The 57,671-nt window shown below is 64.7% G+C and carries 18 protein-coding genes (1 of these 18 running past the window's edge); 8 read left to right on the top strand and 10 right to left on the bottom strand.

From position 1 onward, the window contains the following. From ACW9H9_RS00090 to ACW9H9_RS00065, 6 genes are all read right to left on the bottom strand, one after another. Window positions 1-3,839, bottom strand: the start of a protein-coding gene (locus ACW9H9_RS00090; protein ID WP_457341077.1) for an amino acid adenylation domain-containing protein. The gene continues 6,250 nt to the left of window position 1, outside the view; only the first 3,839 of its 10,089 coding nucleotides appear in the window; its start codon is at window positions 3,837-3,839; its stop codon lies off the left edge, out of view. Between the two features lie 63 nt (window positions 3,840-3,902). Then, window positions 3,903-17,813: a non-ribosomal peptide synthase/polyketide synthase gene (locus ACW9H9_RS00085; protein WP_457341078.1), complete on the bottom strand. Its 13,911-nt coding sequence runs from the start codon at window positions 17,811-17,813 to the stop codon at window positions 3,903-3,905. A 43-nt stretch (window positions 17,814-17,856) separates the two neighbouring features. Then, window positions 17,857-20,898, bottom strand: a complete 3,042-nt coding sequence (locus ACW9H9_RS00080; RefSeq protein ID WP_457341079.1) for a non-ribosomal peptide synthetase — start codon at window positions 20,896-20,898, stop codon at window positions 17,857-17,859. 76 nt (window positions 20,899-20,974) lie between these two features. Further along, a complete protein-coding gene (locus ACW9H9_RS00075; protein WP_457341080.1) occupies window positions 20,975-22,018 on the bottom strand; it encodes a TauD/TfdA family dioxygenase in 1,044 nt (347 codons plus the stop codon). A gap of 17 nt (window positions 22,019-22,035) precedes the next feature. After that, window positions 22,036-25,407: a condensation domain-containing protein gene (locus ACW9H9_RS00070; RefSeq protein ID WP_457341081.1), complete on the bottom strand. Its 3,372-nt coding sequence runs from the start codon at window positions 25,405-25,407 to the stop codon at window positions 22,036-22,038. An 8-nt stretch (window positions 25,408-25,415) separates the two neighbouring features. Next, window positions 25,416-26,393 (bottom strand): TauD/TfdA family dioxygenase, encoded by a 978-nt coding sequence (locus ACW9H9_RS00065; protein WP_457341082.1) that lies wholly within the window; start codon window positions 26,391-26,393, stop codon window positions 25,416-25,418. A gap of 258 nt (window positions 26,394-26,651) precedes the next feature. Here ACW9H9_RS00065 and ACW9H9_RS00060 point away from each other — a divergent pair, with 258 nt between their 5' ends. The 8 genes from ACW9H9_RS00060 to ACW9H9_RS00025 all read left to right on the top strand — a co-directional run bounded on the left by ACW9H9_RS00060 (window position 26,652) and on the right by ACW9H9_RS00025 (window position 54,081). Continuing rightward, the gene (locus tag ACW9H9_RS00060; protein ID WP_457341083.1) at window positions 26,652-28,712 is read left to right on the top strand and encodes a TonB-dependent receptor; all 2,061 of its coding nucleotides are present in this window, start codon (window positions 26,652-26,654) and stop codon (window positions 28,710-28,712) included. A gap of 117 nt (window positions 28,713-28,829) precedes the next feature. Continuing rightward, window positions 28,830-30,245: a diaminobutyrate--2-oxoglutarate transaminase gene (locus tag ACW9H9_RS00055; protein WP_457341084.1), complete on the top strand. Its 1,416-nt coding sequence runs from the start codon at window positions 28,830-28,832 to the stop codon at window positions 30,243-30,245. A gap of 55 nt (window positions 30,246-30,300) precedes the next feature. After that, entirely contained in the window at window positions 30,301-31,455 is a 1,155-nt protein-coding gene (locus ACW9H9_RS00050) for an efflux RND transporter periplasmic adaptor subunit (protein WP_457341085.1), read from the top strand. A 1-nt stretch (window position 31,456) separates the two neighbouring features. Further along, window positions 31,457-34,558 (top strand): multidrug efflux RND transporter permease subunit, encoded by a 3,102-nt coding sequence (locus ACW9H9_RS00045; protein ID WP_457341086.1) that lies wholly within the window; start codon window positions 31,457-31,459, stop codon window positions 34,556-34,558. Between the two features lie 318 nt (window positions 34,559-34,876). After that, the gene (locus ACW9H9_RS00040) at window positions 34,877-35,458 is read left to right on the top strand and encodes an anthranilate synthase component II (RefSeq protein ID WP_457341087.1); all 582 of its coding nucleotides are present in this window, start codon (window positions 34,877-34,879) and stop codon (window positions 35,456-35,458) included. A 48-nt stretch (window positions 35,459-35,506) separates the two neighbouring features. After that, window positions 35,507-36,976 carry an aminodeoxychorismate synthase component I gene (gene pabB, locus ACW9H9_RS00035; RefSeq protein ID WP_457370517.1) on the top strand — a complete coding sequence of 490 codons (1,470 nt, stop codon included), beginning with the start codon at window positions 35,507-35,509 and terminating at the stop codon, window positions 36,974-36,976. A 36-nt stretch (window positions 36,977-37,012) separates the two neighbouring features. Beyond that, on the top strand, window positions 37,013-52,261 hold the full coding sequence (locus tag ACW9H9_RS00030; RefSeq protein WP_457341088.1) for an amino acid adenylation domain-containing protein: 15,249 nt from the start codon (window positions 37,013-37,015) through the stop codon (window positions 52,259-52,261). Window positions 52,262-52,416: 155 nt separating this feature from the next. After that, the gene (locus tag ACW9H9_RS00025; protein WP_457341089.1) at window positions 52,417-54,081 is read left to right on the top strand and encodes a ShET2/EspL2 family type III secretion system effector toxin; all 1,665 of its coding nucleotides are present in this window, start codon (window positions 52,417-52,419) and stop codon (window positions 54,079-54,081) included. A gap of 28 nt (window positions 54,082-54,109) precedes the next feature. Here ACW9H9_RS00025 and ACW9H9_RS00020 read toward each other — a convergent pair whose 3' ends face one another. The 4 genes from ACW9H9_RS00020 to ACW9H9_RS00005 all read right to left on the bottom strand — a co-directional run bounded on the left by ACW9H9_RS00020 (window position 54,110) and on the right by ACW9H9_RS00005 (window position 57,469). After that, window positions 54,110-54,619 (bottom strand): flavin reductase family protein, encoded by a 510-nt coding sequence (locus ACW9H9_RS00020; RefSeq protein ID WP_457341090.1) that lies wholly within the window; start codon window positions 54,617-54,619, stop codon window positions 54,110-54,112. 116 nt (window positions 54,620-54,735) lie between these two features. Next, the gene (locus tag ACW9H9_RS00015) at window positions 54,736-55,770 is read right to left on the bottom strand and encodes a methionine synthase (protein ID WP_457341091.1); all 1,035 of its coding nucleotides are present in this window, start codon (window positions 55,768-55,770) and stop codon (window positions 54,736-54,738) included. 27 nt (window positions 55,771-55,797) lie between these two features. Beyond that, entirely contained in the window at window positions 55,798-56,781 is a 984-nt protein-coding gene (locus ACW9H9_RS00010) for a DUF1852 domain-containing protein (protein WP_457341092.1), read from the bottom strand. A 388-nt stretch (window positions 56,782-57,169) separates the two neighbouring features. Further along, on the bottom strand, window positions 57,170-57,469 hold the full coding sequence (locus ACW9H9_RS00005; protein ID WP_457341097.1) for a tail fiber domain-containing protein: 300 nt from the start codon (window positions 57,467-57,469) through the stop codon (window positions 57,170-57,172). Window positions 57,470-57,671: the final 202 nt, after the last annotated feature.

Below are 57,671 nucleotides of genomic sequence, written 5' to 3'. Positions count from 1 at the left end.
AGCACCTGGGCCAACCGCTTGAGGTCTGCCGAAACCGTTGTGCTCAGGGCTTGCTCCACCACATGGCTGGGTTGCGGGCTGTCTGGCAGTTGCAAGGTGTCGGCCCCGGCGTATTGCAGCCAGTGTTCCCAGGTGTCATCCAGGGCGTCGCTGTGGGCGTACGCGTGTTGGTGACGGGTCCACGCGGTGAAGTTGCCGCCCGCGTACGCCAGGCGCACCGGCCGCTGGTACAGCACCTGGGCCAACGCCAGGTTGAGGTCGCCGAGCAACAGCTCCCACGAGGCTTCATCCAGGCACAGCGGGTGCGCGGCGAGCAACAGGTAGTGCTGGCCGTCACCGCTCAACAGGTTGGCATGCAGGGTTTGGCCCGCGTGCAATTCCAGCGCGTCCACACCCGCCTGGGCCAACTGCGGCAACTGCTGCGGCGCGTACACACCGTGCGCAATCGCTGCCGCTTTGGGCGCGACCAACACGCGCTGCTGCCATTCGCCGTCCGGCTGGCAATGCAGCGCCAGGCGCAGGGCTTGATGATGCTGTTGCAAGGCGGCCAGCGCCTCGCCGAGCAGTGCGTGGCTGATCGGCTGCGCAAGCACCACGCAACGCCAGGTGGCCTGCAACGGGCCTTGTTGCAGGCGTGCCAGTTGCCCGGCGCCCAGGGGCAGTGCGTAGCCGTCGGCGAGTTGTTCGGCCACCGCCTGGCTGGCGTCGGCCCCCAGCACCCGGGCGATGTCGGCGATGGTGCGGTTTTCGAACAATTGACGCGGGGTGAGCTTGAGCCCTTGCTGGTTGGCGCGGGCGATGATTTGCAGGTTGAGGATCGAGTCGCCGCCGATGGCGAAGAAGTTGTCGTGCACACCCACCTGGTCGCGCTTGAGCACCTCCTGCCAGATGCTCGCCAGCAGCGTCTCCACTTCATTGCGCGGGGCGACGTGGGTGGCGCTGTCGTCAACGCGGGTGTGGGGGAGCGGCAGGCGCTGTGCATCGACCTTGCCGTTACGGTTCAGGGGCAGCTCGTCCAGGCTGATGAAATGCGTCGGCACCATGTAGTCCGGGACCCGGGTGCTCAAGTCATTGCGCAACTTGACCGGCGACAACGACTGGCTGGCCACCAGGTACGCCACCAGGCGCAGGCTGCCGTCCAGCTCCACGGCGCGCACCACGGCCTGCTCGATCAGCGGCGACAGGCGTTTGAGCTGCGCTTCGACTTCGCCCAATTCCAGGCGGTTGCTGCGGATTTTCACCTGGCTGTCGACCCGGCCCAAAAAGGCCAATTGCCCGTCCACCCACCAACGCACGCGGTCGCCGGTGCGATACCAGCGCTGCTGTTGCTCGTCGGTATGAAAACGCTCGGCCGTCAGGTCGTCACGGTGCAGATAGCCGGTGGCGAGCGCGCCGCTGATCAACAGTTCGCCGCTGACACCGGTGGCCACCTCGCGCCCGTGGGTGTCCACCACGCGCAGTTGCCGATTGGGCAGCGGACGGCCCAACGCGATGCTGCGCTGGCCCGGTGCAAGCTCGGTGGCAATCGCGCCCACCGTGGCTTCGCTGGGGCCGTAGTGGTTGAACACCCGCAAGCTCGGCGCCAGGTCGTTGACCTGTGCCAGCAGCGCCGGGCTCAAGGCATCGCCGCCAAACACCAACAGAGACGTGGGCAGCAGCCGCGCATCTGGCAGTGCCTGCAACAAACCGCTCAGGTGACTGGGGGTGATTTTCAGTACGTCCACCGGGTATTGGCTGAACAGCTCGGCCAAGGCCAGCGGGCTGAAACCGCTGTCGTCATCCACCAGCAACAGGCTGCCGCCGCTGCACAGGGCGCCGAACAGTTGGGTGTGGCCCAGGTCTGCGGCCACGCTGGACAGCAAGCCGTAACGGGCCGCGGCAGGCGGCTTGAGCACCGCGTGCACGGCCGTCAGGTAATCGACGATGGCCCGGTGTGACACCACCACCCCTTTGGGTGTGCCGGTGGAGCCCGAGGTGTAGATCACGTAGGCGGCCGCGTCCGGTTGATGGGCGACCACGGGCGGGGTGTCTGGCTGCGCGGCAATCGCGCTGGCCTGTTCGGCAAGGCACAGCAGCGGCGTGTGCGCGGCCAGGCTGCCGAGCAAGGGTGACGGCGCTGCGCCGATCAGCAGGGCGGCGCGGCTGTCCACCAGCACATCGGCCAGGCGCCCGGGCGGTTGCTTGAGGTCCAGTGGCAAGTAGGCCGCGCCCGCCTTGAGCGTGGCGAGCAGGGCGATCACAAAGTCCGCGCCGCGCTCCAGCGCCAGGGCTACCACGCCGCCTGGGCCTATGCCTTGGGCGTGCAGGTGCTGGCTCAGGCGGTTGGCGCGTTGGTCCAGCTCGCGGTAGCTCAGTTCACCCTGGCGGTCGCGCAGGGCAGGGTGCGCGGGCGCCGTCGCCGCCTGTTGTTCCACCCATTGGTGCAGGCACACCGGGGGCACGGCCAACTGCGGGCCACGGCCCATGCTTTGCAATTGCTGGCGTTCTTCAACGCTCAACCAGTCCAGTTCAGCCACCCGGCAGTGCGGCTGCGCAGCCATGGCCAAGAGCACTGCGCGCAACTGGGTCGACAGCACGGCGATCTGTGCATCGCTGAAGCGGCTGCGGTTGTAGCTGAACAGGTAATGCAATTGCTCGCCCGGTATCACGATCAGTGACAGCGGGAAATGGTTGCGCCCCTGGGTGAGGGTGAGGCCGTCAACGGCCTGCTCGCGGTTCGGATCGGCAAAGCTCAGGCCGCCTGCGTCCTGGTTGAGCGCGTCGGTGACCGGGAAGTTTTCAAACACCAGGATCGAGTCGAACAGCGCTTGCTCGGCGGCGATCCGGGTCATGGCCTTGAGTTTGCCCAACGGCAGGTAGGCATGGTGGCGCAGGTCGCTGTTGGCTTGCTGCAACTGTTGCAGCCAGTCCACCAGCGCCGGGCCCTCGGCCCATTGCACGCGCAGCGGCAGGGTGTTGATGAACAGGCCCACGGTGCTGTCCACCGCCGCAAGGTTTTCCGGGCGACCGGCCACGGTCACGCCGTAAATCACCTCGTCACGCCCGGCATGTGCGCCCAGCAGCACGGCCCAGGCGCCCTGGATCAGGGTGTTGAGGGTCAGGTGATGGCGGCGCGCGAATTGCGCCAAGTGCTCGGTTTCGTCTGCGCTCAGGCGGTTTTCCCGTTCGGCGCACGGCGCGTCGGCCGCAGGCGTGATACGCGGCCCGAAGTCGGGCAGCGGCGTGGGCTCGCTGACGTCTTGCAGCTGTTCGCGCCAGAAACCCTCGGTGGCGGCCATGTCCTGCTCGGCAAGCCAGGCGATGTAATCGCGGTAGGCCCGCGTGGGCGGCAGTTGGGCAGGGCGATTGTGGGCGTGCTCGTAGTACAGCGCCAGCCATTCCTGGATCGCGATGCCCACGCTCCAGCCGTCCATGATGATGTGGTGGAAGGTCCAGATCAGGTGCCAGCGCTGGGGTTCCAGACGTACCAGGGTCAGGCGCATCAGCGGTGCGTCATTCAATTCCAGCGGCTGTGCACGCTGCTCCAGCGCCAGCTGTTGCAACGCGGCCTTGGTGTCGGTGCGGCCTTGCCAGTCCAGCTCGGCCAGCGGCAGGTCGAGGTCGGTCTGCACCACTTGGTAGGCGTCGTCCAGGTCCTCCCACAAAAACGCGCTGCGCAGCACCGCGTGGCGTTGCATCAGGGCTTGCCAGGCGCCGCGAAACGCCTCCAGCTGCAACGGGCCGTTCATTTCCAGGCTCAGTTGCTGGTAATACACCCGGGAATCGGGCTCGACCACACTGTGGAACAACAAGCCGTGCTGGGTCGGCGAAAGGGAGTAGATGTCTTCGATGTTGTTCATGGTTAGCGATCCATTTCAAATACTGGGAGAAAACGGTGCGCGGCGTTCCCGCGCTCACGCTTTTCAGGAAGTCGGTTTGCTCTTGAGCTTGCCCAGCAACTTGTCCAACGACTGTTGATTCAGCGCCTTGGCCAACGGGAAATCCGAGGGCATCAGTGCACCTGCCTGTGGGTCGAGGCAGTGCTCCAGCAAGGCCTGTAAATGCACCAACAGGCGTTCGGGCAAGTGGCGATCGGCGGCGGGGGTGACGCTGTGCCAATGCACCTGCAACACGCCGTTTTCCAGCCAGGCCACCACCTCGCGGCCATGGCTCACACGGTTGGCGGGCGCCACGTCCGGCGGCGGCACCAACGTACTGGCGCGCAACCAGCCGGGCGGGGCCTGTTCATGCCCCAGGTAGTTGAACAACACGTCGCCGCGCCCGGGCGGCAGCTCACCGCGCAGGCGCAACAGGCCATGCCCCAGGCCTTGGCCCGGCACGGCGCGCAGGGCCTCCTTGGCCTGGCGCACCTTGTCGCCCGGCGTGCCAGTGGCCTTCACGCGCAGCGGGAACAGGGTAGTGAACCAGCCCACGGTGCGGCTCACGTCCAGGCCGTCAAACCCGGCATCGCGGCCATGGCGTTCCAGGTCCAGCACGATGTCGCTGCGCTGTTCGACCTCGGCCAGGGTGGCCACCAGCGCGGCGATCAGCAGCTCTTCCGGCTGGGTGCGATAGGCCGCGTGGGACTCGGTCAGCCATTGGTGGGTGCGGGTGGCGTCCCAGCGTGCCGATAAGGTCTGGCGTTCGCCCACCGTAGCCACCGGCAGCGGGTTGGCGGCGGTCTGGGTGCGCCAGTAAGGCAGCTCGGCCGACACGTTGGCGGCATGGGCATGCAGGTGCTCGGCCCATTGTCGGTAGGACGTGGTTTTGGCGGGAAGGTCGGTCGCTTCGCCACGCTCCAGCGCGGCGTACAGCCGCTGGAAATCCTCCAGCAACGGCGCCCATGACACGGCATCGATCACCAGGTGATGCGCCACCAGGTACAGCCGTTGCGGTTCACCTGCCAGCAGCGCCGCCGCAAACAGCGGGCCGTGTTGCAGGTCCAGGCCCTGCGCCACTGCGTGCAGTTGCGTCACATCGTTGACAAGCACCAGCCGCGCCGCCGTCACCGGCGCAATCTGCGCCTGCCACTGGCCGTCCACCGCGTTGAAGCGCAGGCGCAAGGCGTCGTGATGGGCCACTAACTGGTCCAGCGTGGCTTGCACCCACGCCGCTTGCAGCGGGCGGTCGCTGTCGGCCAATACCGACTGGTTCCAGTGCGCGGCCTGGGGTTGCTGCTGGTCGAAAAACCACTGGTGCAGCGGCATCAGCGGCATCGCACCGCTCACCTCGCCTTGCTCGGCCACGGCCAGCAGAGGAGTGGTGACCAAGGCCAGGGCGGCCGGTGTCTGGGCACGGAACAGGTCTTTGGGCGTCAGGGCGTAACCGTGCTCGCGCAGGTGCGAGATAAGCTTGAGGCCCAGAATCGAATCACCGCCCAGGGCAAAGAAACTGTCACTGGCGCCCACCGCACGGCCCCCCGTCAAACTGTCGCCCAGCAGCTCGGCGAACAGTTGGCAGATCAGCGTTTCCAGCGCATTGCCCGGCGCCATCGGCTCGTGTTGGCTCTGCGGCAACGGCTGAGCGGCAAGGGCTTTGCGGTCCAGCTTGCCGTTGGAGGTCAAAGGCAGGCTGGCCAGCTCCACCCACACCATCGGCAACATATAGGCCGGTAGCACGGCGCCGAGGCGCGTGCTCAGCTCGGTTTGCGGCGCACGGGTGCTGTAGAACGCCACCAGGCGGTTGTCGATGACCAGCGTGCACGCCCCGGTAATGTCCGGCAGGCCGAGCAAGGCCGCGTCGATTTCACCCAGCTCGATACGCTGGCCGCGCAGCTTCACCTGATGGTCCAGACGGCCGAGGTATTCGACATTACCGTCGGCCAGGAAGCGGCAACGGTCGCCGGTACGGTACAGGCGCTCCCCGCGCAAGGTCAGGAAGCGTTCAGCGGTGAGGTCGTCACGCTTGAGATAACCGCGCGCCACGCCGACACCGCCAATGTACAGCTCGCCGATGCTGCCAATCGGCAACGGTTGCAGAGCGTCGTCCAGGATGTACAGGCGCAGGTTGGCGATGGGTTTGCCAATCGGTACGACTTGATCGTTTACCGAGCAGCGCCACACCGACACGTCAATCGCCGCTTCTGTGGGCCCGTACAGGTTGACCAGCGCCGCCGGGTGGCGGGACATGAAGCCATGCACCAAGTCCGCGGGCAGCGCTTCACCGCTGGCAAACACCTGACGCAGGCTGCGGCAGTGAGCAAGGCTCGGTTCTTCGACAAACGCACGTAGCATCGACGGCACGAAGTGCAGGGTGGTGACCTGTTCCCGCTGGATCAACTGGCTCAGGTACGCCGGGTCACGATGACCGTCCGGCCGCGCCACGACCAGCGTAGCGCCGGTGATCAGCGGCCAGAAGAACTCCCACACCGACACGTCGAAGCTGTACGGCGTTTTTTGCAGGACCCGGTCATCCGGGCCAATCGGGAACGCGTCCTGCATCCAGTGCAGGCGGTTCATCAAGGCGCCGTGTTCGTTCATCACGCCTTTGGGCTGGCCGGTGGAGCCGGAGGTGTAGAGCACGTAGGCCAGGTCGCGGGCATTAACGGTCAAGGAATCATGGGCTTCAACCGCAGGCAACGCGTCCAGGATCCAGGCGGTATGCCCGGCCGGCAGGCGCGACAGCCACTGTGGTTGGGTCAGTGTGATTTGGGCGTCGGCGTCCTCAATCAGGAAGGCCAACCGCGCAGCAGGCAACTCGGGGTCCAGCGGCAACCACGCGGCACCGGCATGCACGATGCCAAGCAAGGCCACCACCAAGTCGACGGAACGCTCCATGCACACCGGCACGATGCTCTCGCGGCCAATCCCGGCGCCACGCAGGGCACGGGCGACGGTTTGCGCGCGATGGTCCAGTTCGGCGTAGCTCAGGCGCTGGCCCTCGAATACCAACGCAGGCGCATTCGGGGTGCGTGCGGCCTGCTGGCTCAGGGCCGTGTGCAAGTCGGTCGGCCCGGTGTAGGCGTGGGCGGTGGCGTTCCATTGGTCCAGTTGCGGCTGGTCCTGTTGCTGTGGGAATAGCTCGACCAGCGCCCGCTCGGGCGTTTGCACCAGCGCATCAAGCAGCGCACACCATTGCGTCGACCAGCGTTGCATCGTCGCGGCGTCGTACAGCGCGGCCTGGTATTCCAGCGCCAGGGTCATGTCGCTGCCGTCGTCCTGGACTTCCCAGCTCTGTTCAAATTTGGCATCCACCGCGGGCAGCACCTGTTCGTCCAGGTGCAGGCCCGGCCATTGGCGGTTGTCCAGGCGCCCGTGGTTGAGCGAGAACATCACCTGGAACAGCGGCGTGCGGTTCAGGTCGCGGCGCTGGGCCACGGCACCCACCAGGGTGGCAAACGGCAGGTCGGCGTGGGCCTGGGCTGCGCGCAGGTCGGCTTCAAGGTTTTTCAGCAGGCTGGCCGCCGGGGCTTGTTGGTCGACGTCGCAGCGGATCACCAGCGTGTTCACCAGGCACGCCAGCAGCGCCTGGGTTTGCGGCTGGTCGCGTTGGTCGGTCGGAGTGCCCAGGCGAATATCGCGCTGGCCGCTGTAGCGGGCGAGCAGGGCGCTCAAGGCGCTGATCAGCACCACATACGATGTGGTGCCGCGCTGCCGGGCGAACTGGCGGATGGCGGCGGCGCGTGCTGTGCCCAGGTGCACGGTCAGCTGTTCGGCGCGGCGATCGGCTTCGGCGGCGCGTGGCCGGTCCAGTGGCAGGTCGAGCTGGTAATCGTCCTGGCCCAGGTGGTTTTTCCAGTAGTCCAGGCTGTGCTGGCGGCGGGCCTGGGTGTGCGGATGCTGTTGCCACAGGGCAAAGTCCACGTAGTCGATTTCCAGCGGGGCCCAGTCCGGGGCTTGCCCGTTCAGCGCCGCCCGGTAGGCCTGGGCCAACTCGTCCATGAGCAATTGCATCGCCCAGCCATCGGTGGCGCTGTGGTGCAGGCACACCAGCAACAGGTGCTCGTCGCTGCCCTGGCGCTGCAGCAGCTGTGCGCGCCAGGGCGCGGCGTTGGCCAGGTCGAAGGGCGCCATCAAGGCGGACTGCGCCGTGTGGCAAGCGCTGGCCCAAGCCTCAGCGGCCACCGCGCTGACCTGCAGCGCCGGGCCTTGGGGGTCGATGAGCAACTGCGGTTCACCCGCCACGTCTTTCAGGCGGCTGCGCAGCACCACATGGCGTTCGCTGAGGCGGTCAAACGCGTCACGCAAGGCGTGCACCTGAAGGTCGCCGCGCAAGGTCACGGCAAACGGCATGTGGTATTCACGCGACTGCGGCACCAACCGGCTGAGCATCCAGAACCGCTGCTGCGCCAGGCCTGGCGGCACGTGCGCCGGGCGAGCCTGCGGGCGGATCAGCGCATCGGGCTGGGCATCGCCCAGGTGCTCGGCCAACGCCGCCACCGTGGGCTGGGCAAACACCTGCGCCAGGGGCAGCGAGACGCCGAGGCGTTCGCGCACTCGGGCGACCAGTCGGGTGGCGAGCAGGGAGTGGCCGCCGAGGTGGAAGAAGTGGTCGTCGATGCCCACGGGTGGGCAAGCCAATACTTCGCCAAACACTTCGCATAACGCCGTTTCAGTGGCGTTGCGCGGCGCCCGGCGCGGCTGGTCGTTGACGGTGTGCGGCAGCGTCGTGGCGGCCAGCGCCTTGCGGTCGAGCTTGCCGTTGCTGTTGAGCGGCAACTGTTGCAAGTGCACCAACTGCGCGGGCTGCAGGTGCAGCGGCAGATTGTCGCTCAAGGCCGCGCGCAGCGCCGATTCCTCGGCGTCACCGCTCCAGAAACTCACCAGGCGCTGATCCAGCAGCAGGGTCGCGGCGTCGCGAACACCGGACTGGGCCAGCAGTTGCGCGTCGATTTCACCCAACTCGATACGCTGGCCGCGCAGTTTCACCTGGTGGTCCAGACGGCCGAGGTATTCGACATTGCCGTCGGCCAGGAAACGGCAACGGTCGCCGGTACGGTACAAGCGCTCACCGCGCAGGGTCAGGAAACGTTCAGCGGTCAGGTCGTCGCGTTTCAGGTAGCCACGCGCTACGCCGACACCGCCGATATACAGTTCGCCAGCGCTGCCCACAGGCAGCGGTTGGAAGGCGTCATCGAGAATATAAAGACGCAGGTTGGCGATGGGTTTGCCAATCGGCACGACTTGATCGTTGACCGAGCAGCGCCACACCGACACGTCAATCGCCGCTTCTGTGGGCCCGTACAAGTTGACCAGCGCCGCCGGGTGGCGGGACATGAACCCGTGCACCAAATCTGCGGGCAGCGCTTCACCACTGGCAAACACCTGGCGCAGGCTGTTGCGCTGGGCAAGGCTCGGTTCCTCGACAAACGCACGCAGCATCGACGGCACGAAGTGCAGGGTGGTGACCTGTTCCCGCTGGATCAACTGGCTCAGGTACGCCGGGTCACGATGACCGTCCGGCCGCGCCACGACCAGCGTAGCGCCGGTGATCAGCGGCCAGAAGAACTCCCACACCGACACGTCGAAGCTGTACGGCGTTTTTTGCAGGACCCGGTCATCCGGGCCAATCGGGAACGCGTCCTGCATCCAGTGCAGGCGGTTCATCAAGGCGCCGTGTTCGTTCATCACGCCCTTGGGCTGGCCGGTGGAACCGGAGGTGTAGAGCACGTAGGCCAGGTCACTGGCATTAACGGTCAAGGGGTCATGAGTTTCAACCGCTGGCAACGCGTCCAGGGTCCAGGCGGTATGCCCGGCCGGCAGGCGCGACAGCCACTGTGGCTGGGTCAGCGTGACTTGGGCGTCGGCATCCTCAATCAGGAAGGCCAGCCGCGCAGCGGGCAGCTCGGGGTCCAGCGGCAACCACGCGGCACCGGCGTGCACGATGCCAAGCAAGGCCACCACCAGGTCCACGGAACGCTCCATGCACACCGGCACGATGTTCTCGCGGCCAATCCCGGCGCCGCGCAGGGCACGGGCGACGGTCTGTGCGCGGTGGTCCAGTTCGGCGTAGCTCAGGCGCTGGCCCTCGAACACCAACGCAGGCGAATTCGGGGTGCGTGAGGCCTGCTGGCTCAGGGCGGTGTGCAGGTCGGTGGGCCCGGTGTAGGCGTGCGCGGTGGCGTTCCATGCCAACTGCTGCTGACGCTCGGCGGCGGTCAAGGGCGACCAGTCGCCGAGGCGCGTGTGGGGCGCGTCCACCAGGGTTTCGAGCAGGGTTCGCCATTGATCCAGCCAGCGCTGGGCGGTGGCCTGGCTGAACAAGGCGCTGCGGTACTCAAGCAGTACCGACAGGGCCTCGCCGTCATGCACTTCCCAGTTCAGGTCGAACTTGGTGGCGTGGGCCGTGACCGCTCGCTCGCGCACTTGCAGCTGCGGCCACGGCGTGGCTTGGGCGTTGGCGTTTTGCATCACGAACAGCACCTGGAACAATGGCGTCTGGCCGAGGTTGCGCGCAGGCGCCAAGTGTTCGACCACCTGGTCGAAGGGCACGTCCTGATGCTGCTGGGCGTCCAGTACGGTATTGCGCACTTGTTCCAGCAAACCGTTGAAATCCAGGGCCGGGTCCAGGTCGGCGCGCATCACCAGGGTATTGACGAAGCAACCGATCAGCGGCTGCAACTCGGCCAGTGGCCGCTGGGCCACCGGGCTGCCGATGCGCACATCGCGCTGGTTGGCATAACGCCCCAGCAGCAGTTGCGCCGCGCCGAGCAGCAGCATGTAGAGGGTGGCGCCGCGTTGCCGGGCAAACTCGCGCAAGCGTTGCGCAAGCTCGGGCGGCAGTTGCAGCTGGACCGCGCCTGCGAGCGGCTCAAGGGTGTGCGGGCGGGCCTTGTCGGTGGGCAGGTCCAGTTGGTAATCGCCGTCTGGCAGTTGCGCCTGCCAATAGGCCAACTGGCTGGCGTAGACCGCCTGCTGCGCAGGTTCACGTTGCCACAGCGCGTAGTCCGGGTATTGCAGGGCCAGCTCGGGCAGCGCCGCGACCTTGCCTTGGCGGTGCGCGGCGTAGAACTGTGCCAGTTCATCCAGCAGGGTCTGGCTGGAAGCATCGTCGGTTGCACAGTGGTGCACGGTCAGCAGCAACAGGGCCTGCGCGTGGCCGTTGCGCTGAAGCAAGGTGGCGCGAATCGGCACCTGGCGCGCCAGGTCGAAGCGCTGGGCGGTTTGGGCGTGAATCGCATCGTCGGTGAGTTGTTGCCAGTGCGCGTCGGCGGCGGCGTCAAGCGCCTGGAGGGGCAGGTCGACTTCCACCTGCGGCTCGATCACCAGCGCCAGCTCGCCGCTGGCCTCACGCACGATGCGGCTGCGCAGGATCTCGTGACGTTGCACCACCCGGTTGAGCGCCACGCGCAGCGCCTGTGGGTCCAGCTCGCCGTCCAGTTGCACGGCGCTGACCACGTTGTATTCACTGGCACCGCTCAGTTGTTCCAGGAACCACAAACGTTGCTGCTCCGACGACAGCGGCAGGCGTGCCGGGCGGGGGCCGGGCACAAAGGTCGCGGTCGGAGCATGCAGAGGCTCTGCCAACAAGGCCGCCAGTGCTTGCAGGGTGGGGTGTTCAAACACGGCGCGCAGTGGCGGCACCGTGGCGAAGTGTTGACGCAAGCGGGCAAACAGCACCGCCGCCAGCAGCGAGTGGCCGCCCAGGTAAAAGAAGTGGCTGTCGCGGCCAATGGCGCTCAGCGGCACGTTCAACAGCTCGGCCCACACACCGGCCAGCTGTTGTTCGCTTGCGGTGCGTGGCGGGTCTTCGGCGTCGGGTTCGGCCTGGGTATCGGGCGCGGGCAGGGCCTTGCGGTTAAGCTTGCCGTTGTCGGTCAGCGGCAACTCATCGAGCACCACAAAGGCGGACGGCACCATGTAGTCCGGCAGGGCGGCGCCCAGGGTGGCGCGCCAGGCCTTGACGTCGCCCGGCTGGTCGCTGGTGACGTAGGCCACCAGGCGTTTGTCGCCAGGCACGTCTTCGCGGGCCAGCACCACCGCCTGGCGTACCCCAGGTTGGGCACCGATCAGCGCTTCGATCTCGCCCAGCTCCACCCGGAAGCCGCGGATCTTCACCTGGTGGTCCATACGCCCCAGGTACTCCAGCTGGCCGTCGGGCAGCCAGCGCACCAGGTCGCCGGACTTGTACATCCGTGCGCCCGGCAGCGGCGAGAACGGGTCGTCGATAAACACCTTGGCGGTCTGTTCGGCGCGGTTCAGATACCCCAGGGTCACACCGGCCCCGCCGATGTGCAGCTCGCCCGGCACGCCCACCGGCAACGGGTTGAGGAACGCGTCCAGCACGTAGGCACGCACGTTGGCGATGGGCCGGCCGATGATGGGCCGTTGCGGGAAGTCGTCGACCGCACAGCCGGTGGCGTCCACCGTGCATTCGGTGGGGCCGTAGGTGTTGAAGAACCGGCTGCCGGCAATCGACGGCAAGCGCTGCCATAACTGGGCGTCCACCGCGTCACCGCCAAACAGCACGAAGCGCGGCAGGTAGGTTTCACCGCGGCGCACGCCGTCACTTTCAAGCAGGGCCTTGAGCTGCGCCGGGGTGCATTCAAAGGCGTCCAGGCGCGTGTCATGGAAAAACTGCGCCAGCGCCACCGGGTCGTAGCGCACCTCTTCGGGAGTGAGGTACAGGCTGTGGCCGTCGAGCAGCAGGATTAGCTCGGCCACCGAACTGTCGAAGGCGAACGAATAGTTGAAGCTGGTGCGCATCGGCTGGTCGGTGTAGCGCCGGTACAGGCCATGGATACGCGCCCACGCCAGGTTGACCACCGACCCCTGGGTGACTAGGGTGCCCTTGGGCTTACCCGTGGAGCCGGAGGTGTACATGATGTAGGCCAGGTCCGCCGGGCCAGACAGCGGCGCGGGGTTGGTGTCGGGCTGTTGGGCCAGCAACGCGGCGTCGGCATCCAGGCGCAGGCGCGGCAATCCGCTGCCTAGCGAGTCAAGCAAGCCTTGCTGGCCGAGGAACAGGGTGGGCTGGGCGTCTTCGAGCATGTAGGCCAGGCGATCGACCGGGTAGGTCGGGTCCAGCGGCACATAGGCGCCACCGGACTTGAGAATGCCCAACAGGCCGATCAACAGTTCCAGCGAGCGCTCCACACACAGCGCCACCGGACGATTGGCGACCACCCCTTGCGCACGCAGGTAGTGCGCCACCTGGTTGGCACGCCGGTTCAGTTCGGCGTAGCTCAGGCGCTGGCCCTCAAAGCACAGCGCATCACGCTCGGGCGTGCGTGCGGCCTGCTGTTCAAACAGCTGGGCGAAGGTGTGCAGTGTCGGTACGTCCATCTCGGTGCGGTTCCACTCGACCACGCTGCGCTGCCATTCTGCGGCGGTGAGCAAGGGCAGGGCGGCCACCGGGGCGTTGGGCTCGGCAAGCATCTGCTCCAGCAGGTACTCGAGGCGGGCCAGGGTCTGGCGCGCCGTGTCGGTGGTGAACAAATCGACGGCGAACATCAGCTCCAGCTGGATCGGCGCGTCGGCCGGGCACAGCACGTGCAGGTCCAGGTCGCATTCGGAATGCTTGAGCGGGGTGTCCAGCGCTTCAAACGCCAGCCCCGGGAACTGCAGGCGCGACTCCATGGCCAACTGCTGCGCGACCATCACTTGATACAGCGGTGCGTGGCTGAGGCTGCGCGGCAGTTGCAGGCTGTCCACCAGTTGCTCGAAGGGCAGGTCTTGATGCTGCAAACCTTCGCGCAGGCGCGTGGCGACCTGGCCGACCAGCGCGCTGAAGTCAGCCTGGGCGGTGAAGTCGGCGCGGATCGCCAGGTTGTTCAGCAAGATCCCCAGCAGGCCTTCGGTGCCCGGTTGTTCGCGGTGGGTCACCGGGGTGCCGATAAGCACGGTGGCGTCGCCGCTCAAGCGGTGCATCAGCACGGCAAATGCGGCGAACAGCACGCTAAAGGGTGTGGTGCCCAGGCGACTGGCGAAGGCTTGCACACGGTCACTCAAAACGGTGCTCAGCTCGCGGTGCACCAAGCCTGCGCGATAGCTTTGCACCGCGGGGCGCGGATGGTCGGTGGGCAATGCCAACAGCGGGCTGGCGTCGTCGCGGCGGGCCAGGGTGTGGGTCCAGTAGTCGAGCTGGCGTTGCAGCTCGGCGCCTTGCAGGTGGTCGCGTTGCCACAGGGCAAAGTCGGCGTATTGCAGGGGCAGCGCAGGCAACGGGGCGGCTGCGCCGTTGCAGCGGGCGGCGTAGCCCAGCGCCAGTTCGCGCAGGGCGATGGTGGCCGACCAGGCGTCGGAGACGAGGTGATGCAGGGCGATGCCCAGCACGTGCTCGCCCGGGGCCACCTTGAGCAGGCGCGCACGCAACAGCGGCGGCGCGGTCAGATCGAAGGGCTGTTCAAAGGTGTCTTGCAGGGCATTGAACTGCGCGCCTTCGCGTGCGGTGGTCGAGAGATCCGAGAGGTCGTCGAACGGTAGCGCCATGGCCAACGTCTGGCTGATGTGCTGGCTGGGCACCCCGTCGAGGCTGCGAATGCCGGTGCGCAGGATTTCATGGCGGGCCAGCAGATCATTCAGGCTGGCGTGCAGCGCGGCGACGTTCAGTTCCCCCTTGAGGTGCAGGGCAAACGGAATATTGAACAGTGTGGTGCCCGGCGTCAGTTGCTCGATAAACCACAGGCGTTGTTGCGAGAACGACAGCGGCAGCAGCGCCGGGCGCGGCTGGGCCTTGGGCGTATTGAGGGCCGCCTGCGGTGCCGCGGCGTCGGCTTCGCGGGCGGCCATGGCCACGGCAAGCAGGGCCACGGTGGGTTGCTCGAACAGCACGCGCAGCGGCAGGTCGAGTTTGAAGTGGCTGCGCAGGCGCGCCACGATCTGCGTGGCCAACAACGAGTGGCCGCCCAGGGTAAAGAAGTTGTCTTCCACGCCCACACTGTCGCGGCCCAGCACCTGCGCCCAGATGGCGGCGATGGCGGCTTCGTGTTCGTTGCGCGGCGCGAGGCTTTCGCGGGTATCGGCCTGCCAGTTCAGTTGCAGGGCGGCCAGGGCCTTGCGGTCGACCTTGCCGTTGTTGTTCAGCGGCAGACGGTCCAGGCATTCAAAGGCGGCGGGCACCATGTAGGGCGGCAGTTGCGCACGCAGGTGTTCGCCAAGGCCGGTATCGCCCAGGGTGTGGTCATGGGCCGACCAGTAGGCCACCAGCCAGGCTTCGCCCGCGGCGTTTTCGCGCAGCAGCACGGCGGCTTCGCGCACGTTGGGGTGCTGGGCCAGGCGGTGTTCGATTTCTGTCAGTTCGATGCGGTGGCCACGCAGTTTGACTTGCTGGTCGCGGCGGCCCAGGTATTCGATCACCCCGTCGGCGCGCCAGCGGCCCAGGTCGCCGGTGCGGTACAGGCGGCCCTCGAGTTGCGGGTGGTCGATAAACGCTTCGGCGGTGCGCTGCGGGTCGTGCAGGTAGCCACGGCCCACGCCGACGCCACCGACGCAGATTTCCCCCGGTACGCCGACCGGCACCGGGCGCAGCGCTTCGTCGAGTACGTACAGGCGGTTGTTGGCCGTGGGCTGGCCGATGGGCATGTGGCTGACCTGCGCGTGAGGCGCTTCGACAATCGGCTGGAAGGCCACGTCGTCGGCGCATTCGGCGGGGCCGTAGGCATTCATCAGCGCTATGTTCGGGAAGCGTGCGAACCAGTCACGGGCCACGGTCGGCGGCAGCGCTTCGCCAGTGGGCAGCACCCAGCGCAGGTCGGGCAGTTGCAGGTCGCACGGGCACAGCGCGAGCAGGGTGCGCATCAGGCTCGGGACGATTTCCAGCACGTTCAGGCGCTGCTCGGCAATCACTTGCAGCAGGCGCTGGGGGTCGTGGGCCACGTCGTCCGGCAGGATATGCACGGTGGCGCCCAATACCGGCGCGGCAAGGAACTGCCACACGGAAATGTCGAACGCCACCGACGCAGTTTGTGGAATGCGATCAGCTGCGCTCAACCCCAGGGCCGGGACTTTGCCAAAGATGTTATTGAGCATGCCGCGCTGTTCGATCATCACGCCTTTGGGCGTGCCGGTTGAGCCCGAGGTGAACAGCACGTAGGCCAGGCTGTCGGGGCTGCCGGCCAACGGCAGCGGCGCATCGTTGGGCGTGTTCCAGCAGGCTTCGGCGCACAGCGCCCGTGGCGGCTGGTCGAGGCCGCTGAGCAGTTGATCGAGCAAACCGCTGCACGCCTCACTGGCCACCAGCAACGGGGCGCCGGACAGGCTGAGGATTTCCCGCAGGCGTTCCGGTGGGTGGTTGACTTCCAGTGGCAGCATCGCCGCCCCGGCCTTGAACACGGCGATCATGGCAGTCAGCAAGGCCAGGCCCCGCGGGGCCACCAGCGCGACCAACTGGTCGGTGCCGGCCCCGGCTTCGCGCAAGGCGTGGGCCAGGCGGGTGGCGCGTTGGTCCAGCGCGGCGTAGGTCAGGGTTTCGCCGTCGCAGGTCGCGGCAACCTGGTCACCGCGTTCGGCGACTTGCGCGGCAAACAGCGCGGCGTAGCTTTTATCCAGCGGGAAGTCGTGAGGGTTGAGCGCCCATTCGCCGAGCAATTGCTGACGCTCGTCAGCGGCCAGCACCTCGAAACTGCCCAGCGGCGCTTCGGGCGCTGCCAGCATGCTTTGCACCAGGCTCGCCAAGTGGCCCAGCAAGCGCTGCACGGTGTGCGCCTCGAAACGCTCGCGGTCGTACGACACGCGGATGCCCAACTGCTCGCCGGGCAAAATCACCACGGTGAGGCCGTAATGGGTGTGCACGCTGTGGTCCATGCCTTCAAGGCTGAACTGGAAACCGCCGTCCAGGATCTGCTCGTCGATGGGCGCGTTTTCAAACACCAGGATGCTGTCGAACAGGGTTTCGCCGCGCGGGAAATCGCTCCAGCCTTGGATGTCGGTCAACGGCGTGTGCTCGAAGTCGCGCATCTCGACGTTCAGCCCCTGCAACGCGCTCAACCAATCCCCCAGCGCGGCCTGCGGGTCGACGCTGACCCGCAGTGGCAGGGTGTTGATGAACAGGCCGATCATCTCGCCCACGCCGGTGAGTTCCGCCGGCCGCCCGGCCACGGTGACGCCGAACAGCACGTCGCGCTGACCGCTGTAGCGCGACAGCAACAGCGACCACACGCCCTGGAAAAACGTGTTGGGGGTAATCCGCCGACCCCGGCAGAACGTCGCCAGGGCCTGGGTTTGCGCGGTACTCAGGTGGATCAGTTGGTCCTCCACGTGCACCGCGTCGGTGTAGCGGTCGCGGCTCACGCCGTTGTCCACGGTGAGCGGTGTCGGGGCGTTGAGGCCTTGCAGGCGGCCGCGCCAGAACTGCTCGGCCTTGGCCGCGTCCTGGCGTTGCAGCCATTGAATGTAGTCGCGAAACGGCCGTGGCCGCGTCAGGGCAGGCGTGCGGTCGTTGCACAACGCTTCGTAGACCTTGAGAAAGTCCACGGTCACCAGCGAAATGCACCAGGCGTCCATCAGGATGTGGTGAAAGCTGCGGATGAACTCGTAGGACTCGTCTGCCAGGCGCACTAGGCGAAAACGGATCAGCGGCGGTTTGGACAGGTTGAAGCCGACTTTCTGCTCGTCTTCCAACAGGCTGCGAATGCGCGCCTCCTGCTCATGCGGCGCCAGGGCACGCAGGTCGAGGGTGTCCAGCGGCACCTTGACCTCGCGGTGAATCACCTGCACCGGCTGCTTCTGGGTTTTCCACTGGAAGCTGGCGCGCAGGGACGGGTGCAACGCCACCACCTGGCGCCAGGACTCCAGAAACGCGCCTTCATCGATGGCCCCGCCGATGCGGTAGCGATCCTGCATCAGGTACACGCCGGAGTCTTCGTGCAGCAGGGAGTGGAACAACATGCCCTGTTGCAGCGGCGACAACGGGTAGACGTCTTCGATCGGGTTGCTGGTGGTCTTGTCGGTGGTCATTCAACACGTCCTGCAGAAAAAGGGGCAACGGCGATGAAGGTGATTACAGATCGGCGTCGTTCAGTTCGGCCATCAGGGCCTGCAATTCGTCATCGGACAGGCCCGAGGCACTGAACGCGGCGCTCTGGGCCTGCGGCTCGCTGTGGGCGACGCTCAATGGCTGGGCGACTTCGGCCATGGCGGCGATGGTCTGGTGCTCGAACACCTGCTTGGCCGACAGGGCGATGCCTTGCTCGTGGGCCTGGGCCACCACTTGCAGGCTCAGGATCGAGTCGCCGCCAATTGCAAAGAAGTTGTCGGTGACGCTCACGCCCGCCACTTTCAACACCTTGGAAACGATGCTGTGCAGGGTGGTTTCCATCGCGTTGCGCGGGCCTACGTGGGTGCTTTGGTCGAACTGGTCGGGGTCGGGCAACTGGCGGGTGTCGAGTTTGCCGTTGGGGGTGCGCGGGAAGGCGGGCAGGGTGAGCACGCGCGCGGGCACCATATAAGACGGCAACCGTTCGCCCAGGTAGCGCTTGAGCGCTTCGGAGTCGGGCGCATAGCCGTGGGCGGCGAGGATGTAGGCCAACAGGCGCTTGCCCGCGGGCTGCTCCTGCACGATCACCGCCGCTTCGCGCACATCGCTGTGGCTGCACAGCTGGCGTTCGATTTCGCCCAGTTCGATACGGTAGCCGCGCACCTTTACCTGATGGTCCTTGCGCCCCAGGAACGCCAGTCGCCCGTCGGCCAGCCAGCAGGCCAGGTCGCCCGTGCGGTAGGCGCGGGTGCCGTCCGCCAGGGTGACAAACGCCTTGGCGGTTTCCTCGGGCTTGTTGCGATACCCCCGGGCCAGTGTCGGGCCCGCCAATACGATTTCACCCGGCTCGCCGATGCCGCTGGCGGCGTCGTGTTCGTTCAGCACCCGCAGGTCCATACCGGCAATCGGGCGGCCGATGGTCAGCGCTCGGCGGGGGCTCAGCACATCATAGGTGGCCCATACGGTGGCTTCGGTGGGGCCGTACTCGTTGACCAGCAGGGCCTGGGGCAAGGCGTTGCTGTGCTGGGCGATCAATGACGGCGGGCAGGCTTCACCGGCCACGATCCAGCAATGCAGGCTGTCGGCGGCCTGCAGTTGATCCAGCAAGGCCTGATACAGCGACGGCAGCGACAAGCCATGACTGACGCGGTGCTGGCCGATCAAGTGCGCCAGGCGCGGCATGTCCAGTTCTTCCCCGGGCGCAGGCAGCACCAGGCACCCGCCCTGGGCCAGGGTCCAGAAGATCCCCGCCACCGAGCTGTCGAAGGCAAACGAGGACAGCAGCAGGTACGCCTGCACGGGCGCCTCATACGCAGCCATGCGCACCTGGGTGGAAAAACTCAAGGCGCCGTGGCTGATTTCCACGGCCTTGGGCGCGCCCGTGGAGCCGGAGGTGTAAATCAGGTAGGCCAGGTCGTCGGCCTGGGGCAGCACCAAGGCGGGCAAGTCGCCAGGCGCCGGGGTGTGCAGGTCGTCCAGCACGAAGCGTTGCAGGCTGGCAGGCACGCTGTCGGCCAGCTCGGCACTGACCACGATATGCCCGATGGCGCTGTCGGTGAGCATGTAGTCGCGCCGGTCCTGCGGGTAGGTCGGGTCGACCGGCACGTACGCGCCACCGGCCTTTAGCACCGCAAGCATGGCGACGACCGCAGCGTTGCTGCGAGGGAACAGAATGCCCACCGGCACATTAGGGCCAATACCGTTCGCGACCAATTGGTGGGCCAATTGCGTCGAGCGAGCGTCCAGCTGGGCGTAGCTCAGTTGGCCCTGGGCGTCAGTGAGGGCAACGGCCATAGGTTGGCGCTGCACCTGGCGGGCGATCAGTTCGACCAACGTAACGGGCTCGATCGCAGGGAGTGTCGCGTGTGCATCGATGATCCGCGCTTGCACCGGCCCGCTCAGGGGCAAATGGGCCCAGGCCTTCTGCGGCTCTGCAAGGGCGGCCTGCAACAGCTGCGCCCATTGCTCGGCCAGACAGGCGGCCGCGTCGTGGCTCAAGGCGTTGCGGTCATAAATAAGCTGCGCGTGCAGTTGGTTCGGTAACTGGCGGATGTGCAGGCAAGCCTTGGCCGGGGCCGTGACTGCGCTGGCGTCATGCACCTGCGCATCGCCTGCGCGCCAGGCAAAGGCGTAGCCGTGGTGGCCGTCGTGGGTGTAATAGTCCTGCCAGCCGCTGGCGTGCTTGATCTGCGCGCTCACTTGCAGGCTTTGTTCCTGCAAGGTGGCCTGGGCTTGCAGGTCGATCGTCACGGGCAGGCACTGCTCGAACGCGCCCAGCGCGCTGTCCAGTTCCGCGCCACGGCTTTCATGCACCAGGGTCAGCGGGACATGTTGCTGGCCAGACAAGCGCCCCAGCACCACGGCCCAGGCAGCCAGCATCAGGTCGGCGCCGAGTGCAGCGTGGTGCGGCACGTTCACGTCCAAACGTTCGGGGGCAAACCCGCCGGCGCGTGGGGTTTCCAGCGCCAACTGCACGCTGTGCGCCTGGCCGTCCGGTGACGGCTTCCAGAACGTCACGCCCGGGTGGTCGGGCGCGTCTTCGGCCAGGCTCCAGCGCCATTCGGCGTAATCGGCGTATTGCAGAGGGTCCGGCACGTCCGACGGCCCAGGCTGCAGCAGGGCAATCGCCAGCAACTTGAGGCTGGCAAGGTCGAAATGGGTGCTGGCCGCGGCCAGGTGCAACAGCGCGTGGGTGTCGGACAGCTGCACCCGCGTGATCGACAGCGGCTGGCTCCAGTCCCGCTGCGGCGCAGCCAGACGCGTGAGCGCCGCTTGCTGCTGGGCCGGGCTGAATGCGCGCAGGTCTTCAGTGGCCACCGTCAGCGTGCTGTTGTCGTCAATCACCTGGACCGGATGGCGCAAGCCCGGCACCGGCGTGAGGCGGGTGCGCAGGATCTCGTTGGCGCAGGCCAAGGCCAGCAGGCGGCGGTTGAGGGTGTCGATGCCCACCGGCTCGACCAGGGTCCATTGCAAATGGCAACTGAACGGGTGTTCGGTGACGCCGTTGAGGTGGGGGTACAGGGCGGCTTGTTGCGGTGAGATACGAAAGCCTTGAAGTCCGTTCATGTTCAACTCAACTGCAAAATGGGGTTGATCGAAGGCGGCGGGGCAGCCTTGGGAAAAGCGCGGTGGGGGTGACCGGTCAGACGGCCACCTCGCTCGACAGCAGCGCCTCGGCCATGCCGGTCATGATTGCGCGGGGGCCGGTAAAGGGCTCGCGCCCGTGCACCGCCAGCATGTTGTCGATAAACAGCACGTCGCCCTGTTGCCAACTGAAGCGCACCAGTGAGTCGAGGTAGGCGGCGCGCAGCGATTCCAGCACAGAGGGCTCGATGGGTTCACCGTCGCCATAAAAGGTGTTGGTGGGCAGGTCCAGGTCAGCGAAGTTGCCTTGCAGCGAATCACGGATGGCCGGGGGCAGGGTGCTGATGTGAAAGAAGGTCGCGTGGTTGAACCAGACTTCTTCGCCGGTGCGCGGGTGGCGCACCACCGCGGGCCCGCGTTGACGGGTGCGCAGGCGGTTGTGCTCTTTCCACTCCACCTCGATGCCGACACTGGCGCAGTACGCCTCCACCTCGCCACGGTCCGAGGACTGGAACACGCTCTGCCAGGGCAGGCCGAAACCGTCACCGTAGTTGCGCACATACAGCACGCCTTTTTCACGAAAGCGCGCTTCGACCTGCGGGCTGATCCGGGCCTTTACGGCGCGGGTCGAGCCTATGGGTGTTTCGCCGCCGGTTTGCGAAGGCTGCTGGCAATAAAAGAACAGCCGCAACGGAAAACGCGGCGAATAGGAATGTTCGTTGTGCGGGAAAATCATCTGGTCGGCCGGGTAGTCGGTCGAGGTATAGATGTTGCCGCCCACCCGGGTGCGTGGCGAGGCGCGGAACATGTATTCCAGGGCACCGGGGGACAGCGCGGCGATGACCTGGTCGAACTGCTCCACCGAGGCCACGCCAAACCCGCGAAACAACAGGGCGCCGTGCTGCAGCAGTTTTTGTTCGAGGGCTTCGCGCTCGGCGGTCGCCCAGGCCACCAGGTCGACACCGCTGACGGCGGGCTCGATCACCAGCGGCAACGCGTGATCGGGGCTGAGCAGGCGTTCGCTGACCAGTTGCTGCGCAACGTTCAGGGCTTTGCGGCGCACGCTGCCAAGGGCGCGTGGTGCAGAGGGCACGTCTGACATACGGGCATCCACCTCTATCAAAGGGTCAGTGAGCGACGTTTGGTTTGCAGCAACTGGCTGCGACCGGCCAGGGCTTGGGACTGCTGGCGTTCACGCTGGAACCCCTGGTCCCAGTCATCGAGGCGCTGGGCCAGGGATGGCAACGGTTCGTCCAGCAGCGCGCGGGACTCGTCCAGTAAACGGGTCCACAGGTATTGAAGGCGCAGGGCGCGGTCCTGATCGAAGTATTCGCCGCGGTATTTGAGCGTGGCCTCGATACCACTGGCGGCGTGCACCAGGTCCAGCACCAGGTGGAAATCCCCCGGTGCTTGCGCCACTTCCATGGCGACCAGTTGCGCGCCCGCAATCGCCGTGGGTGCAACCCGCGACGGCTGATAGTTGAGCTTGACCTGAAACAGCGGCGCATGGCCGGGGCGGCGCTGCGGCGAGAGGGCGGCGACCACCAGGTCGAACGGCAGGTCCTGGTGGGCATATGCCAGAAGCGCCTCGTCGCGCACCTGCCCGAAAAAGCCCGCCAGCGTCTGCTCACCGTGCACGTTGCAGCGCAGGGTGAGTTGGTTGACGAAAAAGCCGATCACCTCGTTGTGCGCCGCCAGTGGGCGACCGCTGACATCCGTGCCGAGCAAAAACTGTTGCTGGCCGCCCAATTGTTTGAGCACCAATTGGTAGCTGGCCAGCAACAGCATGAACAGGGTCATGCCCTGTTCGCGGGCCAGCTGGGCCAACGGTTCACAGGCTGCCTGGGGCCGCAGGAAGGTCAGGCTGTGTTCGGCCTGGGTGGCGCCGCTGCCGCCCAGCGCCAGAGTGTGCGGGACGTCGGCCAGGTGTTCGCGCCAGAACGCCTGCTGCGCACTGATGCGCGCAGGTGTCCAGTGCGCGTGTTCCCAGCGGGCAAAGTCGAGGTATTGCGCGACGGGTTCAGCGGTGTGCTCGGTGGCCAGGTCGGCCAGCAGCAACTGCGCAGAGCGCCCGTCAAAGGCGATGTGGTGCAGGGTCAGCAGCAGGTCGTGCCTGTCATCGGTGTGGCTGATCAGGTGAGCACGCAGTGCCGGGCCTTGGGCGAGGTCGAGCGGGGTCGCGTGTTCCTGGGCCAGGCAGTCCTGCACATGAGCGTGCCGGGTAAGCGGCACGCTGGCGTCTGCAAGCACTCGTTGTTGCGGGCCGTCGACGCCGTCCTGGTACACCGTGCGCAGCACGCTGTGGCGGCGGACTAGCGCGTTCAACTGGCGCGCCAGCGCATCAGCGTCCAGCGGGCCTTGCAGGGTGAGGTGCAGCACCAGGTTGTGCGTGGTGGCCTGGGGGTCGAGTTGATGCAGGAACCACAAGCGGCGTTGGGCGTAGGACTGGCGCGCATCGGCACCGTCGACGCTAGCGGCCGGGGTCGGGGCGGTTTGCGCGGCGTCCTCAAGAAACCGTTGCAGGGCCTGCGCCCACTCGCCCAACGTTTGGGCGCTGAACAGCCTGTGGGTGTCGACCTGCCAACCGAGGTCACGCTGCAGGCGCGCGGCAAAATCAGCGAGGCCGATGGAGTCCAGCCCCAAGCCGAGCAGGCTGCGCTCAGGTTGAGGCACCAGGTACGGATTGACCTCGCGCAACAGCTGTTCAAGTGCCGCTTGCGCCAAGTGCGGTTGGTGTTTGAGTTGCGTCAGGTCAACCGCGTTGGCCACCGCGACCACCGGCCCGGCGCTCTGGGCAATCACGCTCAGCGTACCGGCCACCCATTGCTGGCGTGCGCCTTGGCGGGCGATTTTGCCGCTGGTGGTCATGGGGATGGTGCCGGCTTCCACCAGCACGATGTGGTCGATGCCGCAGTCGGCCGCTTCACGCACCGCGTTTTGCATCGAGGCAAACAACGCCGGGTGGTGCGCCGGGTCGACGAATTTGCGCTGGGGCTCGGCGACGATCACCAGTTTCTCGCGGCCCAGCAGCGGGTCCATCAACGAAAACGCGGCGATACGCCCGGTGCGGATGCCCGGTTCGCTGTCGGTGATCGCAAATTCGATGTCGTGGGGGTACAGGTTGCGGCCATTGAGGATCAGCAAGTCTTTGAGGCGACCGCAGATCACCACCTGGCCTTGGTGCATGAAGCCAAGGTCGCCGGAACGCAGATAATGCCCAGGCTCCCCGACGATCTGCGCCTGGAAGGCAGTGCGGCTGGCGTCGGGGTTTTGCCAGTAGGCCTCGGCGTTGCTCGGGCCCTGCAACCAGACTTCACCGATGCGATCGGCAGCGCAGCGCTCATGGGTGTCGGGGTTGGCGATCGCGATGTGGTGCAACGCCTGCGGATAACCACAGGCGACAAACTCCACGGCCGGCGCCTCGGCCACGGCCAGCGCCACGCGGCCGGTTTCCAGCACGGCTTTGTTCAGGCGCAACACCACCGGCAAGGCGTCGGCCGGTGTGGCGCTGACGCACAGAGTGGCCTCGGCCTGGCCATAACCTGGGCTGATGGCCAACGGGTTGAGACCACAGGGTGCAAAGCGCTGGGCAAAAGCCTCGAGGGTACCCGGGTGGATCGGCTCGGCGCCGTTGATTGCGTGCTGCCAACTGCTCAGGTCGAGCTGGGCGATCAGGCTGTCGCTGACCACCCGGTTGCACAGGGCATAGGCAAAGTTGGGGGCAAAGCTGGCGGTGGCGCGGTAGCGGCTGATCGCCTGGAGCCAGGTGGACGGCGCATTGACGAACGTCTGCGAGGCCATCAGGTAGCAGGGCATGCCGCTGTAAAGCGGGGCGAGCATGCCGCCAATCAGGCCCATGTCGTGGTACAGCGGCAGCCAGTTGACCATCGCGCCGTGCTCGTCGAACCCGTAGGCCTGGCGCATCAGCTCGACGTTGGCAATCAGGTTGCGCTGGCGGACTTCCACCCCCTTGGGGGTGCCGGTGGACCCGGAGGTGTACTGCAAAAAGGCTACGGTGGCGCCCTCCACAGCAGGCCGTTGCCATTGGCTGGCAGGCGGTTGGCCGAGGTCGTTGACGGTGCAGACGTGCACTTGGTTATCCACCAGTTCAAGCAAGCCTTGGCAATGCTCCGCCGGGGCAAGGATCAGCGCTGGCTGCGCATCGGCCACCACGTTGCGCACCCGGTCAAGGTGACGTGGCTTGCGTGAGGGCGGCGGGAACAAGGGCACGGCGATCAGCCCTGCATATAAGCAGGCGCAAAAGGCACGGGCATAGTCGAGGCTGCTGGGCAGCATCAACAGCACCCGGTCGCCGGCCGAGTAGCGGGCTTGCAAGGCGGCCGCCAGCGAGCGCGATTGTTCGTGCAATTGGCCGAAGGTGAGGCTTTCGCCGATCTCGACGCCGTCCGACAAAAAATGCAAGGCGGCACGCTGCGGGAAGTGCAGGGCGTTAGCCTCCAGCACTTCGGTCCAGTGGTTGAATGCAAACATGGTGGGGGTTACGCCATGGCAACGATGACTTTTCGGTCACCCGTGTAAGGATTGCGCCCGTGGGCGACCAGTCGATTGTCGAGCATCAGAATGTCGCCCGCTTCCCAGGGGAAGCTGACGGTGGTCTGGCGATAAACCTCGCGCACCGTCTCAAGCATGGCGTCGGGAATGGCCGAGCCATCGCCAAAATAGACGTGACGCGGCAGGTTCTCTTCGCCCACCGCGGCCAACAGGCTGGCACGCACGGCAGGTTCGATGGCCGACACATGAAACAGGTGAGCCTGGTTGAACCACACCCATTCGAGGGTTTCGGGGTGCTGCAGCACTGCCGCGCAACGTTGACGGGTGCGCAGGTCGCCGTCGGCTTTCCATTCCCACTCGATGCCGTTGTCCCGGCAATAGCGCTCTACCTGGGCGCGGTCTTCGGTGTTGAAGACTTTTTGCCACGGCAGGTCCAGCGCGCCGCTGTAGTTACGCACGTACAACAGCTCGCGCTGGGCGAACAGCTCGCGAATCGCCTCCGGCATGCGCTGGTAGATCAGGCGGCTGTCGGCAATCGGCGTTTCGCCGCCGGTTTCACTGGCCTTGATGCAGTGGAACCAGATGCGCGACGGCCAGGGCCGGGTGTAGGCCTGTTCGTTGTGCAGCGGGATAAATTGATGGGCCGGGTATTCGGTGGAGCTGTAGACCCCGGCGAACACTTTGCTGCGTGGCGTGGAGCCAAATTCGTAGCTGGCCAGGGGCAAGCCAAAACTGGCGGCAAAGCGTTTAAAGTCGATGGGGGTGGGCACGTTGAAGCCTCGAAACAGCACACCACCGACGGTGTTCAAGGTTTCGACGAGGCTGTCCCTGATAAGGGGGTCAAGCGCATGAATCGATTGCCCGGGTTGGGCATATACCGTTCTTGGCAACTGCGCTGAAGGGTGGGGTTCACCCGCAATGGAAAAAGACTCGGAACGTCCGTTCGGGTGTTCGATTGAGGTCATCCTTTGCACATCCTGTTTGTGTTTTTAGGCGCGTGGACACCGTGACAGCAGGCCGTGAAAGCAGGGCAGTGGCCTTCAATAAACATGTAACCAAAAATGTGTTCAACTCGTTACGCCGGACATACTAGGTGTGAATGAGAGGGATTATCAATAGTATTTCTTTAATAATTTTTTTGGATTAGACTCCGCCCCGCTGGGCTCAAAACAGCATTTTGCCAACTGATAAAATTACAAATATCTGTGGTAGGGGAGCGGGGCGTGAATTTCAAAAAGAATACACTTGCGTTGGCCATCGGGTCGGCGATGTGCCTGGTGAACACGGCTTGGGCCGACGATCAACCGACCAAAATGGAGATTGCACCCATTACGGTCACGGGCGAAAAAATCAATCGCACCCTGGAGCAAACCCAGTCCAGTGTCGCGGTGAGCACCGAACAACAACTGCGCGAAAAAGCCGATCACAGCCTGATCGACGTGTTCGCTCGCACCCCTGGCGTGTACAACCAGGCGGGCAACGAAAACTGGGGTATTCGCGGCGTGCCGGTGTCCGGTTTCGATGACCAGGGCCCGGCCACTTTGAACGGCGCCGTGTCGGTGTATGTAGACGGCGCCCAGCAACCGAACCGCGCGCTGACATTGAGCCCCATCGGCCTTTGGGACGCCGAACAGGTCGAGGTGTTCCTGGGCCCGCAGTCCACCACCCAAGGCCGCAACTCGCTGGCCGGCGCCGTGGTTATCCAGACCAAGAACCCGACCTTCGACCCGTCCTTCTCCGCGCAGACCAACATCGGCAACTACGGTGAGCACGGTGTGGCCGTGGCCGGCGGTGGCTCGATCGTCGACGACAAGATCGCCGGCCGTATCGCCATCGACACCCAGGACGGTGACGGTTACATCCGCAACACCACCAACCACGACGACGCCAACCCGCACCGCACCAGCAACTACCGCGGCAAATTGCTGATCCTGCCCAATGACGACACCGATGTGCTGCTGACCTATGCGCACAACGAACACCGCCAGGGCGACAACTCGATCACGCGTATCGGCGACAAGGTCGGCTTTTACAAGGTGGCTTCCAACACCCAGGCCTTCGATAACCTCAAGCAAGACACCCTGAGCGCGAAGATCGACTACCGCCTCAACGATGCCTGGACCCTGACCAGCCTCACGGCCAACACCCACTCCGACTACTCGGCCCGCAAGGACTTCGACCAGACCGCCGAGGTCAACAACGTGATCCTGCGGACCCAGAGCGGCGACATGTTCAGCCAGGAGCTGCGCCTGGGTTACCAGTCCGACACCATCCGCAGCTTCATCGGCACCTATTACGGGCGCACCACCAACAGCTTCCACGACCAGCTGTTGTTCAATGACAAACTGCGCGGTGCGGCCAAGGGCGACGTGACCATCGACAACGCAGCGCTGTTCGGTGAAGTGAACTGGACGTTCGCCCCGGACTGGACCCTGATCACCGGCCTGCGCTACGACTACGAAACCAACGACACCGACATCACCCGCGATGACTTCTCAAGCCCGGGCAAGGTCAAGAAGACGTTCAACGCCTTCCTGCCCAAAGTCGGCGTGGACTACCAGTTCATGCCCGACCAGTACCTGGGCTTCATGGTGCAGAAAGGCTACCGGGGCGGCGGTGTGAACGTGCGGGCCGGTGGCGGTCACCTGCCTTACGACCCGGAATACACCACCAACTACGAGCTGTCCTACCGCGGTTCGTTCCTGGACAAGACCCTGCGCGCCCGTGCCAACCTGTACTACACCGACTGGAAAGACCAGCAGGTCAGCGTGCTCGACCCGTCGGGTGATTTCTTCCTGGTCTACAACGCCGGTCGCAGCGACATCAAGGGCCTGGAAGTGACCGTCGAAAAAGACTTCGGCGAGCAGCTGACCCTCAGCGTCGGCGGCGCCGTGACCGACAGCAAGTACAAGGACTTCAACACCGGCGACGGCCTGGACCGCAGCGGCCAGCCGTTCCTCTATTCGCCCAAATACAAGCTGTCGGTGGGTGGTACGTACCGCTGGAACGACCGGTTGACCTTCAACACGGACGTCACCTACCAGAGCACTGCGCCGTCGGAGTTCGAATTCGATGACAACGGCAAGGTGGACAAGGTGCGCCGCAGCGACAACTACGTGCTGACCAACTTCAGCACCGAGTACAAGGTCACCAAAAACGTCGCGGTGTCGGGCTACGTGAAAAACGCCTTCGACAAGCAATACATCACCAACAACCGCAGTGGCGACATCATCGATGTGGGCGCGCCCCGCACCTTTGGCCTGGTTCTGCGTTACGACATGTAAACCGGCAGGCGCGCAGAGGCCCTCTCTGCGCGCCCGGTTTCAAGGCTGTCACAGCCTGAAGCACTCGCGTTCAGGCCGTTCTGTTTGCTCCCAAACCCAGCCTCCATGGAGGACATCATGAGTGCCTTTTCGACTGCCACGACGGGTGGTGCGCCACAGCTACGCCTGTTGCACACCGGGCTTCACACACCGTACTGCCTTGACCCCACGCCGATGCTCGAGCGTCAGCAACAGCAAGAGTCCAATGCCCGCAGTTACCCACGACGCATCCCGCTGGTGCTCGAACGGGCCCATGGCATTTACGTACAGGACAGTCGCGGCCAAGTGTTCGTCGACTGCCTCGCGGGTGCCGGCACCCTGGCGCTGGGGCACAACCACCCGGTGATCATCGAGGCCATCACCCACGTGATGGCTGCTGGCGTGCCTATGCACACGCTGGACTTGATGACCCCGGTCAAGGACGCGTTCGTCCAGGAAATTTTCGGCTGCTTGCCGCCCGAATTCGCACGCAACGCACGCATCCAGTTTTGCGGCCCCAGCGGCGCTGATGCCGTGGAAGCTGCGCTCAAGTTGACGCGCACCGCCACCGGGCGCCACTCGGTGCTGGCCTTTGAAGGCGCCTACCACGGCATGACCCTGGGCACGCTGGCCATCAGCGGCAACCTGTCGCCCAAAAATGCCTTGGGCGCGCTGATGCCGGGCGTGCAGCGCCTGCCTTACCCGCATGATTACCGCTGCCCGTTCGGCGTGGCCGGTGAGCAAGGCGTCACGCTGAACGTGCGCTACCTGGAACACCTGCTCAATGACCCGGAAAGCGGCGTGACCCTGCCGGCCGCGATGATCCTGGAGCCGATCCAGGGGGAGGGCGGGGTGATCGCCGCGCCCGATCGCTGGTTGCAGGAACTGCGCAGGCTGACCAAGACCCATGGCATTGCACTGATCGTCGACGAAATTCAGTGCGGCATTGCCCGCAGTGGTCATATGTTCGGTTTTGAGCAGTCGGGCATCACGCCAGATGTCATCACCTTGTCCAAGGCCATTGGTGGCGGGCTGCCGTTGTCGGTGATGGTGTACAACGATTCGCTGGACGTCTGGCAGCCCGGCGCGCACGCCGGCACCTTCCGTGGCAACCAACTGGCCATGGCCGCCGGCACCGCGACGCTGCGCTTTATTCGCGAACAAGGGTTGATCGCCCACGCCCAAACGGCTGGCGCACACCTGCGCAAGCAGTTGCAGGCGCTGCAAAGCGAATTTGCCTGGGTGGGCGATGTGCGCGGGCGCGGCCTGATGCTGGGCATGGAAATCGTCGACCCACACGGCGCACTTGACGTGCAAGGCCACCCGCCTGTAGATACTGCACGGGCCAAGGCGTTCCAGCAGGCTTGCCTCAAGCATGGGCTGATCGTCGAGCTGGGCGGGCGCCATGGCGCGACTGTGCGGTTCCTGCCGCCCTTGATCATCACCCAGGAAGAAATCGACTTTGTGGCGCAGATACTCTTCGAGGCTGCCCGGTCGATCAACGCTCGCCCATGACGCCCGCGCCTGCCCCGGGAACGGGCAGGCAAGCTGTTCAGCGCAAGGACTCAACATGCTCAAGGCGTCACCGATGATCAAGGCCGGCGGGTTGCTGCTGGCGGCGCTTACCCTCGGCGGTTGCGATGCACCATCGCCAGCGGCTGAACACCCGGCGGTGGCGGTGCAGGTCCAGACCCTCACCGTGCAACCGCGCGCCTACGCGATGACCGCCGAGCTGCCTGGACGCATGGAGCCGGTGCGCGTGGCCGAGGTGCGGGCACGCGTTGCCGGTGTGGTACTGACCCGCCATTTTGAAGAAGGCAGCGACGTCAAGGCCGGGCAGTTGCTGTTCAGCATCGACCCGGCGCCGCTCAAAGCAGCCTTGAAACGGGTCGAAGGGGACGTGGCCAAGGCGCAGGCCGACATCTATCGCGCCACGGCTCACGTACAACGCTACAAGCAACTGGTGGAGATCAACGCGGTCAGCCCCCAGGTGTTTGACGACGCCGTGGCCGACCTCAAGCGAGCCAAGGCCGACCGCCTGGGCGCCGAAGCCGATCTGGCCACCGCCCGGCTCAACCTCGATTACGCTCAGGTGCGCGCGCCCATCAACGGGCGCATCGGGCGTGCCCTGGTCACCGAAGGGGCGCTGGTGGGCCAGGGTGAGGCCACGCCCATGGCCCGCATCCAGCAATTGGACCCGATTTACGCCGACTTCACCCAACCTGCCGAACAAGTCGTGGCCCTGCGCCAAGCCTTGGCCAACGGCCGCCTGACCCTTACCCCAGAGGGGGCTGCGCAAGTCTCGGTACAGGTGGGCAGCCCCGCGCAAACCCGCGTTGGCAAGCTGCTGTTTTCCGATATTTCGGTAGACCGCAACACCGGCCAAGTCACCCTGCGCGGCGAGTTCCCCAACCCCGACAACCTGTTGCTGCCGGGCCTGTATGTACGCGTCCAGGCCCCGGCGGGAGTGGACCCGCAAGCCCTGTTCGTGCCCCAGCAAGCGGTGCAGCGCGCCAGCGATGGGCAGGCCAGGTTGATGGTGGTGGACGGGCACAACGTGCTGCATGAGCGGGTGGTCAGCACCGGCGCGATGATCGGCAGCGAATGGCAGATCACCCAAGGGCTCGCGGCGGGTGAGCAGGTGGTGGTGGAGCGGGCCGACAAGCTCACCGCTGGCAGCCAGGTCAGTGTCATCAGCCTGGCCACGCAACAGGCCGCGCACTGAGATGAGCGACTTTTTTATCGAGCGGCCGAACTTCGCCTGGGTGATCGCCCTGTTTATCGTGCTGCTGGGCGCCCTGACGCTGGGGCGCCTGCCGGTGAGCCAATACCCCGACGTGGCACCGCCGCAAGTCAGTGTCACGGCCAGCTACCCGGGCGCGTCGGCGCAGATCATCAACCAGAACATCACCAGCGTGCTGGAAGAAGAACTCAACGGGCTCAAGGACCTGCTGTACTACGAGTCCAACAGCGCCAACGGCAGTGCCGAAACCACCATCACCTTCAAGCCCGGCACAGACCCGGACCTGGCCCAGATCGACGTGCAAAACCGCTTGCAGCGCATTACCGGGCGGCTGCCCCAGGCAGTGATCGAGCAAGGCTTGAAAGTGGAGCAGGTGCGCGCCAACTTCCTGATGATCTACGCGTTGTCGTACACCGGCGACCAGCAGGACTCCATTGGCCTGGCCGATTACGCCGCACGCGGGGTCAACAACGAGATCCGCCGCGTGGCTGGCGTGGGGCGGGTGCAGATGTACACCGCCGAGCGGGCCATGCGTATCTGGGTCGATCCGGCCCGGCTGGTGGGCTACAACCTGTCCATGTCCGATGTGAGCCAGGCCATCGCCGCGCAAAACGTGCAGGTGCCGGCCGGCAGCATGGGCGAACGTCCGGGGCCCGCCGAGCAGCGCATTACCGCCACGGTGATGGTGCAGGGGCAACTGGAGTCCGTTGAGGCGTTTGGCAATATCGTGCTGCGCGCCAACGCCGACGGCGCGGCCGTGCGGCTGCGCGATGTGGCGCGTGTGGAACTGGGCCGCCAGGATTACCGCTTCGACGCCCGCCTCAACGGCAAGCCGACGGCGGCAATGTCGGTGCAACTGGCCCCGGGCGCCAATGCGCTGCAAACCGCAACCGCAGTGAAGCAGCGGCTCGATCAACTGTCCGGCACCTTGCCGCCCGGCATGACCCTGAGCGTGCCATACGACACCTCATATTTTGTCGACGTGGCGATCCGGCAAGTCGTCTACACCCTGATCGAAACCATGGCCCTGGTGTTTCTGGTGATGCTGCTGTTCCTGCAGAACCTGCGCTACACCTTGATTCCGGCGATCACCGTGCCGGTGTGCCTGCTGGGTACGGTGGCAGTGATGGGGCCGCTGGGGTTTTCGATCAACATGATGACGCTGTTCGGCATGGTCCTGGCCATCGGCATTCTGGTGGACGACTCGATTGTGGTGGTGGAGAACGTCGAGCGGTTGATCACCGAGGAAGGCCTGTCGCCCAAGGCCGCCACACGCAAGGCGATGCAGCAGATCAGCGGCGCCATCGTCGGCATCACCCTGGTGCTGGCCGCCGTGTTTCTGCCGCTGGCGTTCATGGGTGGCTCGGTGGGGGTGATCTACCAGCAGTTCTCCATGGCGTTGTCGGTATCGATCCTGTTTTCCGGGTTCCTGGCCCTGACGCTGACCCCGGCACTGTGCGCCACCTTGATCAAACCCCATGACCCTGCACAACACGGTCGGCAGGCTAGCGTTTTTAACCGCCATTTCAACGCCCTGGCCCAGCGCTATGAACGGCTCAGCGCCCGGCTGGTCCGCCACCATACCCGCAGCCTGTGGCTGTATGGGCTGTTGCTGGTGGTGCTGGCCTTGGCGTACTGGCGGTTGCCGTCCTCGTTCATGCCGACCGAAGACCAGGGCTACACCATCACCGATATTCAGTTGCCGCCGGCCGCTTCGGCCTCTCGCACCGACGTCACGGTGCAGGCGTGGGAGCAGTACGCACTGGCCCAACCGTCCACCGACCAGGTGCTGACCATCCTGGGCTTCAGTTTTTCCGGGGTAGGGGCCAATGCGGCGTTGTCGTTTGTCAGCCTCAAGGACTGGTCGCTGCGCGCCGCCGGGCAGGGCAGCGAGGCCATTGCCCGCCGCGCGACCGACGCGTTTGAGGTGGCCACCGAAGCCACCGTGTTCAGCACCGTGCCGCCGCCGGTCGACGGCCTGGGCACCTCCAGCGGGTTTGAGCTGCGTTTGCAAGACCTGACAGGGCAGGGCCGTGACGCCCTGCTGAACGCCCGCGCCCAACTGCTCAAGGCCGCCAAGGCCTCTGCGGCCATTGGGTCGCTGCGCGAAGACGGCCTGGCGGACTCGCCCCAGATCAACGTGAGCATCGACCGGGAAAAAGCCCAAGCCCTGGGCGTGAGCTTTGACGTGATCAGCTCGGCACTTTCGGCGGCGCTGGGCTCGGAGCAGATCAACGAATTCCCCAATCACGGGCGCATGCAACGCGTGATCGTCCAGGCCGAGGGTGCCAGCCGCCAAACGCCTGAGTCACTGCTGCGCCTGCAAGTGCCCAACCGCGAGGGCGGCCTGGTGCCGTTGGAAGCCTTCAGCCAGTTCCAGTGGCAAGTCGGGCCGCTGCAGTTGTTGCGGTACAACGGCTCCACCGCGCTGCGCTTCTCCGGCGAGGCCGCCCCCGGCTACAGCACCGGCCAGGCCATGCAAGCCCTGCAAACCATCGCTCGCCAACTGCCGGCCGGGTTCAACCTGGAGTGGGCCGGGCTCTCGCTTCAGGAACAACAGGCCAGCCACCAGGCGCCGTGGTTGGTGGGGTTGTCGTTGATCGTGGTGCTGCTGGTGCTGGTGGCGCTGTATGAAAGCTGGAGCATTCCCTTTGCGGTGCTGCTGATCGTGCCCGTGGGCATGCTTGGTTCCGTGGCGGCGGTCACGGTCATGGGAATGCCCAACGATGTGTACTTCAAGGTGGGGCTCATCACGATCATCGGGCTGGCGGCGAAAAACGCGATCCTCATCGTGGAATTCGCCAAGGCGCTGCACGCCAAGGGCCTTGGGCTCTGCGACGCTGCGGTGCAGGCAGCGCGGCTGCGCTTTCGGCCGATTGTCATGACGTCCATGGCATTTATCCTGGGAGTGGTGCCACTGACCATCGCAACCGGCGCAGGCGCCGCGAGCCAACGCGCGATTGGCACGGGAGTCATCGGCGGGATGCTGGCCGCGACGGTGCTGGGGGTGGTGTGGGTGCCGGTGTTTTTTGTGTGGATGAAGTCGGTGAGGCGAGCCACACACGATCAAGTCTCCCTGCCATAGCAGATCGTCGAACGGGCGCCGTACTCAGCGGGGAGATGACCTGCTGACGTGTCCCTGTTTTCCGGGTCAGCACATAAGCGGGGTTACGTACTTAAGTGAGTAGGTACGGTTGTCAGACAAATAACCCCGTGTTATATATTTCGCCACCGAATAATCCGTCCAACTAATAAAAATTATAAACACATTAGCCGTATGAAAATGCACCCCTTGCATTTCACCCAGCCACCTAATTAATTATCTGCCCTGGGGCATGAACACACCGTTCACCCCCGCCAACCCTTACTTATAACCGTGAACTCTTGCGTGGGCAGGTACGCCATGTGTCGGACGCTTATTGTCGATAACTTTGATTCGTTTACGTACAACATCTATCAGGCCATGGGCCAAGTCTGTGGTGAAGCCCCCACGGTTGTATTAAATACCACCGCCTTTGAACACATTGATTTCGATCGTTATGACTGTGTGATTGTTTCACCGGGCCCAGGGCACCCGGCACGGGCTGACGATGTGGGGGTGAGTGCGCAGGTGATTCGCCACAGCCCCCTCCCGGTGTTGGGGGTGTGCCTGGGGCATCAGTGCATGGCGCAGGTGCATGGCATGACGGTTTCCCGGGCGCCGGAGCCTATGCACGGGCGTGTCAGCGTGATCCGGCACAGCGGCAGCGGGGTGTTCAAGGGCTTGGCTGATGAGTTGTCGGTGGTGCGTTATCACTCGTTGCGGGTCGAGCAGCTCACCGGGCCGTTCAAGCTGACCGCTTGGGGCAGTGACGGCATGATCCACGGCATTGAGCACACGCAGCGGCCGTTACACGGCGTGCAGTTTCATCCGGAATCCATCAGTACCCAGGCGGGCGATCAATTGTTCCGCAACTTTCGGGATATAGCGATGGGCCACTGCTGAGCGGCCTCAACGCCCTGACTCATTCCCGTAATTAACTAAGGACACCCCATGACAATGGCGAAGGTGCAATGTAGAGCCGTGCCCGTTTGTGCGGATGCGGTGGAATTATTCGAACGTTTGTTTCACGCACAAACGCGTAAGTTCTTATTGGAAAGTGGTCGGGTTATTTCCGGGTTTTCGCGCTTTTCATTTATGGGCGATGACCGTGGGCCGCAGGCAGAAAGTATCACTTATAACGCCAACCTGCGGCAGGCGACTATTAGCGAGGCTGAAACCGTACAGGTGGTTGAAACCGGCAACTTTTTTGATTTTTTGCAACAACGGTTGCAAGCACGGACCGTCGAATGCCCGCCGGAATTACCGTTCGATTTCAACCTGGGGTATGTCGGGGTGCTCGGTTATGAGCTCAAGAGCCAGACCCTGGGCAACGCCGCTTACCGCTCACCGGCTCACGATGCGGCGTTTATCTTCGCCACGCGCCTGATTGTGCTCGATCACCAGGAACACCAGACCTGGCTGCTGCACCTGGCCCGCACTCCGGACGAAACCGAGCAGGCCAACCAGTGGTTCGACGAAACCCAGGCGCTGCTGACCGACCTGGCCACGCAAGCGCCCCCGGCGCCTACCGTGCCCAACACGCGTATGCCTCTGGACGATGTGCAGCAATGGATCGCCCGGCATGCCCGCCTGCGGCATGAGCGCCAGGCCTACCTCGACAAGATCGACGAATGCCTGACTGAGATTGCTCACGGCGAAAGTTACGAGATTTGCCTGACCAACCTGATCGAATTCCCGTTCAAGCACCGCCCGTTCGACCTCTACCGGCAGTTGCGCACCTTGTCGCCTGCACCCCACGCGGGGTATTTCCAGGTCGATGACTTCCACCTGGTCAGCGCCTCCCCCGAGCGTTTCCTGAGCATCGACCGTCACGGCAACGCCGAAGCAAAACCGATCAAGGGCACCCGCCCGCGAGGCAGCGATGCGGGCGACGACGCCTGGCAGATCGAGGATTTGCGCAGCAGTGAAAAGGACCGCGCCGAAAACCTGATGATCGTTGACCTGCTGCGCAACGACCTGGGGCAAGTCTGCACCTTGGGTTCGGTGCATGTGCCGCGGCTGTTCGACGTAGAAACCTACTCCCATGTGCACCAGTTGGTGTCCACCATTCGCGGCACGCTCAAGCCCGGCGTGTCGGCGGTGCAGTGCATCAAGGCGGCGTTTCCCGGTGGCTCCATGACCGGCGCGCCGAAAAAACGCACGCTGGACATCATCGACCGGCTGGAGCAGGGCCCACGGGGCATTTACTCCGGCGCTTTGGGCTGGTTCAGCCTGGGCGGCGCCTGCGACTTGAGCATCGTGATTCGTTCGGTGCTGATCAGCCAAGGCCGGGCACAGGTTGGCGTGGGCGGGGCGATCACGGCCTTGTCCGACCCCCAGGAAGAGTTCAACGAAACCCTGGTCAAGGCGCGCAACGTCGTCGAGGCCGTGGAGCGCCTGCGCACAAACCCGGCCCTTTGACCCGGCCTGCTTGCCCCCCTCATTCAGACACAGACCATGCCCGGTGATGCGCCGGGCTTTCGCCACAGCGCCCACGTGCGCCTGTCGCCCAGGAGAATTCGTGTGAAGCCGTCCGCCGAGCTGTACCCCCTGACCCGCGCCCAACGCCAGATCTGGTTTGATCAGGCCCTGCATGAAGGCTCGCCCCTGTACAAGATCGGTGGCCATGTGCGTATCGACGGCCCCGTTGACCCGCAGCGTTTTGAACAGGCGGTGAACCAGCTGGTGCAGCACCATGACGCGCTACGCATCCAGCTGGATGCGGCCCGCGACGAGGAGGGCGTGCCGTTGCAGCGCATTGTGGCGTCGCTGCCGGTGCGTGTGCCGATGCATGACTTTTCTGCCCAGGACGACGCCGAGGCTGCAGCCCAGGCCTTGCTGGCACGACGCCTGGAAACGCCCTTTGCGTTGATCGATGCACCGTTGTTTCGGTTCGAGTTGCTCAAGGTGCGCGACGACCGCTTCTATTTCACCCTCAACTTTCACCATTTGATCGCCGATGGCTGGTCGATCGGCCTGCTGGTGGAGTCGTTGTCCACGCTGTACAGCGACGCAGGCACGCCCGAGGCCGCCGCGCCCACCTATCAGGCGTACATCGAAGAAGACCTGGCCTGGCAGCAATCCCCGCAACACCCGCGCAACCTGGCGTATTGGGTCGACAAGTACCGCGACGTGCCGCCGCCGCTTTTGCACGCCCGCTATGCGGGGCAGCACACCCAGGGCCCGGTGCCCAGCGGGCATGACTGCGTGCGCCTGTCGCGAGGCTTTTTCGAGCGCGTCGTGGCCCTGGCCAGCCGCTGCGAGGCGACGCCTTATCACGTGATGCTCGGGCTGTTTTACACCTACTTTTCGCGCACCCAGCACTGCGCTGAACTGGCCGTTGGCGTGCCCACGCTCAACCGCGGCAACGCCCGCCTGAAAGCCACCGCCGGGTTGTTCATCGGCATCAGCCCGGTGCGGCTGCAATATGACCCGGCGCTGGCCTTCAGCGCGCTGGTCAAGTCCCTGGGACAAACGCTCAAGCAGGATTACCGCTTCCAGCGCTTTGCCCTCAGTGACCTGAACCGTCACCTGGAACTGTGGCGCTCGCAACGGGCGCAGGTGTTCGACCTCACCGTGTCCTATGAGCGCGACGACCATGATTTGCGCTTCGATGACGCACCGGCGCAGGTGATCATGGGCACCAACGGGTATGAGCAGGAACCGTTGACGGTGCATATCCGCGAGAACAAATACGACGACAACGTCTGGATTCATTTCTTCTACAGCCAGGCGTGCTTCAACGCCCAGGACATCACCCAGCTGGGCGAACGCGTGCAGCATTTGCTCGCGCAAGTGTTGGAAGCCGCCGAGACGCCGGTGGCTGAATTGAACCTGCTGACCGACGACGATGCGCGCCACCTGGCCCGCTGGAATGACACCCGGGTCACGCAGCCCGCCATGGCCCTGGTGCACCGCCAATTTGAAGCCCAAGCAGCATGCGCGCCCCAGGCCATTGCCCTGGAGCTGCACGGGCAAAGCCTCACCTACGCACAACTGAATGCCCGCGCCAACCAAGTGGCGCACCGTTTGCTGGCGCTGGGCGTGGCGCCGGACCAGTGCGTGGCGATTTGCGTCGAGCGCAGCCTGGAAGGCATCGTGGGGTTGCTGGGCATTCTCAAGGCGGGTGCGGCGTATGTGCCGCTAGACCCGGCCTACCCGGTGGAACGCTTGCAACTGATCCTCGCCGACGTTACGCCCAAGGCCTTGCTGGTGCATGCGGCCACCGCCTCGTTGCTGGCTGACAGCCCGGTGCCCGTGCTGGACCTGGACGCGCTCGGTGCGCCCGACACGGCGTTGCCTAACCCCGAACCGGCCGGGCTGGACGCCAGCAAGCTGGCCTACGTGATTTACACCTCCGGCTCCACCGGCCAGCCCAAAGGGGTGATGGTGGAGCACGGCTCGCTGCTCAACCATCTCCAGTGGCAGACCGACACCTTTGGCCTGGGGGACGACGATGCCTTTTTGCAACGCACCTCGATGGCCTTTGATGCGTCGGTGTGGGAAATCTGGACCCCGCTGGCCCTCGGCGCACGCCTGGTGCTGCTGCCGGATGAGGCGGCGAGGGACATCGAGCAAATCGTCGAAACCATCCAGCGGCACCGCGTCAGCGTGGCGCAATTCGTGCCCAGCCTGCTGCGCCTGGTGGTGGACCACCCGGGGCCGCCGATTGCCTGCCGCTACCTGTTCAGCGGCGGCGAACCTCTGGATGCGCAACTGGCCCGGCAGGCCAGCGCACTGACCCGCCAGGGCCTGGTCAACCTGTATGGGCCCACCGAAGCCACCATCGACTCCACGGCGTGGCGCTATACGCCGCAACCCGAGGGCGTGCCGCTGCCCATTGGCCAGCCGATCGCCAACACCCGCGTGTACGTGCTGGATGCACGCCTGCAATCGGTGCCCGTTGGCGTCACCGGCGAGTTGTACATCGCGGGGGCGGCCGTGGCCCGGGGTTACCTGAACCGGCCGCAACTGACCGCCGAGCGCTTCTTGCAGGACCCGTTCAGCGACGAACCCGGTGCGCGCCTGTACCGCACGGGGGACCTCGGCTGCTGGCGCGCCGACGGCCAGTTGGCGTTCCTGGGCCGCGTCGATGAGCAAGTGAAGATCCGTGGATTGCGCATTGAGCCCGGGGAAATCGAAGCCACCTTGGCGCACGTCGAGGGGGTACAGAAGCTGGCGGTGCTGGCCCGCGAGGTCCGTCCCGGCGATGTGCAACTGGTGGCGTACTACGTCGCAGCCAAGTCCATGGATGAAGCCTTGCGCCTGCGAGCCAGGGCCGCCTTGCCCGCGCACATGGTGCCGTCGGCCTTTGTGCACCTGCCAGGCCTGCCGCTGACCGTCAACGGCAAGCTGGACCGCAAAGCCTTGCCCGCACCTAACTTCGAGGCCCGCGCAGCCGCCGCGTATGAGGCGCCGCACAGCCCACAGGAGAAACTCCTGGCCCCGCTCTGGCAGCAGATTCTCGGGGTGGAGCGGGTAGGGCGGCACGCGAACTTTTTCGAGCTGGGCGGGCATTCGCTGTCTGCCGTGCGGCTGATCGAAAGCCTGCGCCAGCGCGGCCTCAAGGCCGAGGCCCGAGCGTTGTTCGGCGCGCCGACACTGGCCGAATTCGCCCGGCAACTTACCCAGCAGGAGCGGGTAGAGGTGCCGGCCAATCGTATCGGCGCCGGGTGCACGCGGCTCACGCCCGACCTGCTGCCCCTGGTCGACCTCAGCCAGGCGCAGCTCGACGGGCTGGTGGCTGGCCTGCCAGGCGGCGCCGCCAATGTGCAAGACATCTACCCACTGGCGCCGTTGCAGGAAGGCATCCTTTACCATCACCTGGCAGCCAGCGACACCGACCCCTACCGGCTGATGGGGCTATTCGCGCTGGACACCCGCGCGCGGCTCGACCGCTTTATTCACGCCTTGCAGGCAGTGATCGCCCGGCATGACATCTTGCGCACCGCCCTGGTGTGGGAGGGGCTGGACAGCCCGGTGCAAGTGGTACTGCGCGAGGTGTCGCTGCCCGTGCAATGGTTGACGCTCGACGCCCACGAGGGCGCCATCGCCGATCAACTGCTGCAACGCTGCGACGCCCGGCACATGCGCCTGGACCTGCGCCAGGCGCCCTTGCTGCACCTGGTGTGCACGTTTGACGCGGCCAACGAGCGCTGGCTGGCCCTGCTGGTGGTGCACCACATCGCCCTGGACAACGTGGCGCTCAAACTGCTCAGGCACGAAGTGCAGGCGTACCTGCTGGACGACCAACCTTCGCTGCCGGCACCCGCGCCTTATCGCAACTATGTGGCCCAGAGCCGCGACCCCGCGGCCGTGGCGGCCCATGAGGCGTATTTTCGCGAGCGGTTGCACGACATCGAATCGCCAAGCCTGCCGTACGGGGTGGCGCACATCGCCGACGACGTGAACGAGGTCATCGAGCCGGTGCCTGCGGCCGTGGCGCAACGCCTGCGCCAACAGGCGCGTCAGGCGGGCATCAGCGTCGCCAGTGTGTTTCACCTGGCCTGGGGGCGGGTGTTGGCGCTGCTGTGCGGGCAGCAGGAGGTGGTGTTTGGCAGCGTCTTGCTGGGGCGCATGCAGGGGCATGACAGCCGCGAACAGGCGCTGGGGCTGTTCATCAATACCTTGCCGTTGCGCCTGAGCCTGGGCGAGCAGCGGGTGGACGACAACCTGCGCGACACCGCCCGGCGCCTGGCGAGCCTGCTGGGGCATGAGCAGGCGTCCTTGGCGCTGGCGCAGCGTTGCAGCGGCGTTGCAGCGTCCACGCCACTGTTCAGCGCCTTGCTCAATTACCGCCACAACGACGAACACACGCAGCACGACTGGCAGGGCGTCGAACTGCTGAGCCTGGAGGAGCGCACCCACTACCCGCTGACGCTGTCGGTGGACGATTGGGGCCATGGTTTCGGCCTGACCGTGCAAGCCGCCAGCCCGCTTGACGCAGGCTTTATCTGCGCCAGCTTGCAAACTGTGCTGGCGGGCCTGGCCTACGCACTGGAACAGGCGCCGCACACCCCGGTGCACGACCTGCCAGCCTTGCCAGCCACCGAACGCCAGCGCGTGCTGTATGACTTCAACGCCACCGACACCCCATACCCTCAGGGCCTGACGCTGCACGGGCTGTTTGAAGCCCAGGCCCGCGCCACGCCCGAAACCGTCGCATTGGTGTTCGAGGCGCAGCGCTTGACCTACGCCGCCCTGAACCGGCAGGCCAACCACCTGGCCCACCGGCTGATCGCCCATGGCGTGAAGCCCGGTGACCGGGTTGCGATCTGTGTGGAGCGCAGCCTGGAGATGGTCGTGGGGTTGTTTGCCATCCTCAAGGCAGGCGGCGCCTATGTGCCGCTGGACCCCGGGTATCCGCTGGAGCGCCTCACCTACATGCTGGCCGACAGCGCCCCGGCGGCGCTGCTGGTGCACGGGCAAACCCGCGCCCTGTTGCAGGCTGGCAGCACGGCCTGCATTGATCTGGATGAGTGCGCGACCACCCTGGACGGCCCGGCCCATGACCCGGCGCTGGCCGTGGACGAGCGGCAGTTGGCCTATGTCATTTACACCTCAGGCTCCACCGGCCAGCCCAAAGGCGTGATGAACGAGCACCACGGCGTGGTCAACCGCCTGCTGTGGATGCAGCAAGCCCTGTGCCTGACGCCACAGGACCGCGTGTTGCAAAAGACCCCGTTCAGCTTTGACGTGTCGGTGTGGGAGTTCTTCTGGCCGCTGATGACCGGCGCCCGTTTGGTCATCGCCCGCCCGGACGGGCACCGCGACCCCGACTACCTGAGCCGGTTGATCGCACAGCAGGGCATCACCACGCTGCACTTTGTGCCCTCGATGCTGCAAGTCTTCCTGGAACTGGCAGAAGCGGCCGAGTGCCAGGGGTTGACCCGCGTGATCTGCAGCGGCGAGGCCTTGCCACTGAGCACGCTGCGCCGTGCGCTCACGCTGCTGCCGCAGGCGGCGTTGCATAACTTGTACGGGCCTACCGAGGCGGCGGTGGATGTGACCGCCTGGCAATGCAGCGCCGAAGATGCGTTGTCCTTGATTGGGCGCCCCATCGCCAACACGCGCATTTACATCCTCGACGCCCGGGGCCAGCCGGTGCCGGTGGGCATTGCTGGTGAGTTGCACATTGCCGGGGTGCAAGTGGCCCGGGGTTACCTGAACCGCCCCGACCTGACCGCCGAGCGGTTCGTGCACGACCCGTTCCACCCGACAGCGCAGGCGCGGATGTACAAGACCGGCGACCTGGCCCGCTGGCTGCCCAATGGCGCCATCGAGTACCTGGGGCGCAACGACGACCAGGTGAAAATCCGTGGCCTGCGCATCGAGCCGGGTGAGATCGAAGCGGTGTTGGCGCAGCTGGCCGGTGTGCAGGAAGTGGCCGTATTGGCGCGGGAGAATGGCGTGTCCGGCAAGCGCCTGGTGGCGTATTACACCGGCGATGTCATCGCCCGCGACCACCTGCGTGAACACGCAAGCAGGCAACTGGCGCCGCACATGGTGCCGTCGGCGTTTGTGCATGTACCGGCCTGGCCGTTGACCCCCAATGGCAAGCTCAACCGCAAGGCCTTGCCTGAGCCTGAGGGCGATGCTGCCGGGCGCAGCGCCTACGAAGGCCCGGTGGGTGACGTCGAGGCACTGCTGGCGCAGATCTGGTCGCAGTTGCTGGGGGTTGAGCGGGTGAGTCGCCACGACCAGTTTTATGAACTGGGCGGCCATTCGTTGTTGGCCGTGAGCCTGGTGGAGCACCTGCGCCGCGCCGGTCTGTTCATCGAGATCAGCGCGCTGCTGGCGGCGCCGACGCTGGCGGACCTGGCCAGCCAAGTGAGCCGCGAGCGTCAGGCATCAACCCTTGTGGCCAATGCCATCGAGCCGGGGGCCACCCATATCACCCCGGCCATGTTGACGCTGGTGGACCTGACTCAAGCGCAGATCGACAAGGTCTTGGCGCAAGTCCCGGGCGGCGCCGCCAATGTGCAGGACATCTACCCGCTGGCACCGTTGCAAGAAGGCATTCTTTACCACCACCTGACGGCCAGCGACGCTGACCCCTACGAGTTGCAGTCACTCTTTGCCTTCGAAAGCCAAGCAGTGCTCGACGCGGTGATCGACGCGTTGCAGCAGGTTATCGACCGTCACGATGCATTACGCACCGCCGTGCACTGGCAAGGCCTGGACACCCCCGTGCAAGTGGTGTGGCGGCATGCCCCGCTGGAGCCGGAACAGTTTGTGTGCGACCCCGAATTGGGCGATGTGGCGGGGCAGATGCAACGCTGGTTCGATACGCGCCAGCGCGGCATGAACCTCAACCGCGCACCGTTGCTGGAATGGTTTTACGCCAAAGACGAAGCCAACCAGCGCTGGGTGGGGATGCTGCGCTTCCACCACATCGCCCTGGACCATGTGGCCCTGGCGTTCGTGCAGCAGGAAGTGCAGGCCATTTTGCAGGGGCGCGGCGCGCAACTGGCGGCCAGCGTGCCGTATCGCAACTACGTGATACAGGCCCGCTCGGGCACCGCGGCCGGGCAGCATGAAGCCTGGTTTGGCGAGCAATTGCAGGACATCGACGAGCCGACCCTGCCGTACGGCATCGCGGGCATACAGGCCGATGCGGGCCCCGTGCAGGAGGCCGCCGCCGAGGTGCCAGCGGCGTTGACCACCCGGCTGCGCAGCCAGGCCCGGCAGTTGGGGGTGAGTGCGGCCAGCCTGTATCACCTGGCCTGGGCACGGGTGCTGGCGGTGTTGGCGGGGCGTGAGTCAGTGGTGTTTGGCACCGTGCTGCTGGGCCGTTTGCAGGGCGGTGCGGGCGCGGACCGGGCGTTGGGGCTGTTTATCAATACCTTGCCGGTGCGCCTCGACGTCAACACGACCGATGTGCAAACCGGTGTGCAGCAGACCGCGCGCACCCTGGCGGCATTGCTGGCCCATGAGCACGCCTCGCTGGCCCTGGCCCAGCGTTGCAGCGGGGTGGCGGCGCCGACACCGTTGTTCAGCGCGCTGCTCAACTATCGCCACAGTGAAGGTCAGGACACCCTGGCGGTGGGCCAAGACGTGTGGCCGGGGGCGCGCCTGTTGGCCGCCCATGAACGCACCCACTACCCGTTGGTGCTGTGTGTGGATGACCGCGGCAATCAGTTTGACCTGGTGGTTCAGGCCGCCGCCGGGATCGACCCACGGCAAGTGCGCGACGGCATGCTCACCGCGCTGGCAGCGCTGGTGGACGCGCTGGAGCAGGCCCCGCAAACGCCGTTGAACACCTTGCCCGTGCTGCCCGCCGCCGAACGCTTGCAGGTGCTGCAAGGGTTCAACTCCGGGCGAGTGGAGCACAACGTGCCCGACACCCTGCACCGCGTGTTCGAAGCGCAGGCCGCACGCACTCCGCAAGCACTGGCCCTGACGTGCGAAGGCCAATCGTTGACCTACCGCGAACTCGACACCCGCGCCAACCGCCTGGCCCATCGTCTTATCGCCCATGGGGTGAAACCCGATGACCGCGTGGCTATTTGCGTGGAGCCGGGGCTTGAGATGCTGGTGGGGGTGTTGGGGATTCTCAAAGCGGGCGCAGGCTACGTGCCGCTGGACCCGAACTACCCGCTGGAGCGGCTGAGCTGGGTGCTGGAAGACAGCCAACCGGCAGTGGTGCTGTTGAGCGCGGACACCCTCGCTCTGTTGGGGCCGCTGCCTGTCGTGCAGGTGTGCATCACCGACATCCTCGATGACGGGCCAGCCCACACGCCGCAAGTGCCGGGCCTTGGTGCCGAGCACTTGGCCTACGTGATCTACACCTCGGGCTCCACCGGCCAGCCCAAGGGCGTGATGATCGAGCACCGCCAGGTTACCCGGCTGTTCCAGGCAACAGCCGGCCAGTTTGGTTTTGGCGAGGCGGATGTGTGGGCGCTGTTCCATTCGTTTGCCTTCGATTTTTCGGTGTGGGAGATCTGGGGCGCGCTGCTGCACGGCGGCCGCCTGCTGGTGGTGCCGCACCTCACCCGGCGCTCGCCGCAGGCCTGTTATGCGCTGCTCTGCGACGAGGATGTGACGGTGCTTAACCAGACGCCCAGCGCGTTTGGGCAACTGATCACGGCCCAGGGCGAAACGCCGCGTGGGCATGCTTTGCGCCACGTGATTTTCGGCGGTGAGGCGCTGGACGTGGCCAGCCTGAAACCCTGGTACGCCCGCCCGCAGAATGCGCACACCCAATTGGTGAACATGTATGGCATCACCGAAACCACCGTGCACGTGACCTACCGCGCCCTGACTCCCGCCGACACCGCCCACAACGGCAGCCCCATCGGCGCGCCCCTCGACGACTTGCGCCTGTACCTGCTCGACCCCCAGCGCCAACCCGTGCCGGTGGGTGTGGTGGGTGAGCTGTACGTGGCCGGTGCCGGTGTGGCGCGGGGTTACCTGAACCGCCCGGCGCTAACCGCCGAGCGCTTTGTGCACGACCCGTTCAGCGACACCCCGTCGCGCATGTACAAGAGCGGCGATTTGGGGCGCTGGCTGCCCAATGGTGAAGTCGAGTACCTGGGCCGCAACGACGCCCAGGTGAAAATCCGCGGCTTTCGCATCGAACTGGGGGAAATCGAGGCTGCGCTTTCGGCAGTGCCTGGCGTTGCCCATGTGCGGGTCATCGCCCGCCAGGACCTGGCGAACGACCAACGCCTGGTGGCCTATTACACCGGCAGCCCGTCGCTGAATCTGGCCTTGCACGAGCAGGCCAGCCTGCTGTTGCCTGCGCACATGGTGCCGTCGGCGTTTGTGCACCTGGCGCACCTGCCGCTGACCGTCAACGGCAAACTGGACCACAAAGCCTTGCCCGCCCCGGGGCTCGACGCGTTGGTGCGCGCGCAATTCGAGGCGCCGCAGGGCGACATCGAAACCACCCTGGCGCGCATCTGGAGTGCCTTGCTGGCCGTGGACCCGGTCAGCCGTCACGACAACTTCTTTGAACTGGGCGGGCATTCACTGCTGGCCGTGAGCCTGGTGGAACGCCTGCGCCAGGCGGGCCTGTCGGTGGACATTCGCACCTTGTTTGGCGCGCCCACGCTCGCCGAGTTGGCCAGCCATGTCCACACCCAACCCCAAGAGCAGGCAGTGCCGCCCAACCGAATTGCGGCGCAGTGCCAACGGTTGACACCTGACATGCTCACGCTGATCAGCCTCGACCAACCGGCGCTGGACCACATCGCCCGGCAGGTGAGCGGCGGCGCCGCGAATATCCAGGACATCTACCCGTTGGCGCCGTTGCAGGAAGGCATCCTGTTTCATCACCTGATGGAACAGACGCACGACCCGTACCTGCTCAACGGCACGCTGGGGTTCAAGACGCGCGAAGCGTTGCAAGGCTTCGTCGCGGCCCTGCAACAGGTCATCGACCGGCACGACATCTTGCGCACCGGCTTTGTGTGGGACGGCCTGGAGCAGGCCGTGCAAGTGGTGCACCGACAGGCGCCGCTGGTGCTGGACGAGACTGGCGAACAACCGCTACGGCTGGACATCAGCCAGGCACCGCTGCTGCGCTGCGCCGTCGCCGAAGACCCGGCCGCCGGGCGCTGGTTGTTGCACATCGTCTTTCACCACCTGGTGCTGGACCACACCAGCCTGGATCGGGTGCTGGAAGAAGCCCTGGCCTTTGCGCGGGGCGACGGTGCCCAGCTACCGGCCCCGGCGCCGTTTCGCAATTTCATCGCGCAAAACCGCCTGACGGTCAGTACCCAGGCCCATGAGGCGTTTTTCAAGCAGATGCTCGGCGCGGTCGACACCCCCACGGCACCCTTCGGTGTGCTGGACGTCACCGGCGATGGCCGCGACGTGGTCGAAGTCCAGCGCCCCGTACCTGACGCACTGTCCCACAGCCTGCGCCAACAGGCACGACGGCTGGGCGTGAGCGCGGCGAGTGTGATGCACTTGGCGTGGGCGTTGGTGCTGGCAAAAACCACCGGCCAGGCGCGGGTAGTGTTCGGCACCGTGCTGTTCGGTCGTTTGCAGGGCGGGGCGGCCGCTGACCGCGTGCTGGGCCTGTTCATCAACACCTTGCCGCTGTGCGTGGACCTGGGTGGGCATGATGCCAACACCAGCCTGCGCCAGACCCATGACGGGCTCATCCGCCTGCTGGCCCACGAGCATGCGCCGCTGTCACTGGCCCAGCGCTGCAGCGCAGTGCCGGCGCCCAACCCGCTGTTTACCGCACTGCTCAATTACCGCTACAGCGCACAGGCGCCGCAAAGCCACGAGCCCTCTGCATTGGCCGATGGCATTGAGCAACTCGGCGGCCGGGAGCGCACCAACTACCCGTTGGTGATGGCAGTGGACGACCTGGGCGAGGCGTTCAGCCTGACCTTGCAAGCCGTGCCTGGCATAGATGCCGAGCGGGTCTGCGCCGACATGCTCGATGCGCTGGCGCACTTGAATACCGCCCTGGGCAGCGGGCTGCCCACCCCGGTGGCGCACTTTTGCGGGGTGGTAGTTCAGGCACGCCCCACGCCGTTGCCAGCAGCACCCGCTGCACCGGCCGGTTACGCCGCGCCGCAAGGCGAAGTGGAACAGCAATTGGCACGCATCTGGGCCACGCTGCTGGGTGTGGAGCGGGTAGGGCGCGAAGACAATTTCTTCGAGCGCGGCGGTGACTCGCTGCTGGCCATGCGGGTGGCCGGTGCCGTACGCCAGGCCTTTGGCGACCGGGGCAGCCTGCGGGCCCTGTTCGACAGCCGTAGCCTGAAAGATTTTGCCGCACGGGTGGTCGTCACCCAAGCCTTGAACCACCTCGCCATTACGCCGCAACCCCGGCACGCGCCGTTGCCGCTGTCGTTTGTGCAGGAGCGTTTGTGGCTGATTCAAACCCGCGATGGCGGGCGGGCGTACAACTGGCATGGCGCACTGGAGCTGCAAGGCGAGCTGTCGTTGCCCGCCTTGCACGCCGCGTTCGCGGCGTTGCAGGCGCGACATGAACCCTTGCGCACGCGGTTCAAGGCCGAGGGGGGCGACGGGGTGCCGTTGCAGTGGATCGACGCCCCCACGGCGATCGCGTTGCCGGTGCGCGAGATCAGCGCGCACGAACTGCCAGCGGCGTTGCGTCACCATGGGCGCACGGAGTTCAATCTGGACCAAGGCGCGCTGATTCAAGTGCAAGTGATGCGCCTGGCGCCAACGCGCCATGTGCTGTCGATGGTGATTCACCATATCGTGTCTGACGGCTGGTCCACCGCCGTGCTGGTGGGCGACCTGCGGGCGCTGTACCTCGCGCAACTGAGCGGCCAGGACGCCGCACTGGCGCCACTGGCCATCCAGCAGGCCGACTATGCCTACTGGCAACGCCACCAGGACCTGAGCGCGCAACGCGAGTACTGGCGCGCCACGCTGGCCGATGCCCCCGAACCTGTCGACCTGTGCGTGCCGGGCACGCCGACCGCCGTCGCACCAGGGCCGGTGAGGGTGTGCCGACGCCGGGTAGACGCCCACCTGGCTGCGCGGCTCGCGCAGTTCAGCCAACAGCGCAATACCAGCCTGTTCACCTTGTTACTGGCCGGTTGGGCGGTGGTGGCCTGGCGTCAGAGCGGGCGTGACGACCTGCTGATCGGCACCACCGTGGCCGGGCGTGACGACCCGCTGCTGGACCCGTTGATTGGCTTTTTCGTCAATATCCTGCCCCTGCGCTTGCGCGTTGACAGCGAGCTGACCCTCGCACAACTGCTGACGCATACCCATACAACAGTGGTGCACGCCCTGGAGCATCAGGCGTTGCCCTTTGAGCAGATGCTGGCGGCCGCCCCGCACCTGCGCCAACCCGCGGGCCGTTCGCCGTTGCCGGTGATGCTGCGCCATCAAAACTTCCCCGGCGTTGACAGCCAGCCCTGGGGCGACACCTTGAGCGTCCACGAATGGCCGCTGGCGGCCGACCGCACTGCCCACGCCGACCTGGACCTCGAGGTGTTCGGTGACGCACGCGCGCTGGAATTGGTCGCCAGTTTCGACACGCTGCGCTTTGGCGCAGCGCAGGTGGAACTGATGCTGTCGGTCTGGCTGGACACCCTGGCGCGCATGGTCGAGGCCCCGCAACACACGCTGACCGGCCTCTTGGCCTTGACCGCTGACGAACACGCACTGATCGCGGCCAGCAACGCCACCGCACAGGCCTTTGAGCCGACCTCCGTGAACGCGTTGTTCGCTCGCGAAGTGGCGCAACACCCCGAGGCACTGGCTTGCCTCGATGACGCAGGTGAGTACAGCTATGCCTGGCTTGCCCGGCGCAGCCGCGCCATTGCCGCCACCCTGCAGCGCCGGGGCGTGGGGCAGGGCGCTTGCATCGCCTTGTACCAGCCACGCTCCGCCGATTACCTGGCCAGCGTGCTGGCGGTGTTCACGCTCGGGGCGCACTACGTGCCGGTAGACCCAGGTTACCCGGCAGCCTACGTACAAAGGATTATCAGTGCCGCGCAGCCGGTGTGGGTGCTGACCACCTCACGCCTGGCGCCAAGCCTCACGGGGGCGCCGCTGTTGCAATTGGACCTGGAGGTGGACCCGCAGGCGAGTACACCTGTGGCCGAACACCTCACCTGCGCCGACGATGTGGCGTACATCGCCTATACCTCAGGCTCCACTGGCGAACCCAAGGGCGTGGTGGTGGAACACCGGCAAGTGCTCAACGGGTTGCAGGCGCTGTGGGCGCGTATGCCGTTTGCGGCGCACGAGGTCGTCGCGCAAAAGACCTCCATGTCGTTTGTACCCTCGGTCAAGGAATTGCTCGGCGGGCTGTTGGTGGGTGTGCCACAAGTGATCCTGGCCGATGCCACCGTCAAGGACGTCGTGGCGTTCGCTACCGCGCTGCACGAGCACCGCGTGACACGCTTGAACCTGGTGCCCTCGCACCTGGACGCGTTGCTTGACCAGGCCGCACATCTTGGCCACTTGCGCCACGTCGTGACCGCTGGCGAACCCCTGAGCCATCAGTTGCAGCAACGCTTCGCCGCGCTGCTGCCGCAGGCGCGCCTGCACAATAACTACGGCTGCACCGAGCTCAACGACATCACCTACAGCGAAGGCGCCGAAGAGTACACCGGCGCGATGATGCCGGCCGGTCGGCCTATCGCCAACGTGCGTGTGCATGTACTGGACGCGCACTTGCGCCCGGTGCCGGTGGGCGCACCGGGGCGATTGTTTGTCGAAGGCGCAGGCGTGGGCCCGGGCTACTGGAACCAGCCGTCGTTGAGCGCAGAGCGGTTTGTGCAACTGCCCTCGGGCGAGCGCGCGCTGCACACTGGCGACCTCGGCCAGTGGCTGGCCGACGGGCAACTGCTGCACCTGGGCCGCGAAGACTTCCAGATCAAAGTGCGTGGCCAGCGCGTGGAACTGCCCGCAGTGGAGCTGGCACTGGCGAGCTACCCCGGCCTGCACAGCGTGGCGGCCGTGGCACGCCAGGATCAATTGATCGCGTTTTACGTGGCCGACACGGCGGTGGACCACAACGGGCTGCATGACTGGCTGTCACAGCGCCTGCCGGACGCCATGGTGCCCAGCCGGTTCATCCCGCTGCCCGCCTTGCCGCGCCTGCCCAACGGCAAACTCGACCGGTTGACGCTCGGCACGATGAGCGTACCCGCCAGGGCACAACGGCCCGACGAAGACGACGCGCCACAAGGCCCGCTCGAATCCACATTGACCACCCTGTGGGCGCAGGTGCTGGAGCTTGAGCGGGTAGGCCGCCACGACAACTTCTTCGCCCTGGGCGGCCATTCGTTGATGGCCTCGCAACTGGTGGTACGCATCCGTGAAGCGCTGCGGGTGGAGCTGTCGGTGCGCGACATCTTCGACACCCGCAGCGTCGCCCGGCTGGCCCGCCTGCTGGACGCGCAAGCCCCGACGACCGCCGACGAGCCGCCCCTGCTGGAGTTCAACCCACAGGGCACACAGCGGCCATTGTTCCTGACCCACACCTTGCAAGGCTATTCGTGGTACTTCGAACACCTCGCCGCGCACATCGACCCCGACGTGCCGGTATACGGCCTGCCGCCGCTGCCGCTGGACGCGCCCCAGCACGACAACCTGAAGGACATCGCCGCACGCTTCATCGGCCTCATCCGCAGCGTGCAACCCCACGGCCCTTATCGCCTGGCGGGCTGGTCCTTTGGCGGGCTGAGCGCCTATGAAATCGCCACACAACTGCAGGAACAAGGGCAGGCCGTGGAGTTCCTGGGCCTGTTCGATACCACCTTGCCGCCCCAACACACCCCAAGCAGCGCCCACCACGCCAGCCTGGTGACCCTGCACGCGTTTGTGACCAACAACTTCGTCGACCACGCCCCCGGCCTGATCAACATCACCGCGCAGCACAGCGTAGAAGCGGTGGTGGAAGACATCGTCAACGCCCTGCACAGCTATCGCCAGGCCGGCCGCACCTTGTGGCACCTGGCACATGCCACGCCGCAACAAGACCGCCTGTTCCTGCAACGTCTGCTGGCCCATGCCCGTGCGATGCACAGCTGGCGGCCACGGCCACTGGCAGGGCGCATGCACTTGTTCGTGGCCAGTGACACCACCCTCACACCCAAGGAGGGGCATGACGCGTTGCCGCTGTATTTGGGGTGGGAACACGTGCTGGCCCCGGCGCAGCGGGTGAGGGTGGAGGTGCCGGGGGACCATGAAACGATGGTCAAGGTGCATGCGCAGACGCTGGGAGCGGTGATTGGGGAGGTGTTGGGGTGAGGTAAGGCGGATAAGACGGGACCTGCGACGTCCGCAGGCCATGTCTTTGCTGGTCTGCACAGTGTCGCCGGTCGGTTTTCATCGCCCTATGGGAACCTGCACCGGGCTGTTCGACACTCACAGTACTTGGCTTAATTTGCAGGCTTGCAGCCCCTATGACCCTCATCCGATCTGTACCGGTTTCAAGCGAAATGCCTGGCAACGTTGCGGTGCATGCCGCTCCCGCTCAAGGTGGACCTGCCACGCAACCCCGTGAGCGTTCGGTTGCCCCGCAACAGGCGCCGGTCGCGCAAAGCAGCTTGGCCGACCGCGCGCTTGTGGCATCGCGTACACACTTGGGCTGCGCCACGTTGTCCCGCGTGGCAGAGTCGTCGCGCCCAGGTGCGTTGCCCCTGCAGGATCAGTCAGGCGCCGTTTCAGCCCGGCGCAAGAAGGACTCTGTGTACCTGTCGCAGAAGCGGCCCAATCACAACCTGAACATGAACGTGGTGTTGCCGCGCAGTGAAATCGACGCTGCGGGTAGCACCGAGGTGGCGTGCCGACACTTGGCGTTTGAATATTTCAATAGCCCGAACAAGGCGCGTTTTCTCAACACCGTAAAAGATGAAGCGTCCATCAAGGCGCATTTTTCCGGTGGCACGTTGCGTTCGGCCCATCAGGGGGTGATGGCCCTAAAAAGCGCCGCGAACCTGGAAAACACCTGCGTGGTTTCGGTGGATATGTTGTCCGTGCAGGTCATGCACCTGGCTCACACCCTGACCCAACGACAGCAAACGAGTGCCGATTTTCTGCTCACCACCACTGACCATGCGATGGCGCTGCACATGCAGATCAAGGAGCAGGGCAGGGTATGCGTCAGCCTCTACGACCCGAATAACACCACCAATCACTTCAGGGTCGAAGCGGCAAATTATCGGGATCTTGACGCGCTGGAAACCATCGAAAAGCCCCTGCAGCATTTTCGCCAGGATGGCTATCACGCGTTCACGCTGTATGGCAAAGACAACTTCTTCACGCCGAGCGAAGCACTGCGAAACCGATTGGGCAGCGATCAGTCCACACCCGATCAGATCACCACGGCGTTCGTCGGTCTTGCCCTGGACCGCAACGATCCCCAATTGCTGGAGCAATTGCTCGGCGCAGTGGCAAGCGAATATCCCAAGGGCGGACCGGCCCTGAAGGCCGTGCTTGAGGCGTCTGATCACGGGTTTCCGGGCATGTTTACGGCGCTGCAAAACGGTCATGCACAGACCGTGTCCACCTGGATGAAGGGTGTCAGGCACTTCGCAGAGAAAGGGTTGCTGACGCCCGACGACGTGTTTGACCTGTTCAAATCCCAAGCGCGCAGCGGTAACGCCAGCACCGATGGACTGGCCCCGGCCATGGATAAAGGGCACACGGCGACGATTTCGGCGTTTCTGGAGCAGGTGACGGAGGCGGCAGCGAGCGGCTTGTTGACCCGGCCACAGGTCAAAGAGCTGTTTACGGCGCCTGACATCGCCAATGTCCCGGCGACCCACGAGCTATGGCGGCACGCGGACCTGCCCTCGATGGCGGTGGTGGTGGAGCAACTGCGTCGCTGCCATCAGCACCAGACGCTGTCTGGCAAGGATATCCATGAGTTGTTGATGGCCACGACACCGGGCATGGAAAAGGTCGCCGCGGGCGGTGCATCCGGACAAATGAAAGCGTTCGAGCACGCCTTTCAGCCGCTGGTGAATGCCAAGGTTTTACAGAAAAAACAGGTGAAGGCGCTTCTGGTTGCCCACGGCTTTGTCGATAAATCATTCAAGGCGACGTTGGCCAGGGCGTTCAGTTGAGGTCGAAGCGGGTAGAGCACGTCATCGCTCAAACCGCACGGTGTGCCGCGAGGTTGCAGTATTGCCCTTTGAAATACAGCAACGGCTGCGCGGCGACGGTTTCTTGCAGGTTCAACGCTTTCACTTCACCAATCACGATCACGTGATCACCGGCGGCGTGTTCTGCGTGAATGTCGCAATCAAGCCAGTGCAGGCTGCCGGCGATAATCGGGTTACCCAGCGGCGACGCTTGCCATTCGACGCCGTGCCACTTGTCTGTACCCCGGCGCGCGAATTGGTTGGAAATGCTCACCTGTTCACCTGACAGGATATTGACCGCGAATCGACCCGCCTGACGAATCCTGGGGTAGCTGGCCGAATTGGACATGACGCTGAATGACACCAGTGGCGGGCTCATCGACACGCTGTAGAACGACTGACACGTAAAGCCAATCGGCTCGCCCTCTATGTGGGAGGTGATCACCGTGATACCGGACGCGTAGTGCCCGAGCGCTTCGCGAAAACGCAGTGGCTCGATAGCCGTGCTGGAAAGTGACATAAAGAAGTCCTGAATAAGGGGTGCCGCTTCACAGTGCCAAGGAAAGCCGAAAGCTGCCCACTGTCGGGGGCAGACTTCAACCTTGGCACTTGTGTGCACCGCGTCTGACTTTAAACTCAGCGCGAGTTCAACAGTTCTTTTCGAACGATCTCTGCGCCAGCGCTCAACGCATTGAGCTTGCCTCTTGCTACGGAACGAGAGAGGGGCGCCATGCCGCAGTTCGTGCACGGGTAAAGCTTGTCGGCATCAACAAACTGGAGGGCTTTTCGCAAGGTATTGGCGACTTCCTCGGGTGTTTCAATGGTGTTGGACGCCACATCAATGGCCCCGACCATGACTTTTTTGCCGCGGATAAGCTCAATCAGATCCATAGGCACATGAGAGTTGTGACATTCCAGCGAGATGATATCGATACTGGACTTTTGCAGCTTGGGGAACGCCTCTTCATATTGGCGCCATTCTGAGCCCAATGTCTTTTTCCAATCGGTATTGGCCTTGATGCCATAGCCATAGCAAATATGGACTGCCGTTTCGCATTTAAGCCCTTCAATGGCCCGTTCTAGCGTGGCCACGCCCCAGTCATTCACCTCATCAAAGAACACGTTAAAGGCGGGCTCATCGAACTGGATGATGTCTACACCGGCCGCTTCCAATTCTCGGGCTTCCTGATTGAGAATCTTGGCGAATTCCCAGGCCAGTTTTTCGCGGCTTTTATAGTGGTTGTCGTACAGCGTATCAATCATCGTCATGGGGCCTGGCAGGGCCCATTTGATGGGTTGCTGGGTTTGCTGACGCAAAAACTTGGCATCTTCGACAAACACGGGCTTTTGGCGAGCCACCGCGCCAACGACTGTCGGCACGCTGGCATCATAGCGATCACGAATTCGAACGGTTTCACGCTTCTCAAAATCAACACCGCTGAGGTGTTCGATAAACGTGGTGACGAAGTGTTGGCGCGTTTGTTCGCCGTCACTGACGATATCAATCCCGGCGTGTTGCTGTTCCTGCAACGCCAGGCGCAACGCATCTTGCTTGCCCTCGGCCAAGCCTTCGTCTTGCAACTTCCAAGGTGACCACAGTGTCTCGGGTTGTGCCAGCCAAGATGGTTTAGGCAAGCTGCCCGCAGTGGAAGTGGGTAATAACTTTTTCATGAAAAATGACCTTGTCTATTAAATGAATCAAAGCGCGTGTTGGGCGGACCACTGTTCAAGCACCGCCTGGTAAGGCTTCATGAAGTGCTCTTCGACAAACCGTCCTTGCTCAACGGCCAGCCGACTGCGTTCTTCTCGGTCGTAAACAATTCGCGTCAATGAATAGTCCTGATGACTCAGGCTTGGCTGATAGGATTTGCCCGCCGCAGAGTTGGCGTTGTAAATCTCGGGGCGGTAAATCTTTTGGAAGGTGTCCATCGTGCTGATGGTGCTGATGAGCTCAAGATTGGTGTAATCGCCCAACAAATCCCCGGCAAAATAAAAGGCCAACGGCGCGACGCTGTTTGAAGGCATGAAATAACGAACCTTCAACCCCATTTTTTTGAAATAGTCATCCGTCAACGAGTATTCATCCTGCTGGTACTCAACGCCCAATACCGGATGCTGGTTTTCGGTGCGGTGATACGTCTTGCTGCTCGACACGCTTAAGCAGATGACCGGCTGCTTGTTGAAGTGCTCTTTGTAAGCGCTGGACGTCACAAAGGCTTTATACAGTTTGCCGTGCAGGTCCCCAAAGTTGTCGGGGGTGCTGAATCCGGACTGACCTTTGTTGTGGCCCAACAACAGCACACTAAAGTCATAGTCACGCACGTAAGAGGAGAAATTATTGCCGACAATGCCTTCAATACGCTCGTCGGTTTTTCGATCGACAATATTCGTTTTCAAAATTTCAATCAGGGGCAGGGCGTTGCGGCTGCCTGGCGTATCAATGTTCATCTCGACAGAGATGATCTCAAGCTCGACCGTGTAACGATCACCCTTGGGGTTATCCCAATGCGCCAAGGCATTAAAACGGTTGTCGATCATGCTTAGCGTATTGCGCAAATTCTCCTGACGGCTTGCGCCGCGGGCCAAGTTCGCAAAGTTGGTGGTAATGCGCGTATTGTCGGAGGGGTGGTAATGCTCGTCGAAACAAATGCTTTTAAGGGTGAACGTGAAAGATGGGCTCATGGTTCTGGCGTCCTAAATCCTGAGAGGACAGTCTTTATACTGTCTGCAATTAACAGGCATTCTAGGCCGCACCCTTGGGCGAGAGAAAATGAATTGATTTCACTAAAACGTTAGTCGTCCTCATGATGGGGCAACGGTCCATTTTCGCTGGACTCATCCCCGTTTCAGACGCTGGGAAAACGCTTGGACACGCTGCGAATGGGGGGGGAGTTACGCGCCGCGCTTGTTTGCTCGATCGAACCTGGGGAGGGCTTTAAAACGGCAGGGCGGGCCATAACGCCCTTGATACAGCGTGCATCGCTCAAATACCAGTACATCGTGATGCGTGCCCGGCAAATGACGACTTGCCGCCGCCAAGCGGCAAGTTGATCGGAGCATCCTTGGGTGTTTAGTGAGCCGCTTTTTGGGCTTCCAACACCTTGATGCGTGCATTCAACTCACGCACGGATTCAATCAGCGGCGCTACCAGTTTGTCGTAATCGACTTGCAGGTATTTTTTGTCATTACGCACTAATTGCGGGTAAACCTTCTGCACGTCTTGCGCAATAACGCCAATGTCCTTGCGGCCACCTTCTTTCCATTCAAACGACACACCTTGAATTTTGAGCAATTGATCAGTGGCGTTTTCGAGTGGATGAACATGGGTTTTTAATTCGGCATCACTCCAAGGGCAGCAAACGCCACCAATTCCTCCAGGCGGCCATTCGCTGGCGGTGGCTGCACCGCTGACGCTTAGTGATCGTGTCCCTGGAAGTGGTGTAACTGAACCAACCGAAGGCGCCCTGTAGGCGAAAGAGGTTGGTCATCGTGGTTCTTGGCTAACGTTGAGTTTGCAAAGACCAAACACTCACCAGAGAAACCACGATGACCAAGCCCACTATCGCATTGAC

Source organism: Pseudomonas sp. SDO5215_S409 (assembly GCF_054071325.1).
This window is presented reverse-complemented; position numbering and strand designations above follow the sequence as displayed.

Coding starts and splice junctions, on each gene's coding strand:
- ACW9H9_RS00085 (WP_457341078.1), bottom strand. CDS start 17,813: ATGACCACCGACAAGACCACCAGCAACCCGATCGAAGACGTCTACCCG.
- ACW9H9_RS00080 (WP_457341079.1), bottom strand. CDS start 20,898: ATGAACGGACTTCAAGGCTTTCGTATCTCACCGCAACAAGCCGCCCTG.
- ACW9H9_RS00075 (WP_457341080.1), bottom strand. CDS start 22,018: ATGTCAGACGTGCCCTCTGCACCACGCGCCCTTGGCAGCGTGCGCCGC.
- ACW9H9_RS00070 (WP_457341081.1), bottom strand. CDS start 25,407: ATGTTTGCATTCAACCACTGGACCGAAGTGCTGGAGGCTAACGCCCTG.
- ACW9H9_RS00065 (WP_457341082.1), bottom strand. CDS start 26,393: ATGACCTCAATCGAACACCCGAACGGACGTTCCGAGTCTTTTTCCATT.
- ACW9H9_RS00055 (WP_457341084.1), top strand. CDS start 28,830: ATGAGTGCCTTTTCGACTGCCACGACGGGTGGTGCGCCACAGCTACGC.
- ACW9H9_RS00050 (WP_457341085.1), top strand. CDS start 30,301: ATGCTCAAGGCGTCACCGATGATCAAGGCCGGCGGGTTGCTGCTGGCG.
- ACW9H9_RS00045 (WP_457341086.1), top strand. CDS start 31,457: ATGAGCGACTTTTTTATCGAGCGGCCGAACTTCGCCTGGGTGATCGCC.
- ACW9H9_RS00040 (WP_457341087.1), top strand. CDS start 34,877: ATGTGTCGGACGCTTATTGTCGATAACTTTGATTCGTTTACGTACAAC.
- pabB (WP_457370517.1), top strand. CDS start 35,507: ATGACAATGGCGAAGGTGCAATGTAGAGCCGTGCCCGTTTGTGCGGAT.
- ACW9H9_RS00030 (WP_457341088.1), top strand. CDS start 37,013: ATGCCCGGTGATGCGCCGGGCTTTCGCCACAGCGCCCACGTGCGCCTG.
- ACW9H9_RS00025 (WP_457341089.1), top strand. CDS start 52,417: ATGACCCTCATCCGATCTGTACCGGTTTCAAGCGAAATGCCTGGCAAC.
- ACW9H9_RS00020 (WP_457341090.1), bottom strand. CDS start 54,619: ATGTCACTTTCCAGCACGGCTATCGAGCCACTGCGTTTTCGCGAAGCG.
- ACW9H9_RS00015 (WP_457341091.1), bottom strand. CDS start 55,770: ATGAAAAAGTTATTACCCACTTCCACTGCGGGCAGCTTGCCTAAACCA.
- ACW9H9_RS00010 (WP_457341092.1), bottom strand. CDS start 56,781: ATGAGCCCATCTTTCACGTTCACCCTTAAAAGCATTTGTTTCGACGAG.